Source organism: Roseateles sp. NT4 (assembly GCF_051857475.1).
Classification (GTDB): Bacteria; Pseudomonadota; Gammaproteobacteria; order Burkholderiales; family Burkholderiaceae_C; genus Pelomonas.
Genome location: NZ_JBPZGZ010000007.1, coordinates 55,907 through 110,086, shown reverse-complemented (window position 1 = coordinate 110,086; position 54,180 = coordinate 55,907). Strand labels below are relative to the sequence as shown.

The following is a 54,180-nucleotide window of genomic DNA, read 5'->3' as shown; positions in this document are numbered from 1 at the left end:
GCGGGCCTAGAAAAGCAGGGGGAAAGATTGGAGCGAGACGGCATCAACTGGCTGGGCATCGGCCTGCGGGCGGCAGCCTTGGTGGTCACCATTTCCCTGCTGACCTGGTGCAGCATGGCGCGACGCAGCACCCAGGACGTCGCGGGCCTCGGGCCCGAGTTGCGCGAGGCGATGATGATGGGCGGCATGGCGGACGCCAGCGGCATGATCGATCTCGACAAGACCGCCGCGCGCGTGGGCGCCGTCGGCATGAACCGCCTGCTCTATGACAACGCGGCGACGGGCAGCCTGCCGGCCCTGCGCTGGATGGTCAGGCATGGCGCCGAGCCCCGCAACATCGGAGCGCTGGACAAGGGCACGCTGCTGCAGCAGGCCGCCACCAAGCCCACGCTGGACCGCATGCGGCTCTTCATCGAAGAGTTCAAGCTCGACCCCACCCAGCAGACGCCCGACCGCGTCGGCGTCATGCATCTGGCCGCCCGCCACGGTGTTGATGCCCAGACCATGGTCTTCCTGACCAGCCGCGGCCTGAACATCAACGCTGCCGACGGCAGCGGCCGCCTGCCCATCCACTACGCCGCGCTGAAGTCCATCGGCCCGCTGGTGTCCGCCGGTGCCGACATCAATGCGCTGGACAGCCAGGGCCGCACGGCCCTGCACTGGGCCGTCGAAGAGGGCCGGCACGATGCGGTGGCGGAGCTGATCCGCCTGCATGCCTCCGTCTTCGCGCAGGACAACCAGGGCAACACGCCGCTGCATCTGGCTGCCATCGGCAACTCCGAGCCAATCGTCGACACCCTCTTGGCCGCCGGTGCGCCCAAGGCCGCACGCAACACGGATGGCCTGACGGCGCGCGAGTACCTGGAGAAGATGCGCAACAAGCGCCGCTACGGCTATGGCACCGACCGGGAGCAGAAGCTGTGAGCGCGCTGAGTCGCACGGCCTGGCTGGGTCTGGTCCTGGCGTCGCTGTTCAGCCCGGCCTGGGCCGACGGTGGTGGTGTCTACAAATGCCGCAAGCCGGACGGCACCGTCGCCTTCAGCGACAGGCCCTGCCCCGAGGCCGAGTCCACGCAGATCGCGCGCAGCGGCCCGAAGGCGCCCGAGGCCAGCCAGTTCATGAGCCTGCGTTGCCTGCGCCTGCGCGAGCTGCTGCGCCAGGCCGGTTCCGAGAACGAGACGGACGAGAGCGTCCGCCAGCAGCTCGAGTACCGCTACCAGCGCGAGTGCTATGCGGAAGAGCAGGAGGCCAACGACAAGGTCAGCCGCCTGATGGAGGACGCGCGCTCCCGTTCCCTGCAGGAGCGCAGCGCGCTGGCCGAGAACAAGGCGCGCCAGGAGCGTGAATTCGCCCAGTGCGTGGAGCTGCGCAACAACCTGCGCTCACGCCGCGCCCGCGAGGCCGAGATGACGGCTGGCGAACGCGCCGATCTGCAGCGGCTGTCCGCTGCCTTCGACCAGCGCTGCCGCGGGCTGTAGCCCCGCAGGGGCTTACATGCTGCGGCGGTACTGGCCGCCCACCTCGAACAGCGCGCCGGTGATCTGGCCCAGCGAGCACACGCGCACGGCGTCCATCAGCACGTCGAACACGTTCTTGTTCTCGATGACGGCCTGCTGAAGGCGCGCCAGCATGGCGGGCGACTCGGCAGCATGGCGGTCCTGGAATTCGGCCAGGCGCGCCAGCTGCGACTGCTTCTCGTCGTCCGTCGAGCGCGCCAGCTCGATGTGCTCCGGCACCGCCTCGCCCTTGGGGTTGCGGAAGGTGTTGACGCCGATGATGGGGTACTCGCCGGTGTGCTTCAGCATCTCGTAATGCATCGACTCTTCCTGGATGCGGCCACGCTGGTAGCCGGTCTCCATGGCGCCGAGCACGCCGCCGCGTTCGCTGATGCGCTCGAACTCGCGCAGCACGGCCTCTTCGACCAGCTCGGTCAGCTCGTCGATGATGAAGGCGCCCTGCGACGGGTTCTCGTTCTTGGCCAGGCCCCATTCGCGGTTGATGACGAGCTGGATGGCCATGGCACGGCGCACGCTCTCGTCGGTCGGCGTCGTGATGGCTTCGTCGTAGGCGTTGGTGTGCAGCGAGTTGCAGTTGTCGTAGACCGCGATCAGGGCCTGCAGCGTGGTGCGGATGTCGTTGAAGGCGATCTCCTGCGCATGCAGGCTGCGGCCGGACGTCTGCACGTGGTATTTCAGCTTCTGCGAGCGCTCGTTGGCGCCGTAGCGGTCTCGCATGGAGATGGCCCAGATGCGGCGCGCCACGCGGCCCAGCACGGTGTACTCCGGGTCCATGCCGTTGCTGAAGAAGAAGCTCAGGTTGGGCGCGAAGTCGTCGATGTGCATGCCGCGCGCCAGATAGGCCTCGACAAAGGTGAAGCCATTCGACAGCGTCAGCGCCAGCTGGCTGATGGGGTTCGCGCCCGCTTCAGCGATGTGATAACCCGAGATCGACACCGAGTAGAAGTTGCGCACGTTGTGGTGCACGAAGTACTCGGCGATGTCGCCCATCACCTTCAGCGAGAACTCGGTCGAGAAGATGCAGGTGTTCTGGCCCTGGTCTTCCTTCAGGATGTCGGCCTGCACGGTGCCGCGCACATTGGCCAGCACCCAGTCCTTGATCTTGGCGGCTTCGTCCTGCGTCGGCTCGCGGCCGTTGTCGGCCTTGAACTTGGCGAGGTTCTGGTCGATGGCCGTGTTCATGAACATGGCCAGGATGGACGGCGCCGGGCCGTTGATGGTCATGGACACGCTGGTGGTCGGGCTGCACAGGTCGAAGCCGTCGTAGAGCACCTTCATGTCGTCCAGCGTCGCGATGGACACGCCGCTGTTGCCGACCTTGCCGTAGATGTCGGGCCGCGGCGCGGGGTCGGCGCCGTACAGCGTGACCGAGTCGAAGGCCGTGGACAGGCGCTTGGCGGGCATGCCCTCGCTGACCAGCTTGAAGCGGCGGTTGGTGCGGAAGGCATCGCCTTCGCCGGCGAACATGCGGGTCGGGTCCTCGCCCTCACGCTTGAAGGCGAACACGCCGGCCGCGTAGGGGAAGCTGCCGGGCACGTTTTCCAGCATCAGCCACTTCAGCAGCTCGCCATGGCACTCGTAGCCCGGCAGCACGACCTTGCGGATCTTGGTGCCCGACAGGCTTTGCGTGACGAGAGCCGTGCGGATCTCCTTGTCGCGGATCTTCACGACGTACTCGTCGCCGGCATAGGCCTTGACCATGTCGGGCCATTGCTGCAGCAGCTGGCGGGCGTCGCCGTCGAGCCTGGCCTTGCGCTGTTCCGCCAGATCGGCCAAGGCCGTGCGGGCGCCGTTCTTGTCGGGATTGGCAGCCTCCAGCATGGCGCGGCTGGCTTCCAGCTGCTGGATCTCGCGGGCCAGGGTCGCCTGCTTGCGGGCGCGGGCCTTGTAGCTGCGCACGGTGTCGCTGATGTCGGCCAGGTAGCGCACGCGGGCGGCCGGCACGATAGGCGTCTGGTGGGTGCTGTGGCGCGTGTCCACGCGCGGCAGGCGGCCTTCGCTGAATTTCAGGCCCAGCTCGGCCAGACGCACCTTGAGCGCCTGGTAGAGGGCCGTCACGCCGTCGTCGTTGAATCGGCTGGCCATGGTGCCGAACACGGGCATGGTGTCCGGCATCACGTTGAAGGCTTCGCGGTTGCGCTGCACCTGCTTGCTGACGTCGCGCAGCGCATCCAGCGAGCCCTTGCGGTCGAACTTGTTGATGGCGACGAACTCGGCGAAGTCCAGCATGTCGATCTTCTCGAGCTGGCTGGCGGCGCCGAACTCGGGCGTCATGACGTACATGGGCACATTGACCAGGGGCACGATGGCTGCGTCGCCCTGGCCGATGCCCGAGGTCTCGACGATGACGAGGTCGAAGCCCGCCACCTTGGCCGCGGCGATGACGTCGGGCAGGGCGGGGGAGATCTCGCTGCCGAAGTCGCGCGTCGCCAGCGAGCGCATGAAGACGCGCGCACCCTGGCCCCAGGGGCTGATGGCGTTCATGCGGATGCGGTCGCCCAGCAGGGCGCCACCGCTTTTGCGGCGCGAGGGATCGATGGAGATCAGGGCCACGCGCAGCGCATCGCCCTGGTCCAGGCGCAGACGGCGGATGAGCTCGTCGGTCAGGCTGGACTTGCCGGCGCCACCGGTGCCGGTGATGCCGAGCACGGGCGTCTTGAGGCCCTTGGCTTGCTCGCGCAGAGCGTCGACGATGGAAGCTTCGGCCTTGCCGTTCTCCAGCGCCGTCAGCAGTTGGGCCAGGGAGCGCCAGGCGGATTCGGAATGGCCGGTGATGGCGGAGAGGTTCTGCGGCGCGTAGACGCTGAAGTCCTGGTCGGCCTTCATGACCATCTCACCGATCATCCCTTGCAGGCCCATGCGCTGGCCGTCCTCGGGGCTGAAGATGCGCACGCCATGCTCGGCCAGCTCGCGGATCTCGGCCGGCACGATGACGCCACCGCCACCGCCGAAGACCTGGATGTGCTCGCCGCCGCGCTCCTTCAGCAGCTGCACCATGTACTTGAAGTACTCGACGTGGCCGCCCTGATAGGAAGAGATGGCGATGCCCTGGGCATCCTCCTGCAGCGCCGCGGTGACGACTTCGTCCACCGAACGGTTGTGGCCGAGGTGGATGACCTCGGCGCCCATGCCCTGCAGGATGCGGCGCATGATGTTGATGGCGGCGTCATGCCCGTCAAACAGGCTGGCGGCAGTGACGAAACGGACCTTGTGGGTCGGGCGGTACTCGGCCAGCGCTTTGTAGTCGCTAGAGAGGTCGGTCATGGCTGTCTCCTTGCTCGGGCCGGATTCTAGGTCGCCAATTGACGTTAACGTCAATTGAGCTTTCGGGTAGGGTGCGCGGCCATGACGGATGCCGCACCTGAACTGGACAAATTCGACCGCCAGATCCTCGCCCGCCTGCAGGACGAGCCGCGCCAGCCGGCCGAGAAGATTGCCACCGCCATCGGCCTGTCGGCCACCGCCGTGCAGCGGCGCATCCGGCGCCTGCGCGACGCGGGCGTTATCCAAGGTGAGCGCCTGCTTCTGGATGCCGCAGCCCTGGGCTTTGGTCTGTCGGTCTGGGTCGAGGTGGAGCTGCGTGAGGCCAGCCGCAAGGCCGTCATCGACGGCTTCAAGCGCCGCATGGCCGCCGAGCCGCGGGTGCAGCAGTGCTTCTATGTGGCCGGCGACAGCGATTTCCTGCTGCTGATCCGCTGCCGCGATGTGGCCGAGTTCGAAGCGCTGACGCGCGAGCTGTTCTTCGACGACGCCAACATCCGCAAATTCCGCTCCGTCTTCGTGCTGGACGACTGCAAGCCCGGCGCCGGGCTGCCACTGGTGGACTGATTTCGCCGCGGCGCGGCTTTCTGGATGCTCGCAATGCCGCGCGGCGGCAAGGCCCTCGCTCGACGATTTCGTCTTTCAACCTGAGGAAGAAAGACGATGGCCTTCGAGAGCGGCAGCGAGCCCTGCGAGTTCGAGATCCTGGATGCGCGCTTTGACGACTGCATCCGCAAGAGCGCCCGGCTGGAGCGCCTGGCCAGCGGCTGTCGCTGGACGGAGGGGCCGGTCTATGTCCCCGCCCAGCGCCGCCTGCTGTGGAGCGACATCCCCAACGAGCGCATGCTGAGCTGGTGCGAGGTGTCCGGCCATGTCGCCGAGTTCCGCCGCCCGTCCAGCTACACCAATGGCCACACGCTGGACCGCCAGGGACGTCTCATCAGCTGCGAGCAGGGCGGCCGACGCGTCGTGCGCACCGAGCACGACGGTTCGCTGACTGTGCTGGCCTCGCACTTCGGGGGCCAGCGCCTGAACAGCCCCAACGACGTGGTCGTGAAATCCGATGGCACGGTCTGGTTCACCGACCCGCCCTACGGCATCTGCGACGACTACGAGGGCGTGCGTGCGCCGCAGGAGCAGGCCGGCTGTTGGGTCTACCGGCTGGACCCGGTCAGTGGCGAGCTGCGCGTCATGGCCGACAACCTGGTCCATCCCAACGGCCTGGCGTTCTCGCCCGATGAGCGCTGCCTCTACGTCGCCGACACCGGCGTGGAGCGCGGCACCATGCATCGCTTTGCCGTCGACGCCGACGGCTCGCTGAGCGGCGGCGAGGTCTTCATCCAATGCGACACCGGCTTCTATGACGGTTTCCGCTGCGACACCGAAGGCCGCATCTGGACCAGCGCCGGTCGCGCCATCCATTGCCATGCGCCGGACGGCGCGCTGATCGGCCGCATCCCCGTACCCGAGCGGGTGTCGAACGTCAGCTTCGGCGGCCCCAAGCGCAACCGGCTCTTCATCTGCGCGACGAGCTCGGTCTATTCCGTGCTGTTGGCGGTCAACGGCGTCAAGCCCTGCTGAAGGCCCCGATCGGCCTGGGCACTAAATGGGGGCATGATCCGCCCCCATCCCAATTCCCGCCCTCCGACCGTGACCACGCAAGCCTCCACCGCGCCACTGGGGACCGAACTGACCGCCCGCGGCATCGTCCTCGGCATCCTCATCACCCTGGTCTTCACGGCCGCCAACGTCTACTTCGGCCTCAAGGCCGGTCTGACCTTCGCGACCTCCATCCCGGCCGCCGTCATCTCCATGGCCCTGCTGCGCCGCGCCGCGGGCAACTCCATCGGCGAGACCAATATCGTGCAGACGATCGCCTCGTCGGCCGGCACCCTGTCCTCCATCATCTTCGTGCTGCCCGGCTTGGTCATGATCGGCTGGTGGACGGGCTTCCCTTACTGGATGTCGGTCACGCTGTGCGCCCTGGGCGGTGTGCTCGGCGTCATGTACTCCATCCCGCTGCGCCGGGCGCTGGTGACCAACTCGCCGCTGCCTTATCCGGAAGGCGTGGCCTGCGCCGAGGTGCTCAAGGTCGGCCATGCTGCCGACAGCGGCGAAGCCAACCGCCAAGGCCTGGCCGCCATCGTGGCGGGCACCGTCGTGTCGGCCGGCTTCAGCATCGTCGTCGCCACCCAGCTCTTTGCGGCCAACCTGGCCCAGTACTTCCGCCTGCCTGGCGGCGAGAAAGGCAATGGACCCGCAACGGGTTATGACCTGAACTTCAGCTTTGCGCTGCTGGCCGTCGGCCACCTCGTCGGCCTGTGGGTGGGCATCGCCATCCTCGTCGGCGCCTGCATCGCCTGGCTGGGCGGCGTGCCCTATCTGACTTCGGGTGTCGACGGCGCCGCCGAGGCGGTGGCCTTGTTCGCCTGGAGCAAGAAGGTGCGCTTCATCGGCGCCGGCTGCATCGCCGTCGCCGCCATCTGGACGCTGATCAAGCTGGCCAGGCCCGTCGTTTCGGGCCTGCACTCGGCCGCCATGTCGGCCCGCGTGCGCAAGGCAGGCAAGGCCGACTCCCTGCCGCGCAATGAGCAGGACATCCCCATCGGCACCGTCGGCCTCATCACCCTGGCCTGCATGCTGCCCATCGGCTTCATGCTGTCCAGCTTTGCCACTTCGGCCGGCCTGGGCGACCAACTCGGCCTGCTGGTCGTCGGCGGCGTCGTCTACGTCGTGCTGATGAGCTTCTTCGTCGCTGCCGTCTGCGGCTACATGGCCGGCCTGATCGGCTCGTCCAACAGCCCGCTGTCGGGCGTCGGCATCCTGGTCGTCATCGGCGTGTCGCTGCTGCTGGCCCTGGTCGTCAAGCCCATGCTGCCGGCTTCCACGGGCCAGGCGTTGGTGGCGTTTGCCCTCTTCGTCACGGCCGTCGTGTTCGCCGTGGCCACCATCTCCAACGACAACCTGCAGGACCTGAAGACCGGCCAGCTCGTCGACGCCACGCCCTGGCGCCAGCAGGTGGCGCTGATCATCGGCGTCGTCGCCGGCGCCATCGTCATCCCGCCGGTGCTGGACCTGCTGAACCAGGCCTATGGCTTTGCCGGTGCGCCCGGTGTCGACCCCAAGAAGGCGCTGGCCGCACCGCAGGCCGCGCTGATCTCGGCCCTGGCCAAGGGCGTCATCCAGGGCGACCTGAACTGGGAGCTCATCCGCATCGGCGCCTTCATCGGGGTGGGCTGCATCGTTGTTGACGAGGTCATGAAACGTGCCTCGGGTGGCAAGGCCCACCTGGCGCCGCTGGCTGTCGGCCTGGGCATCTATCTGCCGATGAACAGCACGCTGATGATCGTCATCGGTGCCGTCGCCGGCTGGTGGTTCGACAAGCGCGCTTCCTACAAGCGCCACCCCGAAGCCACCAAGCAGCTCGGCGTGCTGCTGGCCTCCGGCCTTATCGTCGGCGAGAGCCTGCTGGGCGTCATCCTGGCCGCCATCGTCGTCTTCTCCGGCAACGGCGCGCCGCTGGCTCTGGTGGGTGACAGCTTCGCCACGGCCGGCCAGGTGCTGGGGCTGCTGGCGTTTGCCGGTATCGGTATCGGCCTCTACCGCTGGCTGCTCAGCAAGTCCTGATCGCCTTCAGTCGTCCGAGCTGCCGTAGCCGAACAGGTGCAGCAGGCTGGTGAACAGATTGAAGATGGACACGAACAGGCTGACCGTGGCGAGCACGTAGTTGGTCTCGCCGCCATCGATGATCTGCTTGGTCTCGAACAGGATCAGGCCGGCCGACAGCAGGGCGACGACGGCGGACACCGTCAGCGCCAGGGCCGGGATCTGGAAGAAGATCGCGGCCAGGCCGGCCAGGACGGCGACCACCATGCCGGCGAACAGGAAGCCGCCCATCCACGACAGGTCGCGCTTGGTCGTCATCGCATAGGCCGACAGCGCCAGGAAGACGGCACCGGTGGCGCCCATGGCCAGTGCGACGATCTGCGCACCGGCCGGCAGCGCCAGGGTGCGCGTCAGCAGCGGGCCCAGGGTCCAGCCCATGAAGCCGGTCAGGGCGAAGACCAGGCCGACGGCGGCGCCGCGGTTCTTCAGCTTGTGGATGCCGAACAGCAGGCCGAAGTAGGCCACCAGCGTCAGGATGATGCCGGGAGCCGGCAGGCTGAAGGCGACGGCGGCACCCGCGACGGCGGCGCTGAACAGCAGCGTCATCGACAGCAGGGCATAGGTGTTGCGCAGCACCCGGTGGGCGGCGGCGCGGTCGACGCTGCCGCCATAAGGCATGGCGACGGCAATGGGGCGGGTTTGCATGGCAGACCTCCGTTGAAGAAACGCGCCCAGAGTAGGCATGCAAGGCATCAAATAAAAGCAGAGAATCGCGAAGCATTGCTTCTGGATAACTTGCTGATTTGCCATGAGCCTGAACTACAGCTACCGCCACCTGTACTACTTCTGGGCCGTCGCCAAGGAGGGCGGCCTGACCCGGGCGGCCGAGAAGCTGGGCCTGTCGGTGCAGACGGTGTCGACCCAGGTGCGCGAACTGGAGCAGAACCTCGGCGCGGCCCTGTTGAAGCCGGCCGGTCGCGGCCTGACGCTGACTGAAGCCGGACGCGCGGCGCTGGACGTGGCCGACCAGATCTTCTCGCTGGGCGAGACCCTGCCCGAGCGGGTGCGCGAGGCCGTCGACGTACCGACGGTGCGTCTGGCTGTCGGCATCTCGGACGGCCTGCCCAAGCTGGTCGCCCACCGCCTGCTGGCGCCCATCCTCGACACGCCGCAGCTGCGCCTGCTCTGCCACGAGGATGAGTTCGACGACCTGCTCGGCGACCTGGCCCTGCACCGGCTGGACGTCGTGCTGGCCGACCGACCCGCGCCGGCCAACCCGAACTTGCGTGTCTACAGTCACTCCCTGGGCAGCTCGCCCATCGCCTGGTATGCCCACCCGCGCTGGGCTGCAGCCGCGGCGCGCGACTTTCCCGCCTCGCTGGCCGACGTGCCGCTGCTGCTGCCGACCTCGCACGCGGCGCTGCGGCCCCGGCTGGACCAATGGCTGAACGAAGAGGGTTTGCGCGTGCGCGTCACCGGCGAGTTCGAGGACAGCGCCCTGCTCGCGACCTTCGGCAGCGAGGGCCTGGGCGTGTTCCCTGCGGCGACAGCGGTGGACGACGCGCTGACCGCACGCTACGGCGTCGTCAACGTCGGCCTGGCCGACGGCCTGGCGGAGCAGTTCTTCGCCGTGGGCACGGACAAGAAGATCAGCCACCCGCTGGTGAAGCGGCTGTTGCCTGCAGCAACCTGAGTCGGACTCAACTTGCTACAGTTGACGTTTACGTCAATCAAGAATGCTCGGCTGTTTTGAGGCCGGGCTGACAGGAGACCCGACCATGAATCTGCCCGGCCTCAACTTCCAACTCGGCGAAGACATCGACGCGCTGCGCGACGCGGTGCGCGCCTTTGCCGACGAGGAGATCGCGCCCCGCGCGGCCGAGATCGACCGCAGCGACCAGTTCCCCATGGACCTGTGGCGCAAGATGGGCGAGCTGGGTGTGCTGGGCATCACCGTGCCCGAGGCCTACGGCGGCGCCAACATGGGTTATCTGGCCCACATGGTGGCCATGGAAGAGATCAGCCGAGGCAGCGCCTCGGTGGGCCTGAGCTACGGCGCGCACTCCAACCTGTGCGTCAACCAGATCAAGCGCAACGGCAACGACGCCCAGCGCAAGAAGTACCTGCCCAAACTGATCAGCGGCGAGCATGTCGGCGCGCTGGCCATGAGCGAGCCGGGCGCGGGCTCCGACGTGCTGAGCATGAAGCTCAAGGCCGAGGACAAGGGTGGCGTCTACCTGCTCAACGGCAGCAAGATGTGGATCACCAACGGCCCCGATGCCGACACCCTGGTGGTGTATGCCAAGACCGAGCCCGAGCTGGGCGCGCGCGGCGTGACGGCCTTCCTCATCGAGAAGGGCATGAAGGGCTTCAGCATCGCGCAGAAGCTCGACAAGCTGGGCATGCGCGGCTCGCACACCGGCGAGCTGGTGTTCCAGAACGTCGAGGTGCCGGCCGAGAACGTGCTGGGTGCCGTGAACGGCGGCGCCAAGGTGCTGATGTCGGGCCTGGACTACGAGCGCGCCGTGCTGACCGGCGGGCCGCTGGGCATCATGCAGAGCGTGATGGACAACATCGTTCCCTACATCCACGATCGCAAGCAGTTCGGCCAGAGCATCGGCGAGTTCCAGCTCATCCAGGGCAAGGTGGCCGACATGTACACCGTGCTGCAGGCCGCGCGGTCGTTTGCCTACACCGTCGCCAAGAATCTCGACCTGCTGGGCGCCGAGCATGTGCGGCAGGTGCGCAAGGACTGCGCCTCCGTCATCCTGTGGACGGCCGAGAAGGCGACCTGGATGGCCGGTGAAGGCATCCAGATCTTCGGCGGCAACGGCTACATCAACGAGTACCCGCTGGGGCGTCTCTGGCGTGACGCGAAGCTCTACGAAATCGGCGCGGGCACCTCGGAGATTCGCCGCATGCTGATCGGCCGGGAGCTGTTTGCCGAGACCATGTAAATGACGCCCCTGCACGTCAACACGCCGCTGTTGCGAGCGGCGCCGGGGCTGTTTGACCACCCCGAGGTCTGGCTGAAGATGGATGCCCTGCAGCCCAGCGGCAGCTTCAAGCTGCGCGGCGTCGGGCGGCTGGTGCAGCAGTCGGCGGTCGACGGTGCTCGGGCGATCGTCTGTGCGTCGGGTGGCAATGCCGGTTTCGCCGCGACGCACGCGGCCGTGTCGGTCGGTCTGCCGGTAACCGTCGTGCTTCCGATGACGAGCAGCATCGCCGTCGCTGAGCGTCTGGCTGCGCGTGGCGCAGAGGTGCTGCGGCATGGCGCTGTGTGGGACGAGGCGCATGAGTTCGCCGTCCAGCTCGCCGCCGAGCGCGGCGCAGCCTATGTGCATCCCTTCGACCACCCGCTGCTGTGGGCCGGGCACGCGACGCTGATCGACGAAGTCGTTGAAGCCGGCGTCGAGTTCGACGCCGTCATCACGGCCGTCGGCGGCGGCGGGCTGTTCTGCGGCATCGTCGAGGGCCTGCGACGCCATGGCCTGGACCAGGTGCCGGTCATCGCCGTCGAGACCCATGGCGCCGCCAGCCTGCAGGCCAGCCTCAGCGCCGGCGAGCTGGTCTCGCTGTCCGCCATCACCTCCATCGCCACGTCGCTGGGTTCGCGCCGCGTTGCGGCCCGCGCCTTCGAGCTGGCGCGCTCGCATCCCACGCATGCCGTGCAGGTCAGCGATGACCAGGCCACGGCTGCCTGTGTTCGTTTCGCCGACGCTCATCGCGTTCTCGTCGAACCCGCCTGTGGCGCCGCGCTGGCGGCGGTCGACTTGCACGCCCGCGGTTTCAAGCGGGTTCTTGTTGAGGTCTGCGGCGGCATGGGTGTTTCGCTGGAACTGCTCCGTTCCTGGGCCGAGCCCGCGACAATGAAATCATGACGACCGATACCAACCACGAACTGCAGGACCTGCTGAACAACAACAAGCGCTGGGCCGCCGAGACCGAGGCGCGTGAGCCGGGCTTCTTCTCGCGCCTGCTCAAGCAGCAGGAGCCGCAATACCTGTGGATCGGTTGCGCGGACAGCCGCGTGCCGGCCAACGAGCTGGTCGACCTGCTGCCGGGCGAGCTCTTCGTGCACCGCAATGTCGCCAACGTGGTGGTGCACTCCGACCTGAACTGCCTGTCCGTCATGCAGTTCGCGGTCGACCACCTGAAGGTGCGCCACATCATCGTCGTCGGCCACAGCAATTGCGGCGGCGTGCGCGCGGCGCTGTACGACATGCGCGTCGGCCTGGTCGAGAACTGGATCCGCCACGTGCAGGACGTGCGCCACATGCACAGCGAGTGGCTGAACGGCGTGCCCGAACCGAAGCGCGTCGATGCACTTTGCGAGCTCAACGTGCTGGAGCAGGCCCGCAACGCCTGCCACACCACCGTCGTGCAGGACGCCTGGGAGCGTGGCCAGGAAGTCGTCGTGCACGGCTGGGTCTATGGCCTGCACAACGGCCTGCTGGAAGACCTGGCGCTGACGGCCGGCAGTCCGGGCGACGTCGACCCGGCCTACCGCCGAGCCCTGGCCAACGTCAAGGCACGCTACGCCACAGCGGGCTGACTAGAGTCGGGGCATGTTCCCGACGCAGCTGACCGACACCCGCGCCTTCGAGATCGCCCAGGCCCTGCTGGGCGGCTTCGATCGCCACTACCGCCTCTTCCGCGACACCACCCGGGAAGCCAAGGCCCGCTTCGAGCGCGGCGACTGGGCCGGCCAGCAGCGCGCCCAGGCCCTGCGCATCGAGTTCTACGACGCCCGCGTCGCCGAGGCCACGGCGCTGCTGGAGGCGCGATTCGCGGCGTCCGCGCTGCCCATGGACGTCTGGCAACAGGTCAAGCTGCACTACATCGGCCTGCTGGTCGATCACCACCAGCCCGAGCTGGCCGAGACCTTCTTCAACTCGGTGTGCACGCGCATCCTGCACCACGCCTACTTCCACAACGACTTCATCTTCATGCGGCCGGCCGTCTCGACGGAATACATCGAGAACGACGAGCCGGCCGCGCTGCCCACCTACCGGGCCTACTACCCGGCGCCCGACAAGCTGCACGAGACGCTCAAGCGCGTCATCACCAACTTCCAGCTGAACGGCGAGTTCGTCGACCTGGATCGCGACGTCGGCCGCGTGCTGGCCGCGGTGCTGCAGCGGCTGGGCGAGTTCCGTCGCCGCGCCAATTTCCAGGTCCAGGTGCTGTCCAGCCTGTTCTACCGCAACAAGGGCGCCTATGTGGTCGGCAAGATCATCAACGGCTTCACCGAGACGCCCTTCGCCTTGCCCATCTTGCGCAACGACGCCAGCGGCCGCTTCTTCATCGACGCGGCCCTGTTCGGCGAGGACGACCTGGCTGGCCTGTTCAGCTTTGCCCGCGCCTACTTCCTCGTCGACATGGAAGTGCCCAGCGCCTATGTCCAGTTCCTGCGCTCGTTGATGCCGCGCAAGCCCCGCTCCGAGATCTATTCGGCCCTGGGTCTGCAGAAGCAGGGCAAGAACCTCTTCTACCGCGACTTCCTCTACCACCTGCGCCATTCCAGCGATCGCTTCCGCATCGCACCCGGCATCAAGGGCATGGTCATGCTGGTGTTTGATCTGCCGAGCTGGCCCTTCGTCTTCAAGGTCATCAAGGACTTCTACCCGCCGGCCAAGGACACGACGCGCGAACTCATCCAGAGCAAATACCTGCTGGTGAAGAGCCACGACCGCGTCGGCCGCATGGCCGACACGCTGGAGTACACGCGGGTGGCCTTCCCGCGCCACCGCTTCGACGAGGAACTGATCGCCGAGCTGAGGCATTTCTGCGGCAGCCTGCTCGAGGAAAGCGGCGACGACCTCGTGCTCAAGCATGTCTACATCGAGCGCCGCATGGTGCCGCTCAACATCTATCTGCAGGACGCCACGCCCGAGCAGGTCGAGCGTGTCGTCATCGAGTACGGCAATGCCATCAAGGACCTGGTGGCCGCCAACATCTTCCCCGGCGACATGCTGTGGAAGAACTTCGGTGTGACCCGCCACGGCAAGGTCGTGTTCTACGACTACGACGAGATCGAATACCTGACCGACTGCAACTTCCGCCGCGTGCCCGAGCCGCGCAACGAGGAGGAGGAGATGTCAGGCGAGGTCTGGTACGCCGTCGCGCCGCGCGACGTCTTCCCCGAGACCTTTGTCCCCTTCCTGCTCGGCAACCCGCGGGTGCGCGAGGCTTTCATGCGGCATCACGCCGATCTGCTGGATGCGAGTTTCTGGCAAGGGAACAAGGAACGCATCCTGGCGGGGCATGTGCACGACGTGTTCCCCTACGACCCGTCGCGGCGGTTCGCTGCCGCAGCCTGATGCGGGGCCATGCCATGCCGACGTTGATCACCCGCCATTGGCTGATCGGACTTGCGGTGGCCGTGTTGCTGGCCTGGGCCGCCGTCGGGATCGCCACCGGGCATCTCTACTTCATGCCGGGCCGTGGCGTGGTCCACCTCAGCGGCGTGGCCGCTTTCCTGGCCTGCGGCGCCGTGGTTCTTGGCGCGGGCGCTCTGGTCGGCAAGCTCGTGAAGCGGGTCGATGCCTCGCGAGTTCCACGCCTGCTCGGCTGGGGATGCCTGGCGCTGGCAGTTCTCGCGATCGGGTTGAAGATGTTGGAGGCGCTGGGCCATGTTTCCACGCCTGAGTTGCATGGCTTGCTGTCCGAAGCGTCGCTGCGCGGGTTGCTTGGCCCGTCCCGGCTGTCGGCATGGGCGGCGGCTCGGCGGCCCGGCGTCAATGCCTGGTTGCTGGCCTCATGCGTGGCCTTGATCCCTGCCGCCGTGATCTTTCGCCTGCTGGGCGTGAACAGGGAGTTCGCGGATCGACATCCACGCCTCACGATGCTGTTCTTTCTGGTGTTTGGCCTGCCTTTCCTGGCGTGGCTCTCCATCGAGCTTCTGGCCTGGCTGCCAGCCCTGGGCGCTTCGGAAGCGGCGGGCCAGGCGTTTGCCGCCAAGGTCGCCTTCCATCTGTCCGCGCTCATCGTCCTCGGCGCGGTCTGGTGCGTCGTCGGCCTCATGATGGTCATCCTCCTGTTGAAGACGCTGGGTGGTGAGGTTCGCTGGTCACCCCATTGAAGCGGTGCAGTCCGACAGACGGCGGGTCTGCAGCCCTCCACCATAGCTCTGATCGTCCCTGTTCTGGAGAGCACCGCATGATCTTCGAAGCCATCCGCGAAAGCCACGACCTGCAACGCGACCTGTGCCGCAAGCTCACCGCCTCGCGTGGTGACATGGCCACGCGCCAGTTGCTCTTCCTGCAACTGAAGGTGGAGTTGATGGCCCACGCGGCGGCTGAGGAGCGCTTTCTGTACGTGCCGCTGCTGATGGAAGACGGCGGCCTGGATTCGTCACGGCACGCGCTGCACGAGCATCACCAGGTCGACGAGTTGCTCGAAGACCTGTCGGTGCGCAACAAGGCGCAGGACGGCTGGATCGCGACGGCCAAGACGCTCAGCTTCAAGGTGCGTCATCACCTCAAGGAAGAGGAATCCAAGTTCTTCCACGTCGCCGGCCGGTTGCTGTCGGACGCGAAGAAGCAGCAACTCGCCAGCAAGTACAAGCGCGAGATCGTGCGCATGCGCAAGCACTACGCGGCCGAGTTCCAGACCGTGGCCGTGTCGGCTGCGACCGGTCTGGTCAAGCCCGCCAAGTCAGCGGCAGACAAACCGGCGGCGCGAGGCAGCGCAACCGCCGGAGCCCAGCTGCGTGGCAAGAGCAAGCCCAAGCGCACGCGCTGAAAGACGTCAGCCCTGCGTCGGCCTGAACACCCGCACCCGGTGGCCGTCGGGGTCGGCCGTCACGGCCGTGAAACCGAAGTCCATGGACGTGGGTGACTGCAGCACCGGCCAGCCCGAGGCCTTCCAGGCGGCGACGGCGGCGTTCACTTCGGTGTCGGTTTCGACGGTGATGCCGATCTCCGAGCCACCGCCGCGATGCAGGCCGGTGGGCTGCACATCATGGGCAGCCCAGAGGCCGAGCATGGTCTTGTCGTTGAGCATGAACATCGCGAAGTTGGGGCTCTGCTCGACGGGCTCGCGGCCCAGCAGCGAACGGTAGAAGAGCACGCTCTCGGCGGGGCTGTGCACGTAGAGGATGAGGCAGTCGGGTTGCATGGTGGTCTCGTGTGGTGGGTGAGTGCCGCCATGTTCGAAGCCCGCTGTGACAGCACGTGTCAGCAGCCCGGATTCCAGCGTGGGGGTAGTTTTCACGTGCTGCCGCGTGATCCCTGGCGGGCAGCGCTTTGCGTCCTTGATGGGGAGCCGGCATGTCGCCGCGCTCCAACTCCCTGGAGACCATCATGGCCGCATTGCCCGTCACCATCGCCCTGAAGAACATCAAGTGCAAGATCGAGACCGACGAGGTCGGCTCGGACGAGCCCTATGTCCTCGTCACCGCCGTCGACCTTGGCAACCCGCTGCTGCCCAATGCCGAGGTCACGCTCTACGGACCGTGGAGCGATGTCGATGAGGGCGAGACCCATGGCACCCAGCCACTGCAGCCGGGCATCAACCCAAGCGACTTTCCCTTCGTCGTGTGGCGCCGCAATGCTTGGGGCCCCTCGGGCTCGGCCAAGGCCATCGCCAATCCGGCCAATGCCGTCATCCTCGTGTCCATGATGGAACACGACGACGGCAAGCCCGGCACGGCGCGCGAACTGACCAAGGGCGCCGTCGTCAGTTCGCTGGCGGCGTCCGCCGGCATGACGCGGGCTCAGCGCGTCAACAAGCTGAAGGCCGACATCAATGGCGCTCTCGGCATCCCGACCGGCTTCCCCAACTTCGACGACCGCGTCGGCACGACCCAGGAACTGGCCCTCAGCGCCAACCTGCTCGATGTGGCCGCCGGTCCCAAGACCAAGACGCTGACCATCACGGGCGACGGCGGCAGGTACGAGGTCACCTTCGTCGTCACGAAAGGTTAGCCCCTCGTCCATGTCCGCTCCGCTGAACGCGAGCGGCCCTGGCCGGTCCCCCGAGGGGATGGCGATGCTTGCGGCATCGAGCCGCAAGCACATCGCCAAGGCGGGCCGGCTAGGGAGCGGCCCGGCGCTCGGCCCGCAGGCCCTTGGGCACTACTTACCGACCGGCGTCTTGACGACTGGGCAGGCGGTGCTGCCCGGATCGGGGCACTTGGGCTTCTTGGGTGTGACCTGGCCGGCGGTATTGCCGCCGTTGCTGCTCAGGCCACCGCCATTGCCGCCGGCGTTCGGTGCCGAGGTGCCGACCTTGTTGGTCGCCGTGGCGGACGGACCCGAGGCTGCCTGGGTGGGCGTCGCCGGCGTGGTGGGGTTGGCGATGGCCGCAGCCGCGCAGACGGCGAGCAGGGCGGGAAGGAGTCGCAGTGACATGGGGGTCTCCATCAAAAGCTCAACAGGACAAGAGCATCCCGCGCATCGGGCGCGGGGGCGGGCGATGACTGCAATGCCAGCACGGTCTTGTGCGCAGCAGCAGCATCGCGACGCGATGACAGGGCCTGGGCATAGGCCTGCAGCGCTGCATCTCGCGCCGCTCGGTCGGCCTTGAACAAGGCCTGCAGGGCAGCCACACGGGCGCGGTCGGGATGTCCATCGGCCAGGCCCGCCTGCGCAACCTGCAGTGCTTCGGCAAGGGGCTGCAGGGCCATCTCGGGTTGGCACAGGGCCTTCAACGCCAGCGTCGGCCACAGGTCGGCGTCATGGGCCGGCAGCAGCTGGCGCTGGCGGGCCAAGGACTCGTCGATGCGGCGGCGTGCTTCGTCGACATGGCCTTGGCGGAGTGCCGCTTCACCACGCAAGGCCAGGGCGCGAGCTGCGGCCGCGGGAGCGCCGGTGGCTTCGAGGCGGGCCTGCAAGGCCTGCAGCCGGGCTTCGGCCGCCGCCGCTTCGCCACCTCGCAGCTGCAGGCGCGCCGCAGTCAGGGCCACCAGCGGCGCGGCATCGGGCTCTGCCAGGGCCTGGGCCTGTTCAGCCGCTGCCTCGGCCTCGCGGCGGGCCGCGCCGATGTCGCCATCGTGGAAGAGGGCGCCGGCCAGCCAGGCGCGCGTGTAGACGGTCGTCGCGTCGCCTGGCCCCAGCACTTCGCCCAGTTCGGCCACGCTGGCCTGCAGCATGGGCACCGCGCTGGCGTAGCGGCCGAGCTCCATCTCCAGCGTCGCGGCGGAGGCGCGCGCCTGGGCGGCCGTCAGGCGGTTCACGCCGGCGCTGGCCTGCACCAGTTGCGCCAGGCGGGCGCGGGCCTCGTCCCAGCGGCCCTGGGCGCGGGCGAGGTTGGCCAGGGCGTCCAGCGATTTGCGGTAGGCCTCGTGTTGCGCGCCGAAGCGGGCCAGGGCCAGCGGTTCGACGCGGCGCAGCATGGCTTCGGCACGCGCCAGCTCACCGGCCTCTGCCGCCATCTCGCCGAGGTTGGCCAGGGCGATGACGGCCTGGGCGTCATTCCCCTCGGCCAGGGGCTCGAACAGGCGTCGCGCGGCGTCGGCGTTGCCAAGCCGGCGTTGGGTGTTGGCGAACTGCAGGGCGACCTCGCGACCCTCGTCGCCCCGGCCCTGCAATCGCGCATGCGCCAGCGACAGAGCTTCGGCCGCCAGCGCCATGTCGCCCGACTGGTTCAGCAGCAGCCCCAGCGGCCGCGCCACCTCGGCCAGCAGTTCCGGATCGCCCGCCAGTCGGCGCTTCGCCTCGGCCCAGCTGCGGCGCAGCAGCTCAAGCATCGGCACCGTTGCGCTGCCCGAGGCGTCGGGGCTGAGACCGCTCAGCAATTCGGTCAGCACGCTTTGCACGCGGCGCGTGCGCGCGGCCTCGCGCGTGGCCTCGCGCCATTGCCAGGCGGTGGCGCCCATGCCGGCCAGCAGGCTGGCAAGCACCAGGCTCAGGGCCGCCAGCTGCAGCCGGTAGCGGCGTGCGAACCTGGCGCCGCGGTAGGCCAGCGAGTCGGGGCGCGCGAGGATGGGGCGGTGCTCCAGATGGCGGCGCACGTCGTCCGCCAGGGCGCTGGCGCCGGCATAGCGCTCATCGGGCCTCTCCTTCAGCGCGCGGCCGACGATGAGGGCGAGGTCGCCGCGCAGCGTGGGGCCGGGCTCGCGCTGGCCGGTCAGCAGCAGGCACAGCAGTCGGCCCAGCGCGAACACGTCGGTGGCGGTGCTGACGGGTTCGCCGCGCAACTGCTCGGGCGCCGCGTATTCCGGCGTCAGGCCGGCGGGCAGTTGTGCCGTGAGCTCGGCGCCGGTGTCATCGGCCAGCAGCTTGGCGACGCCGAAGTCCAGCAGCTTCACCTGGCCCTCGGCGTTGACGAGGATGTTGCCGGGCTTGAGGTCGCGGTGCACGACCAGGCGGGCATGGGCATGCGCCACCGCGTCGCAGACCTGCAGGAAGAGCTGCAGCCGTGAAGCGACATCGAGGCCCTGCGCTTCGCACCAGCGGTCGATGCGCTCGCCCTCCACCAGCTCCAGCACCAGGTAGCGCGTGCGCGTCGCGCCGAGCAGGGCCTCGCCGATGTCCAGCAGGCGGGCGATGTTCGGGTGGGTCAGCCGCGCCAGCAACTCGCCCTCGCGGCGAAAGCGCGCCTGGCTGCCTTCGCCACGCCAGGGGCTGTGCAGCAGCTTGATGGCAGCCTCGCCGTGATGGGCGCCGTCGCTGCGCCGTGCCCGCCACACCTCGCCCATGCCGCCGCTGCCCAGCGGGGTGACGAGAGTCCAGGCACCCAAGGCCTGGCCAGCCAGCTCGGGCGCGTGGGGCAGCTGGGCCGGCGCTTTCAGAAAGCCACCAGCCTCGGCTGCGCGATCCGCTTTGATCAAGGCCTCCAGCCGCTCGCGCTGCGCCGCCGGCAGCTCCGACAGCAAGGCCTCGCGCTGCGGCGGGCTCGCGTCCTGCCAGGCGTCGAAGGCGGCCAGCGCGCCGGCCCGGTCAGTCGTGTTCATGCCTGCAAGGCTTCAAAGAGGAAGGCGCGCGCCTTGCGCCAGTCGCGCTTGATGGTGGGCACCGACACGTCCAGCAGCTCGGCAATCTCCTCCAGTTCCAGGCCACCGAAGAACCGCATCTCGACAACCTGGTGGGCACGGCCGTCGGCGCGCTCCAGCAGCTGCATGACGTCGTTGAGCTGCAGCACGTCGGGTGGTGCCAGCTGCTCCAGCGCCGTGGTGGACAGCGTGACCTGGGCGCCGGCGCCGCGCTTGTCGGCATTGCGCTCGCGCAGGTGGTCGACGATGACGCTGCGCATGACCTTGCTGGCATGGGCGAAGAACTGGGCGCGGTGCAGGGCCGCCTCTTTCGGTGTCGGGCCGGCGCTCTTCAGCCAGACCTCGTGGATCAACGCCGCCGGCTCCAGCGTCATCGGCGCATGACCGGCGAGATGACTCCGCGCCAGGCGCTTGAGCTCGGGATAGAGGGCCGTGTAGAGCCGGTCGCGCGCGGCCGTGTTGCCGGCGGAGAGTTCATGCAGCAGCAGGGTGATGTCTGAGGCCATGATGCGCCGTCATGCTGGCACCGGCTCGGGGGCTTGTCCCTCCCCACGATGCCAGTGCCGCGTGCGGCGATGATGTGCCGATGAACCGAATCCCGCTGTTGATGCTGCTGCTGGCGCCGTGGACCCAGGCGCTGGCCCAGGACCGCTGGGTCCAGGCCACCAGCCTGATGCTGCGTGCCGAAGCCTCGCCCACCGCGCCTATCCTCGCCCGGCTGCAACAGGGCAGCCGTGTGCGCCTGGTGACGCCCAACGTCGGTGGCGGCGACTGGTGCATGGTGGAAGCTGGCACCCAGCTCGCCTTTGTGGCCTGCCGCTATCTGAGCGAGCAGCCCGTGGCCCTGCCGCGCGCCGGCGAAGGCGGCGTGCCGGCCGACCGGCGCTGGGTGGCCGGCAGCAATCTGCTGATGCGGGCCGAACCGCGGCCCGATGCCGCCGTGCTGAGCCGGCTGAGCCTGAACACGATGCTGCGCTTGACCGGCGATGAAGCCGGCAGCAACGGCTATTGCGCCGTGCAGCGCGTCGATGGCGACGTGCAATCCGGCTATACCGCCTGCCGCTATCTGCAGCGTTCACCGTTGGAGATGGACAAGCTCACCGAGCCCTGGAAGGACGGCCGCAACAACCCCGACTTCGATCCCGCGCGAGCCTTCTGGATCGCGCCCAGCTGGGAGCTGATGTCGCACTACGCGAGTCATGTCGAGCGGCAGCGCCAAGCGAAGGGCAATGCGGCCCCGACGGGACCCGACGAGCAACTGGAGCGCATGAAGGCGAGGCTGTCGGGACAGGTAGCCCATGTCCGCGAACCGGCCACCGTGTGGCCCGATTGGGAACAGCTGCGCGACCCCAAGTCGGGCGACCCGGCGGCCTCCCTCAATCTGTGGGGCGAGATCTTCAGCAACGAACACGCGAGCCGGCCGGCTGCCTTCATCCGGGCGCTGCCCGCCCTGCCGGCGGTGACGCCGTCCTGGTGGCGCAGCGAGGCCGAACTGGCGGGGCCAGGCGAGTCCATTCCCGCCCTTGCCACCCGCTTCGGTGGTGAGGTGGTCTGGTTGCACGAGTCGCTCTTGCCGGGAGCGCGACGCCCCCGCGAGATGGAAGCAGGCATTCGAGTCGAACGCCTGACGCAGCCGCTGCAGCGCATCAGCCTGATGTCCAACCAGAGCCTGCGCGAGGAGCGCCGGCAACCGGAGACCATGAGCACCAGCTGGGATCCGAACTCGGAAACCGGCTGCGCTGCGTGGCAGGGGGCATTCAGCTTCGGTGACGCCGACGCCGCCACCTACAAGCGCAACCAGTTCGAGCAGCCGGCGCGCTCAGGTCCGCTGACGCTGTTCCGCCTCTGGAGCACCAAGCCCCTGCCGGCCGGGCCGGCGCGCTGGACATCGCAGGCCTTCAAGCTCGACCGCGACAAGACCGGCTTCGTGTCCGCCGAGTGGCGCGTCGTGGACCTGGATGGCGACGGCGTGCCCGACCTGGCCTGGCTGCAGGCCACCGGCCGCGGCCCCGGCCACCTGGATGGCTCGCTCAAGCACGACGACCCCTGGTACCGCCTGTTGCTGGCCAACGTCGCCGGCCACTGGCGCCTGCTGGATGTGGACCTCTTCTCCTACGGCTGCGGCTGCTGAGCCAACCGCGACAATGCGGCATTCACTTCCGATCCCGACCATGTCCGAAGCACCTGCCTCCCGCCCCGAACTGCCCGACCACCTCAGCGTCGACCCGCGCAGCCCCCACCATGTCGCCGCCGTCTTCGAGCACGACATCGGCATCCGCTTCAACGGCAAGGACCGCCAGGACGTCGAGGAATACTGCATCAGCGAAGGCTGGATCAAGGTGCCCGCCGGCAAGACCCTGGACCGCAAGGGCCGGCCGCTGTGCATCAAGCTCAAGGGCCAGGTCGAAGCCTTCTACCGCTGAAGTTGTTTTTGCCCCTCGCCCGGTCTGCCTTGCTGAACGCAGGCAGCCCGATCGGTCCCCCGAGGCGACGGCGATGCTTGCGGCATTGAGCCGCAAGCACATCGCCCGCGGGCCGCCCTGGGAGCGGCCCGGCGCTCGGCCCGCAGTGCAAGGCGACGCCGCGAGGCGTTGAAAACTCGCCTAGCGCAACGACACGAGCACCAACGCCGCGGCCATCCAGAGCGCTATCCAGCCCGGATGGCGACCGCGGTTGCTCCACAGCACCAGCGAGCCGCCAGTCAACAGCGCCACAACCACGCCGCGCTCGATGATGCCGCCGGAAGCGGCTCTGGGTCCCGGCTGGGCCACCCACAGCAGCAATGCGGCCAGTGCCCAGCCCAGCACCGTCACCAGATGCCAGTTGGCCCACAGGATGCGCGTCTGGTAGCCGCGCAGCACGGGCTGTCCGCCGCTGGGCACCACGCCGCTGCGACGCAGCGTGCGAAAGATCAGCCACTCGCCGCCGACAGAATGGGCCAGTCCGGTCAGTGCGATGACGACCGCCGCGGCCACCAGCCAGGTGTTCATGCCGGCCTCCGCGCGGCAAGCCTCAACTTCAGCCCGCCATCGGGCCTCAGCGTGACCGCCATGCGCGGCCGGGGCACTTCGCTGTTCACCGGGCTCAACTCGAAACGCTGCAGCATCAGCGCGGCAATCAGCGTCATCTCCAGCACCGCGAAATGCTGGCCCAGGCAGACTCGCGGTCCCACGCCGAAGGGGATGTAGGCGCCACGCGGAATCTCGTGGGGCGCGTCCGCCATGAAGCGCTCCGGCTTGAAGGCCAGCGGCGCGTCCGGCCACCAGCGCGGGTCGCGGTGCAGCAGCCACGGCGTCACGCGTACGAGGGTGCGCGCCGGCAGGCGCACGCCGCCTAGCGTGATCGCGCGCGTCAGCCGCCGCGTCAGCAGGCCGGCCACGGGCGGGTACAGGCGCATGGCCTCCTTCAGCGTGGCCGACAGGAAGGGCAGGGCGGCCGCGTCGTCGGAGGTCGGCGCACGGCCGGCCAGCACGGCGTCGACTTCGGCGCGTGCCCGCACCTGCGCCTCGGGGTGGGCGGCCAGCAGCCAGCTCCACCACAGCAGGGCCGTGGCGCTGGTCTCGTGGCCGGCCTGGAAACTGACCATGCACTGGTCGTAGATCTCCTGCGGCGACAGGGCCTCGCCCGTCGCTTCGTCGCGCAGGGCCATCAGCATGCCCAGCAGATCGGCCTTGTCCTCATTGGATTCACGCCGCGCCTGGACGTGGCCACCCAGCAGCCCGTGCAGCAACCGGTTGGCGCGGCGCTTGGCGGCCTTGCCAGGCAAGGGCAGCCAGTCGGGCAGGGTCATGGGCCAGAACATCTCGGCCAGGGCCGTCTCGCTGAGCACCTGCACGGCCTCGGCCGCGGCGCCGGTGTCGACGCCGATGGGCCGGCTGAACAGCGTGCGCGAGATGACGTCCATGGTCAGGTGGCTGAACAGCGTGTCCATGGCCACCTCGCCCTCCCTGACTTGCGCCAGCCCCGCGGCGGCGGCCTCGGTCATCAGCGCCGCATAGCCGGCCACGCGCTTGGGCGTGAAGGCCTGCATGAGCATGCGGCGCTGGCGCTGCCAGGTCGCGCCCTCGGTGACGAGGACGGACTGGCCCATCAGCTGGGCGAACACCTCGGGGCCGCGCTCCCAGCGGGTCAGCGCATCGGCGTGGTCCACCATGACGGCGCGTACCAGCTCGGGGTCGAAGAGGTCGACGCCGCGCTCGGCGAGGATGCGCTGGGCCACCAGGTCGCCCAGCGGCCGCTGGGCGGAGATGACGGCGAGATAGTCGCGCCGCATGGCGGCCAGCACGGGCAGGCCCCACCAGCGGTCGGGGTGGCTCGGGAGATCGTTCCAGGTCAATGTTGTCATGGGCTGCATGCTGCGCCTCGGTGCCCTCCACGGTCTTGAACGAATGCGACACTGACCGCATGACTGAAGAGCGCACCCGCCTCTGGCTGCCGCCGCTGGCCCTGGCCGGCTGCGTGCGGGGCGTCATGATGCGCGACACCCGGGGGCGCCAGCTCGACGCCGTGCAGCGCGAGAACTACTTCCCCGCGACGCCGCTGGCGCAGCTGTTCTGGTGGGCCGAGGGCAGCAGCGAGTGGCTGGCGACGCCGGGCTTCTCGACACCGCCGCCCGATCGTCGCCACGCGCCCATGCTGTTCGGCGGGCCGTTCACGCTGCCGACGCACACGCGCAACCCGGGCGAGATGCGGGCCTTCAAGCTGCTGATGCTGCCCGATGCCTTCGCGGCGCTGACCGGTGTCTCGCTGGACCGCTACGTCAACCAAGTCGTCGATGCGCGCGAGGTGCTGCCCGCCGACTGGCTGGCCTGGGGTGAGGCGATGTCGGGCGCGGCCGACGACGACGCGCGCCTGCAGTTGCTGGAAGCCTTCCTGCTGCCGCGTTGGCAGACCCTGGGCACGCAACGCCCGGGCCATCGCTATGCCGACTGGACCGAGGCGCTGGCGGTGCGCGCCGCCACCAGCGCGGCCGGCCGCAGCCTGCGCCAGCTGGAGCGGCGCATCAAGGCCTGGGCTGGCCTGCCCATGCGCGAACTGCGCGCCGTGTCGCGGGCCGAGCAGGCCTTCTACGCGGTGGCCGCGGCCGAAGGGGTGGGCGCCGTGAACTGGGCCGACATCGCGGCCGGCAGCGACTACGCCGACCAGAGCCACCTCTGCCGCGAAACGCGCCGCCTGACCGGCTTCAGCCCCGAGGACCTGCGCCGCCGCATCCAGACGGAGGAGGCCTTCTGGGCCTACCGGCTGTGGCGCTGAGCCTGCGCCTGCTGTTGCCGCTGCTGGCCGGCCTGTTGTGCTGGGCTGCCGCTCCGGTCCGCGCGGAGGGCTGCCCGCAGCCGCTGCGCATCGGCTTCAGCGACGCGGCCTCGCCGCCCGGCCTGCTGGGCTCGGGCCCGACATTCCCGGAACCGCCCGGCTGGGAGGTCGCCGCCGTGCGCGAGGCCCTCAAGCGCCTGGGCTGCCAGGCCGAGCTGCTGCGCCTGCCCAACCGCCGCCTGTCGGCCTCGCTGGCCCAGGGCGGCGTCGACATCGGCCTGCTGTTCGGCACCACGCCCGAGCGCTTGCGCAGCTTCGCCTTCCCTCTCGACGCCCAGAGCCGGCCCGACCTGGCCTGGGCGCCGGTGTTCGGTCATCTGGCCCTGTTCGGCCGCAGCGGTGAAGCGGCCGATGCCGGCTGGGACGGCCAGCGCCTGCCGGTAGGCCTGCGCGTCGGTGTGCTGACCGGCTCGGTGCAGGAGGCCATCGCGCGCAGTCGTGGGTGGGCCACCGAGCCCATCGGCGTGCTCGATGGCGGGCTGGCGATGCTGCAGGCGCGCCGTTTCGACCTGCTGCTGACGACGCGCGAAGTGCTGACGCCTGAGCAACGGGCCGATCTCGTCGAGTGGTCGCCCGGCGTCGCCAAGCTGCCGTTCTTTGCGCCGGCCTCGCCGCCCTTCGCGCAGCGCCATCCGGAGTGGACGCGCAGCTTCTGGCGCCAGCTCTGCCAGGCCGTGCGGCGGCTGGAGCCCGACATCCGCCCCGCCGACTGCGGCACGGTGCCGGCCACGGCCTGGCGCTAGGGCTTCCCCGCTGCCGCGTGGCGGCGCGCTTCCTACACTCGGGCCATGCGCCGCCTGTTGTTCCTGGCTCTCGCCAGCGCCCTGGCCTCGCCCGGTGCCTGGGCGCTGGACTGCCCGCAGCCGCTGCGCATCGGCTTCAGCGATTCATCTTTCCCACCCATGATCAACGGCCCGGGGCCGGGCTTTTCCGACCCGCCCGGCTGGGCACTGCAGGCCATGCGCGTGGCCGCTCAACGCCTGGGTTGCGACATCGAGCCGCAGCGCATGCCGGGGCGGCGCATGTCGCTGCTGGTCGAGCAGGGCGAGCTGGAGTTCGTGCTCTTCTTCGGCGCCACCGCCGAGCGCCTCAAGGCCATGCGCTTTCCGCTCGATGCCGCCGGCCGGCCCGACGCCAGCGTGGCACCGTTGATGGGCCATCTCGTCTTCTACACCCTGCCCGGCTCGCCGCTGGCGCGTGGCGGCCCCGGCTGGGACGGCACGACACTGTCGCCGGGGCTGCGCGTCGGCGCCGTCGTCGGTACCGCCCAGGAGCAGCTCGCCCGCGAGCGCGGCTGGCGCATGGAGACCTCCAGCACCTTTGCCGGTGCGCTGCAGATGCTGCAGGCGCATCGCTTCGACGTGTTGTTGTCCACCCGCGAGACCTTGACGCCCGAGATGCGCGGCATCGATCTCGTCGAAGTCACGCCCATCGTGCACTACCAGCCCTATTTCGTGCCCGCCAGCCCGCGCCTCTGGGCCACCCATGCCGACTTCGTGCGCGCCTTCTGGCGCGAGGCCTGCCTGGCGGTGCGCCGCGTCGCGCCCGAGGCGCGGCCGGTCGACTGCGGCGTCGTGCCGGCGGCGCCCCGGCGCTAGGGCTTTGCCCCGGCAATTGACCCCGGCATTGGGCGGTGATTGACGTGCACGTCAATTGATGGCGTCAAAATGGCGCATCTGAACGAACCACGGAGTACCGCCATGTCCGACCCTATCGTCATCGTGTCCGCCGCCCGCACGCCCATCGGCGGCCTGCTGGGTGATTTCGCCGGCCTGGCCGGCTGGGAGCTGGGCGCCGTCGCCATCAAGGCCGCCGTCGAGCGCGCCGGCGTGCCGGGCGACTCGGTCGACGAAGTGCTGATGGGCAACTGCCTGATGGCCGGCCAGGGCCAGGCGCCCGCCCGCCAGGCCGTGCGCAAGGCCGGCCTGCCGGACTCGGCCGGCGCCGTCACCATGAGCAAGATGTGCGGCTCCGGCATGCGCACCATGATGTTCGCCCACGACATGCTGGCGGCCGGTTCGGCCGAGGTCATGGTGGCCGGCGGCATGGAGAGCATGACCAATGCGCCCCACCTGATGTTCGCCCGCAAGGGCATCAAGTACGGCGCCAGCGCCGTCTACGACCACATGGCCCTGGACGGCCTGGAAGACGCCTACGAGCGCGGCAAGGCCATGGGCGTGTTCGCTGAAAGCTGCGTGGCCAAGTACAGCTTCAGCCGCGAGGCCATGGACCAGTACGCCATCACCTCCACCCAGCGCGCCAAGGCCGCCAACGAGAGCGGCGCCTTCGACTGGGAAATGGCCCCCGTGACGCTGAGCGGCCCCAAGGGTGACACCGTGATCAAGTTCGACGAGCAGCCCTTCAAGGCCAAGCTCGACAAGATCCCGTCGCTGAAGCCCGCCTTCAAGAAGGACGGCGCCATCACCGCCGCCACCTCGTCCAGCATCTCCGACGGCGCTGCCGCCCTGGTGCTGATGCGCGAGAGCACGGCCAAGGCCCGCGGCCTCGCGCCCATCGCCCGCATCGTCAGCCATGCCGTGCATGCGCAAGCCCCGGAATGGTTCAGCACGGCTCCGGCCGGCGCCATCCAGAAGGCCCTGGCCAAGGCCGGCTGGCAGGCCGGCCAGGTCGACCTGTGGGAAGTCAATGAAGCCTTCGCCGCCGTGACCATGGCCGCCATGGCCGAGTTCAAGCTGCCCCACGACATCGTCAACGTGAACGGCGGCGCCGTCGCCCTGGGCCACCCCATCGGCGCCAGCGGTGCCCGCATCGTCGTGACCCTGCTGGGCGCGCTGAAGGCCCGTGGCCTCAAGCGTGGCCTGGCGGCGCTGTGCATCGGCGGCGGCGAGGCCACGGCGCTCGCGGTGGAGATGCTCTGAGCCAAGGTCTCTCGACGCCGCGCTGAAGACAGGGAGGCGGTCAACGTAGGATCCGGCCATGCTCGGCACCCACGACCTCCCCCTCTTTGCCGCCACCGTCTTCATCCTGAACGCGACGCCCGGCGTCGACATGGCCTACACGGTGGCCAGCACGCTGCGTGGCGGCTGGCGCCAGGGCGTGGCGGCGGCCATCGGCATCATGGGCGGCTGCGTGCTGCATTCGCTGGCGGCGGCCTTCGGTCTGGCGGCCCTGCTGGCGGCGTCGGCCGAGGCCTTCACCGTCGTCAAGCTGGTGGGGGCGGCCTATCTGCTCTATGTGGCCTGGGGCATGGCCAAGGCCGGGCTGAGGCCGGCGTCGGCGCCGGCCGAGGTCAGTGCACCGCCCTCGCTGTGGCGCACCGTGCGCCAGGGCTTCTTCACGAATGCGCTGAATCCCAAGGTGGCGCTGTTCTTCCTGGCGTTGTTGCCGCAGTTCATCGCCGCGGACGCGCCCAACAAGACGCTGGCCTTCCTGTTTCTCGGCGCCTGGTTCATCGCCCAGGGCCTGCTCTTCCTGCTGGCCCTCATCGTGCTGGTGGCGCCACTGCGCCGCAGCCAGCCGCGTCCCTGGGTGGGGCGCAGCCTCAATCTCGGCGGCGCCGGCCTCTTCACCGTGCTCGCCGCGAAACTCGCACTCACCAAACCATGAATGTCCTGATCATCGGCGCCTCGCGCGGCTTGGGCCTGGAATTTGTCCGCCAGTACCGCGCGGCCGGCGCCCGCATCACCGCCACGGCCCGTGATGAAGCGGCGCTGGACCGCCTGCACGCCCATGGCGCACGGGCGCTGAAGCTGGATGTGGCCGACACGGCCAGCGTGTCCGGCCTGGCCTGGCTGATTGATGGCGAGGCCTTCGACGTCGTCGTCATCAACGCCGGCGTCTACGGCCCCAGCACCGCGGGCCTGGAGACACCGACGCTGGACGACTTCAACCACGTCATGCACACCAATGTGCTGGCACCCATGCGGCTGCTGCCGCAGATCGCCGAGGCCCTGGCGCCCGGCGCCCGCGTGGCCATCATCTCGTCCAAGATGGGCTCCATCGGCCTGCGCGCCAGCACCGCGGGCTGGCTCTACCGGGCCTCCAAGGCGGCGGTGAACTCGGTCATGAAGGACGCGTCGCTGGCCCTGGCCGGCAAGGCCACCGTCGTCAGCTTCCACCCGGGTTGGGTGCGCACCGACATGGGAGGCGCCGGTGCCGATATCGATGCGTCGACCAGCATCGCCGGCATGCGCACCGTGCTGGCCAGCGTCAAGCCGGCCGATACCGGCAGCTTCTTCAACTACGACGGCCAGCGTCTCGCCTGGTGAGGCGGCCGTCCGCTGCCGTAACCAACCCTTACCTCCGAACCGGGCGTGAGCTGAGCTAACGTTCCGATCCTGGCACTCCGATTGCTTGCTTTGGCGCAGGCGGTCGAGTGGCCGCTTGACACGCCCCGTTCGAGGGCGCCCAGGAGGAAGAGATGGACATGCCCCTTGCCGACACCGAAGCGACCGCGCTGATCCGCGTGGGCGAGACCTGCGAGCGGCAGATCCGCTTCACCCGCGACGACATTGCCGCCTTCGCCCGCCTGACCGGCGACAGCAACCCGCTGCACCATGATGTGCAGGCGGCGCAGCGGGCCCGCCATGGCGAGATCATCGCCAGCGGCCAGCAGACGACGGCCATGATGATCGGCATGGCGGCCAGCCACTTCTCGCGCAGCGACGACGGCGAGGCGCGCGAGTTGCTGTGCCTGAACTTCAATTTCGCCTTCAAGGCGCCGGTGTTCGCCGAGCAGGACCTGCTGGTGCACTGGCGCGTCGCCAGCGTGGAGTGGAATGCCACGCTGGGCGGCTGGCTGGCCCATGTGGACGGGCGCGCCACGGTGCGCAACGCTCATCCCAGCGTCGTCGGCCGCGGCACCCTGCTCGTCAAGGCAGCCACGCCCTGACCTGATCGGCCAGGGTGGCCACGTCGATGGGCTTGCCGATATGGGCCGCGCAGCCGGCCGCCAGCGCCTGGGCGCGCTCCGCCGGCATGGCCTGGGCGCTCATCGCCAGCACCGGGATGTCGCGCAGTGCCGGGTCGGCCTTCAGGCGGCGCGTGGCCTCGTAGCCGTCGAGCACCGGCATGCGCAAGTCCATCAGCACGATGTCGGGGCGACGCGCGGCGGCGGCCTGCAGGCCCAGCTGGCCGTTGGCCGCCCATTCGACCTCGAAGCCGGCAGCCTCCAGCACATAGCGTGCGAGATAGGCGTTGGTCGCGTTGTCCTCCACCAGCAGCACCCGCGGCGGCGTCATGGCAGCGGGTCGAGTTCGATGACGAAGCGCGAACCGCCGCCATCGGCCGGCTCGTGACGGATGCGGCCCTGCATGCGGCCCAGCAGCTCTGCGCTCAGGTACAGGCCCAGTCCCGTGCCCTCCTGTGCATGGGCAACGCCGCCTTCGAGCTGCTTGAAGGGCTGGAAGAGCAGGGCGCGGTGTTCCTCGGGGACGCCGGGGCCGTGATCGCGGATGGCCAGCACCATGCGCTCGGCCTCCTGCCGGGCCTGGATCTCGATGTCGCCCTGATCGGAGAACTTGATCGCATTGCCGACCAGGTTGAGCAGCACCTGCTTCAGCTTGCGGCGGTCGCCCCGCCAGGGTAGCGATGGCGCCATGTCCAGCGTCAATGCCAGGCCGCGGGGCTCGGCCAGCGGACGCAGTTCGCCAACGACGTCGGCGGCGATCGCGGCGATGTCCAGCGGCTCGACGTGCAGCTCCATGCGGCCGGATTCGATGCGCGACAGTTCCAGCAGATCGTTGATGAGGGCCAGCAGATGGCGTCCCGAACTGGCGACGAAGCCGAGCTGGCGCTTCTGCTCGGCATTGACCGGTCCGCTGCGGCCACCGTGCATCAGGTCGGTGAAGCCGAGGATGGCGTTCAGCGGCGTGCGCAGCTCGTGGCTCATGCGCGCCAGGAATTCGGACTTCAGCCGGTCGGCCTCCTGCAGCCTGAGGTGCTCGGCCGCCGCATGCTCGGCGGCCTTGCGCTCCGAGATGTCGTGCAGGAAGCCGACGAACAGCGTCTCGCCGTCGAGCTCGAAGCGCGAGAAGCGCACTTCCACCGGCAGCTCGCGGCCGTCGGCGTGGCGGGCCAGGGTCTCGACGCCGCGCCAGTTCAGGCGCTTCTCGCCAGTTGCCATGTGGCGTGCCAGGCCGGCCACATGCGGCGCCCGCAGGGACTCGGGCTGCAGCACCGCCAGCGGCTGGCCCACCAGGCTGCCGGGCTCATGGCCCAGCAGCGCATGGATGGCCGGGTTGGCGAAGCGGATGCTGCTGCCGGCGTCGATGATGACGGCGCCGTCGATGCTGGTCTCCCACAGCGAGCGGAACAGCGCCTCGCTGCGCTGCACGGCCTGGTGGACCGACAGGTCCTCGCGGGCCCGTCGCATCACCAGGCCGGCGGCGGTCACGCCAAACAGCAGGGCGCTGACGACCAGCAGCCCGATCAGCGCCGCCGCCGTGATGCGCGACGCCAGGCCGAGGCTGGCCGAAAAGCGGTGCTCCAGCGGCGTCAGCTGCGCGTCCAGCGCCAGCACGCTGGGCTGCAGGGCGGCGCGGGCTGCGGGTGGCAGTGCCCGGGCCTGGCGCGCCAGGGCCGTCAATTCAGCGATCAGCTCGTCGGCCTCGCGCCAGATGCCGACGGACTCGCTCATATAGGGCAGGCCGCGGCAGCAGCGGTAGAGGCGGATCATGCCGGGCGCATCGTCGGCATGGTTGCGAGAATCGATGAAGCCCTGGCGAGCCTCGTCGTCATGGCCGGCGCCGCTGTCCATGGCCTCGCGGGCCCGCCTGGCGTTCAGCGGGACGGCGATCTCGCGCTCGAAGGCCTGGTAGTGCGCCTCATCGCCCGACTGCAGATAGAGGACGAGCGCCAGTGCCGCACTCTTTTGCGCACGCGACCACTGGCTCTCGCCGGCGACGTAGGCGCGCGCGGCCGACAGTGCCGTGATGGCGAACAGCCCCAGCACGGCCAGCAGGGCCGCCATGCCGATCAGCAGCCCCGCCACGCGGCGCGCACCGCGCGGCAGCACGGCGGGCGGAGTGGAAACGGAAGCGTGGGTCACCGCATGCCAGTATGCCCAGCCACCGCTGCCGCGGGAACCTCAGGACGTAGGACGTTCCGTGACGTTCTGTGCAGGCAGCGGGGCGGACCTGGTCAAGGCAGATGGTGAGTTACTTCGCTTCGGGGCGCGGCGCCACCTCGAAGCTGCCCACCAGCACCTGCTGGCCGCTGCCCGACAGGCGCAGCACGACGCGTTCGTCCTTCTGCCCCGGTGTGCCGAAGCCCGTGGACAGCCACAGCATCAGCGTCGTGTAGGGCGACACCAGCTGCTGTCGGTGGCCGAAGAACTGGGCGCGCACCTCGTAGCGGCCGGGCTTGGCGCGGCGCAGCGAGAACTCCTCGGGGCCGTAGCCGCCGGTGAAGTCGCGCGACATCGCGCCGCCCTGGCGGGTCAGGCGGTTGCCGTAGTAGGCCTTCTCACCGTCGGGGTCGGTCACCCACAGGTCGATGTCGGTGTTGTCGGCATCCCAGGTCAGCACGGTGCGCAGGTCCAGCGGCAGATTGCGGCGCAGGCGCGCATCGACGCGCGACAGGTCCAGCTTTGGCGTGCGTGCGGCGATGGCATTGAGTTCGGTCAGCGCGATCAGGTCGATGTCGGCGAAGCGCGAATCCCACGGGTTGCTGGCCACGTCCCACAGCAGGTCCACGGCACGCTGGGGTTGGGTGGCGGCGAGGGCCAGACCGAGGTCGCGCGAGGACTGGGGCTCGTCGGGCGCCAGTTCGCGCACGCGCTCCAGCAGCGGCACGGCCAGTGCCATCTCTTCGGCCTGCAACAGGCGGTAGGCCAGGATGCGCAGGATGTGGCGGTTCTCCAGCTCCATCTCGGCCAGGTTGGACAGCACGCGCAGCGCCAGTTCGCGCTGGCCCTTGGCGAAGAAGATCTCGGCCGCGTCGATGAAGAAGGCCGTGCTGGACAGGTAGCCCGGACGCTCATCCAGGTAGATGGCATAGCGTTCGGCGTCGCCGGCTTCACGCAGGCGGCGCACATAGGCGGCGTTGGGCTCCCAGGCGCGCAGGGCAATGCTGGCTGCAGGCGCCGTGGCCTGCCCGCCGGTGACGTCTTCGCGCACCACACGTGCATCGGCCAGCTGAGCGGACTGCAGCGCGGGGGCAGTCATGCGCGCCGGGGCTGGCGCGACGGGTGCCGGCGCCGGGGCCGGCCTCATCTCGGCGACCGCAGGCGGGGGGGCGTTCAGGGTCACGGCTTGAGCGGACTCGGAGGCCATCTTGGGCGCCTGCGCCGGGCGCCTGGGCGGCGGCGGAGGTGGCACCGGCGTTGCCGGCGCGGGGATGATCTGGACCGCCACCGTGGGCACGGGCTCGGCCGGGCGTTGCGGGAACTCCCTGGACCACCAGGCCTGGCGTTCGGCAAAGCGTCTCACCAGGCTTTCGACATGGCTTTCGCGGTCGACCTGGCGCGTGCTGTCGCGCTGGCCGATGCTGCGCTGGTAGGCCGTACGCATGGCAGCGGTGGGCGGCACGATCTCGTAGCGCACATAGTCGGCCAGCTCGTCGAGCACGATCAGGGAAGTCTCGGCGCTGAGCAGGCGGAACTGCTCGCCGAGGCGGCGGATCTGGGCGCGATTGCGTTGCTGCTCGGCCGACAGCTCAGCCACGCGCAACTCGGCCCAGCGCCGTGCCGCCAGCGGCAGCGTCGCTTCGTCGGAGGGTGGGCTCTCGGTCGGTGCCTTCAGCTCGATGCGGCGCTGGCTGCGCCGGCCTTCGCCATCGGCGAGGGTGACGAGGAGGCGGCCGGTCACCACCGTCAGGCGGGCAGCGATGGCGATGCGGCCGTTCTCGGGATGCAGGGACTCGACGACCACGTCCTCGATGCCCTCGACGCCGGCACCTCTGACATCCACCACCTGCAGGCCCGGTCGCGTCAGGGCGGTCAGAGCCGCGGCCGTGTCCATGCGGTTCAGGTCCAGCAGGCATGCGCCGCTGGTCTCGGCGAGGCGGCGCAGCCGCGGCAGATCGGCGCGGCTGGCCGCGTTCACCGTGAACACCGGGCCGGCCGGAGGCTTTGCGCCGAGGGCGGGCCAGGTGGCCAGGCCATCGCTGAACAGCAGGCTCATCGTGCCGGCGCCGGGCGCCGCGGCGGACAGGCCCTTGAGCCATGCGCCGGGACTGCTGGCGCCGTCGTAGGGCAGTTGCATCAGGGTGCGTCGCAGGGCCTGCCAGTCGCCGGCACGCACGTCGAAGACGCGCACCGGTTCGGCGGCGTCACGCGCCACCGTCAGGTGCACGCGCACATCGCGGGCGGCGGAGAAGAGGGCGTCCAGCAGCGCGAGTTCGCGGGCATGGTCGCGCTCAGCGCCGGAGCCGGAGGCATCCCAGACCAGGTTGAGCTCGCGCGGCAGTCGGGCCGGGCCACGCGGGCCCTCGGGCGCGGCGAGCTCGGCATAGGCGTAGACCTGGCCGAGATGCTCCTGCACGACGACGCTGTCGCCGCCGCTGCCCACCCAGCTCAGGGTCAAGGCCTCGCGCGGCAGCCAGCCGCGGCGCTGCAGCTGCATCGAGGTCTGGTCGCCGCGAGCGAAGGTCTCCACGCCGGCCAGGGCCCCGCCGGGCTGGGGCTTGTTGCCCCCGCGCAGGTCGAAGCGGCCGTCGAACTGGGCGATGGGCTGGCCGAAGTTCAGGGGCAGCCGGTACTGCAGCCGGCCCTGGCTGTCGGGATGCAGGGTCTCGGCCAGTTGCAGCATGACGCGCCGCTCGCCGTTGGGCGGCACGGGGTAGATGCGCAGCTTGAAGTTGTTGCCGGCGGTGCGCTCCAGCAAGGCCGGGTCGACACGGCGGCGCGAGATGTCGTCGAAGACCTGGCGGCCCTTGTCCTTGGGCACCGGCACGGCGCCCACCATCTCGCCGCGGATGTCCAGCGCAAAGCCGACGACGCTCTGGCCCGCATCCAGCGGGAATTCCAGCGTGGCCTCGAGCTGGCGTGGGTTGGGGTTGTGCACGACCACCTCAATGCGCGTCTGCGCCTGGGCGCCGGCCAGCGTGGCCTGCACGTTCACACGCTGCAGCGTCAGCGGCTGGGCGGCGTCGGGCACGACGAAGCGCGGCATGAGCGGCGCAATCGGCGGTGGTGGCTTGACGGGCGGAGGCGGCGGGCTGAGCGCGAAGGCGGCCGAGGCCGCCAGCGTCAGCAGGGCGAGCAGCAAGCGAAGCGTTGTGGCAGTGGGCATGAAAGGACTCCGTGACCGGTGACTCCTGCTTCTACGGTGGCCGGCGGAAAACGGGGTGAACGGCCGTGCAAACGGCCAAGTCGACAATAGCGACATCCCCAAACGTTGTCGGAAAGCGCCACCCATGCTCCTCCCCGAAGACCACCTCGCCGTACAAGACGCCATCCGCGCCTTCGTGCAGGCCGAGATCGCCCCCCATGCCGCGGCCTGGGACAAGAACCACCACTTCCCGGCCGAGCAGCTGAAGGGCCTGGCCGCCCTGGGCTGCTATGGCGTGGCCGTGCCCACCGAATGGGACGGCGCGGGCCTGGACTATCTGGCCCTGGCCGTCATCCTGGAAGAGATCGCCGCGGGCGACGGCGGCACCAGCACCGTGGTGAGCGTCAACAACTGCCCGGTCTGCTCCATCCTGATGGCCTTCGCCAACGACGAGCAGAAGCAGCGCTTCCTGAAGCCGCTGGCGCGCGGCGACATGCTGGGCGCCTTCTGCCTGACCGAGCCGCATGTGGGCTCCGAGGCCGGCGGCCTGCGCACGACCGCCGTTCGGGACGGCGACGACTATGTGCTCAACGGCGTCAAGCAGTTCATCACCAGCGGCAAGCACGGCGACGTCGCCATCGTCATGGCCGTGACCGACAAGGCCGCCGGCAAGAAGGGCATCAGCGCCTTTGTCGTGCCGACCAACGCGCCGGGCTACACGGTCGCGCGCATCGAAGAGAAGATGGGCCAGCACAGCAGCGACACGGCCCAGATCCTGTTCGAGAACTGCCGCGTGCCGGCTGCCAACCGCCTCGGCGAGGAAGGCCAGGGCCTGAAGATCGCGCTGTCGGGCCTGGAGGGCGGGCGCATCGGCATCGCCTCGCAAAGCGTCGGCATGGCGCGTGCGGCGTTTGAGGCAGCCCTGCGCTACAGCAAGGACCGCGTCACCTTCGGCCAGCCCATCTTCAACCACCAGGCCATCCAGTTCAAGCTGGCCGAGATGGCCACGCAGATCGAGGCCGCGCGCCAGCTGATCTGGCATGCCGCCAGCCTCAAGGACGCCGGCCGGCCCTGCCTGAAGGAGGCGGCCATGGCCAAGCTCTTCGCCAGCGAGATGGCCGAGAAGGTCTGCTCGGAGGCCATCCAGATCCACGGCGGCTATGGCTACCTCAGCGACTTCCCCGTCGAGCGCATCTACCGCGATGTGCGCGTCACGCAGATCTACGAGGGCACGAGCGAGGTGCAGAAGATCCTGATCGGGCGCGCGCTGGCCGGCTGATTGCCGAAAACCTGCGGCCCTTGCACGAAACCGCCATTCGCTGAGCCCGGGGTGCGCCGCGGCGCCCTGCGCTGCCTAGCATCGCGCCGCCATGTCGCTAACGACGTGGCCCGCCGGTGCCCTCCGTTGCCATCGGCGGCCCCCCGTCCGCCGTTGCAAGGAGCCGTGCCATGCCGCACCCCAATGCCCGTTCTTTTCCGCTGAATCGCCTGGCCCTGGTCGCTGTGTTGGCCGCAGCGCCCGCCCTGGCCCAGGCCGATGCGCTGCTGCTGCGCCTGCGCCAAGCCGGTACCAGCCAGATCGAACTGCTGCATGCCGAGCGTGGTGCCTTCGCGGCCCAGCCGGTGCAGGCGGACGCTGATGCGCAGGCCGGCGACCTGGTGCTGGTCGGCCGCGACGCCCAGGGCCGCGAGCTGTTCCGCCGTGCCGTGAAGAGCCCGGCGACGCTGCATGCCGAGACCTTCGACCCGCGCACCGGGCGCATCGTCGATGCACGCACGGTGGCGCGCGAAGGCGGCGTGGTGGAGCTGCGCGTGCCCGACGCCGCGGCGCTGGCCAGCGTGGATGTGCTGGAGCGCCAGGCCGCCCATGCCCAGGCCCTGCGCGAGGGCCGCGCCTCGGCTTCCGCCGAGGCGCAGACGCCGCTGCTGCGCCTCAGCCTCGCCGACATCGATGCGGCGGCCACGACCCGCATTCGTGCCGCCGCCGCGCCCAGCGGCTCGGCCTGGCTGTGGCAGAGCGGCGCCACCGGCGAGCGCATGGACATCGTGCTGATCGGCGACGGCTACACCGCGGCCCAGCTGGGCCAGTGGCAGGCCGACGCCGCCAAGGTGGCCAACGGCCTGCTGGCCGACCCGCTGTTCGCCGCTCACAAGCAGCAGTTCAATGTGCGCCGCGTCGACGTGGTCAGCGCCCAGTCCGGCGTCAGCGAGGGCGGCGTCACGCGCAACACCGCCCTCGGTGCGGTGGTGGGCTGCTACGGCATCGCGCGGCTGGTGTGCGCCAACGAGACGACGGTGATGTCCACCGTCGGCCAGGTGGTGCCGGCCGACGGCCGCGACATCGTCATCGTCGTGGCCAACACCCAGACCTATGGCGGCGCCAGCTTCGGCGTCATGGGCACCATGACCATGCACCCGCAGGCCATCGAGATCGCGCTGCACGAGATCGGCCACAGCGCCTTCCAGCTCGCCGACGAGTACGACTACGGCACTTGCGCCACCAGCAGCGAGCCCAGCCAGGCCAACATCACCGTCGCGACCTCGCGCAACAACGTGAAGTGGCGCGACCTGATCGCCGCGGGCACCGCCGTGCCCACGCAGCCGGGCAGCTATGCCAACGGCACGGTCGGGCTGTTCCAGGGCGCCAACTACTGCACCAGCGGCGTCTACCGGCCGACCGAGAACTCGCGCATGCGCCAGCTCGGCCAGCCCTGGCATGCCGTCAACGAGCGCCGCGCCACCGCGGTGTTCAACAGCTATGCGCCCGGCGGCACCGACCCGGGCACCGGTACCCAGGTCAGCGGCTCGCTGAGCGGCACCGGCGCCATCAGCTACCAGCCCGGCGGCAACTATGTGAGCAGCGCCCAGGGCGGGACCTTCAAGATGGCGCTGGCCGGCCCGGCCGGCGCCAACTTCGACCTGCTGCTGTACCGCTGGGTCAACAACGCCTGGACGCAAGTCGCGCGCAGCAACCAGGCCGGCAGCAATGACAGCCTGAGCTACACCGGCCCCGCCGGCTACTACATCGCGGGTGTCTACAGCGTCTCGGGATCCGGTGCGTTCACGCTGACCTATACCTTCCCCAAGTAGTCCTGCTGAGCCGCCCGCCAAGCCCCGGGCGGCTGCCCGAGGTGCTGGGCGAACACGCGCGACAGATGGCTGGCGCTGCGAAAGCCGGTGGCTGCCGCGATGGCAGCCACCGGTTCGCGGCACTCGCGCAGCAGGATCTGGGCGCGTGCCAGCCGCTGCTGGGTGACGAAGCGGTGCGGGGAGACGCCGACGCTGCGCTGGAACTCGCGCGCGAAGTGCGACTCGCTCATGCAGCACAGGGACGCCAGCTCGGCGTTGGCGATGGGACCGTGCAGGTTCTCGTCGATGAAGGCCTTGAGCCGCACCAGCCGCGCATGGCCCAGCGCGCCGTGGCCCGCCGGGGCATCGACCGGGCGGCTGTGCTGCTCCAGCAGATAGGCCAGCAGGGTCTGCACCACGCCATCGCAGAAGCGCGCCGCCAGCGGGCCGGCCAGTCGTTCCGCCTCGGCCAGCTTCCAGGCCAGTTCGGTGACGAAGCGGTCCGTGGCGAAGCCGGTGCCGGCCAGCGCGAGCGGCACGCCGCCATGCTCGGTCGACAGCGCCTCGACGGTGGCTTCGGGGATGAAGATGTTGACGATGTCGCAGCCGGACAGGCGCCGCCAGTCCTGGCGCGCGCCGGGCGGGCAGATGCGAAAGCGGTTGGCGGCGATCAGCCCGCCCCAGACCGCCCGGCCTGCCACCCAGATCTGCGATTCCATCGGTTCCAGCATCACGGCGATGCGGTAGCGGCCGGGGTGGGGTTGCACGCTCTTGAGCGCCATGTCCGGCCCGCGGGCCGACCAGCGCACCACGCCCGCGTCCGAGCCCGGCAGCGGACCCAGGCACAGCTGCGGCCGCCCGGGGATGCCGCTGGCGCGACACCAGTGCTGCAGATCGTCGTCGGGCGGCAGGGCCTGGGGCAGGGGTGGCATGGTCGACACGCTATCGCCCCGGGCGTGGCGCCGGCAATCCAGGGCCGTCCCCCGATTCATGTGCGGGTTTGCCTGGACTGTCGCCGGTTGAGAGCGTTACCGAAGATGGGGCTACCCCCACTGGAGCCCTGTCGATGTTTGCCAACCTGTCCATCGCCCAGCGCCTGGCCCTTTATCTGGGCCTGTCCATTGCGCTTCAACTCCACGTCATCCTGGGCGTCATCTACGGCATGCCCGCGGGCTGGCTGATCGGCGGCAGCCTGGTACTGGGTGGCGCCATCGCCTTCGTCTACCTGGACGGCGCCAAGAGCGTCGGCGACTTCCTGCGCGACCTGATGGGCGGCGCCTCGCGCATGAGCGAGGGCGACCTGCGCGAGGACATCGTGCTGCGCGGCAACTCCAGCGCCCGCGCCGGCATGTCCATGCTGATGCGTCTGCAGGACACGCTGCGCAACATGATGAGCACGCTGCGCGACGGGGCCGAGCAGGTCAACACGGCGGCCACCGAGATCGCCGCCGGCAACCTGGACCTGTCCCAGCGCACCGAGCAGGGCAGTGCCGACCTGCAGCAGGCCGCCAGCTCCATGCGCCAGATGACCGATGCCGCTCGCCACAGCAGCGAGGCCATGGGCGAGGCCAGCGGCCTGGCGCAGACGACGGCCAGCCAGGCGCGCCAGAGCGGCGAGGTGGTGCTGAACGCCGTCACGGCCATGAACGGCGTCAGCCAGAGCAGCCGCAAGATCGCCGACATCATCGGCGTCATCGACGGCATCGCCTTCCAGACCAACATCCTGGCGCTGAATGCCGCCGTGGAGGCTGCGCGCGCCGGCGAGCAGGGCCGCGGCTTCGCCGTCGTGGCCGCCGAGGTGCGTTCGCTGGCCCAGCGCTCGGCCGGCGCGGCCAAGGAGATCAAGACCCTGATCGGCGCCAGCGTCGAGCAGGTGGATGCCGGCTCCCGCCTCGTCAACGATGCCGGCACGCAGATGCAGGACGTCGTCGCCAGCGTGGAGCGCGTGGCTTCGCTGATCAAGGACGCGACCGAACTGGCACGCACCCAGAGCGCCGGCCTGCGCGAGATCGCCGACTCCGTGGACCGGCTGGACCAGTCCATGCAGCAGAACGCCGCCTTGGTGGAGCAGGGCGCCGCGGCCGCGGAGAGCCTGAAGTCCCAGGCCGGCCGCCTCAACGAGCTGGTGGGACGCTTCCGCACGCGCTGACCGCCGCGCTTCGCTCGCCATTCACGCCGCCTGCCGTCGATCGGCGCGGTGCGCTCGCCGTTCGTCGCAACCGCCTCGTTGCCCCGAGGCGAGCGGCCTAGCATGCGCTCCAACTCGATCCAGGAGATGGGGCATGACGAAGGAAGTGCTGGTGGCAACAGGCCTGCGCAAGGCCTATGGCGACAGGACGGCGGTGCACGAGGTCAGCCTGGCGCTGCGGCCCGGCGAGGTGCTGGGCCTGCTGGGGCCGAATGGCGCCGGCAAGTCGACGACGGTGGGCATGATCTGCGGCCTGACGGCGCCCGATGCCGGCACGGTGACCCTGTCCGGTGGTGCCAGCCTGGCCTCCGATAAGGCCGGCTACAAGCGTCGCATCGGCCTGGTGCCCCAGGACATCGCGCTGTACGAGGAGCTGCCGGCGCGCATGAACCTCGAGCTGTTCGGCAATCTCTACGGCATGCCTCCCGACCTGCTGAAGCGCCGCACCGACGAAGTGCTGGCCATGGTGGGCCTGTCCGACCGCGCCAAGGACAAGCCCTCGACCTTCTCCGGCGGCATGAAGCGCCGCCTCAACATCGCCTGCGCCCTGATCCATGACCCCGAGGTCATCCTGCTCGACGAGCCCACTGCCGGCGTCGACCCGCAGAGCCGCAATGCCATCTTCGACAACCTCGAAATGCTGAAGGCCGCCGGCAAGGCGCTGATCTACACCACCCACTACATGGAGGAGGCCGAGCGCCTGGCCGACCGCATCGTCGTCATCGACCATGGCCGCGTCGTCGCGAGCGGCACCCAGGCCCAGCTGTTCGCGCTGCTGCCGGCCTCGCAGGTGCTGCAGGTCGAGATCGACGGTGAACCGGATGACGCCGCGCTTCAGGGCCTGGCCGGGGTCACGCGCGTGGGCCAGAAGCTGGAGATCAGCGTCGGCGACCTGGCGCGAGACACCGGCCCCATGCTGGCTGCGCTTGTCGCGCGAGGCGTCAAGGTGCGCGGCCTGGCCTCCGCCCGCGCGACGCTCGAAGACGTCTTCCTGTCTCTCACCGGCCGTCAACTGCGGGACTGAACCATGCAAGCCTTGCTCGCCCTTGTCCGTGCGGAGATCAAGCTGCACTTCTCCAACCGTCGCGCCGTGCTGATGAGCATCGTCGCGCCCATCCTCATTGCCGCCTTCTTCGGCAGCCTGTTCGGCTCCAGCAGCAAGATGGCCGGCATTCCCGTCGGCATCGTCGACCAGGATCACAGCCCCCTGTCGCAGCATGTCGTGGCGGCCCTGCAGGCGGAGACCTCGCTGAAGACCACGGTCGGTGATGAAGCCGAGCTGCTGACCCAGGTGCGCGCCGGCAAGCTGCGCGCTGTTGCCATCCTGCCTGCGGGCCTGGGCGAGCAGGCCGGCCGCGCGCTGCTCGGTGCTGGCAGCAAGCCCGAGGTCGCCCTGCATTTCGACCCCTCGCAGTCCAGCGCCGTGCCCATCGTGCGCGGCCTGCTGGCGCAGACCATGATGCAGGAGATCGGCCGCGGCTTCAGCCCCGGTGGCGCGGCCACCGGGTTGTCACTGCCCTACACCACGCGCGACATCGAGGCCGTGCAGTCCAGTGCCAACGCCGCCCCCGTGGCCTACAACAGCTATGCCCATTCCTTTGCCGGCATGGGCGTGCAATTCATCCTGATGGCCGGCGTCGACATGGCCCTGGGCCTGCTGATGATGCGCCGCCTGGGCCTGTGGAAGCGCCTGCGCGCGGCACCGCTGTCACGCGCTCAGCTGCTGGGCAGCCGCATCGTCGCCAGCGCCTTGATCTCGCTGATCGTCTTCGCCGTGCTCTATGTCGTCGCCATCGCCGGCTTCGGTGTGCGCGTGCTCGGCAGCCCGGCCGGCTTCGTGCTGGTGCTGGTCTGCTTCGCACTGCTGACGGCCAACTTCGGCCTGCTCATTGCCGCCCTGGGACGCACGCCCGAGGCTACCCGTGGCCTGGCCATCCTGGCGACCCTGCTGATGGTCATGCTGGGCGGCGCCTGGGTGCCGGCCTTCATCTTCCCGGAGTGGCTGCAGACCGCGTCCCTGGCCGTACCGACGCGCTGGGCCGTGGATGCGCTGGATGCGATGACGTGGCGGGGTCAACCCTTCTCGGAGGCCCTGCTGCCGAGCGCGGTGATGCTGGGCTTCAGCATCGCCTTTGGCTTGCTGGCGATCTGGCGGTTTCGCTGGGAGGAGTGAGGCTCAGCCTTCGACGGGTTGAACGCGGCTGGCACGCCAGCAGGCGATCAGCTCGCGGGCCAGGCCCGGCAGTTCGCCGCGGCCGACGCGCTTGGCAAAGCCGAAGCGTTCGCCCGCGTAGATGCGGTCATACGCCAGGCGGGACACGTGGGCCGGCCAGCCCTGGGCAGCCATCAACGCCGAAAAGCGCTCCAGCAGCTGCAGTTCGGCCTGCACCGGCCAGTCTTCGGGCGTCCAGCGCTCCGCAATGACCAGGCGCGTCGACCCATCGGCCAGGTCGATGCGGCGCGGGCCGAAGCTGGGCAGGGGGAGGGGACGGCGATGGCGGCGTGACATGGCCGTGAAGATAGGCCGGTCACCCGCCAACCCGCTGCCTAAAAACACCGCTTCTGCGGCGCGGGCGGCGCCGAAATTCGTAACGGCCCGCCAGGATGTGACCTGGCTCACATTCCACGGCCCTCAGCGGATGGCCGACACCCAGCGATCCAGGCGCGGTGCCATGCGCCAGCCCTCTTCGCCCAGCCAGTCGGCCGAGACCAGCACATGGTGGGCGCGGCCGATGAGCTTCTCGCGCGGCACGGTGCCGATGAAGCGCGAGTCCTCGCTGTTGTCGCGGTTGTCGCCGAGCAGGAAGTACTGGCCCGCCGGCACGGTGATCTCGGCGAAGTCGCGCCGCGCGCGCAGCGTCGGCAGCAGCTGCACGGTGTGATCGCGGCCGCCCAGGTGCTCGGTGGCGCGCACGGCGTTGACGACCCAGCCCGGCGTCACCGTCTCGCCCTGGGTGCGGCGCTCGGTATAGGCCAGCGGCTGGCCGTTCAGGATGAGCACGTCGTCGCGCATGGCGATGCGGTCGCCCGGCAGGCCGACGATGCGCTTGATGAGGCGGGTGCCGCCCGCCGGCGAGCTCAGCGTGACGACGTCGCCGCGCTGCGGTTCGGCCAGCGGCAGCAGCACGACGTCGGTCAGCGGCAGCTTGAGGTCATAGGCCAGCCGGTTGACGACAACGACATCGCCTTCCAGCAGCGTCGGCCGCATCGAGCCCGATGGGATGGGATTCCAGTCGGCCACCGCGGTGCGGAACAGCGCGAAGCTGAGCAGGAAGAGGATGAAGCCGCGGTTGTCGCGGAGGGTGCGTCGGAGGTTCATGGCCGCCATGCTGCGGCGAGCCGTCGCGCCGCGGTGGCGGGGGCGGGCGAATGGTGGGCCGGGCCGGGCGAATGGCGGCGGCGCTGCGCGAACGGCAGGTACAAAGCGGGATGCCCATCGCATTCACAACGCTGACCGAAGCCGACCTGCCCCTGCTGCACGAGTGGCTCACCCGTCCCCACATCGCTGAATGGTGGGGGCCGGCCGATTCGGTCGACGAATTGCGCGAGGACTTCCTGTCCGGCGGCACGACGCGGGCCTTCATCGCGCGCAGCGACGGCGAGGCCATCGGTTTCGTGCAGTGCTATGTCGTGCTGGGTTCGGGCGAGGGCTGGTGGGAGGACGAGACCGACCCCGGCGCGCGCGGCATCGACCAGTTCTTGGCCCATGAAGCCCAGCTGAACCAGGGCCTGGGCCGGGCGATGGTGCAGGCTTTTGTCGACCAGCTGTTTGACGATCCGGCCGTCACGGTCGTACAGACAGACCCCTCACCCAATAACCCGCGCGCCATCCGCTGCTACGCGGCGGCCGGCTTTCAGGCGGTCGGCGAGGTGGTGACGCCTGACGGCGCCGCGCTGTTGATGCGCTGCTGGCGCCGCACCGAACGACGCTGAGGGGTGCGCGCCGCGATCATGCGGCGATGCACGCCCCAGCGGGTAGTTCAGGCCGGGGGATCCTTGGAGCGCGTCCGCGACACGGCCATCATGATGCCGACGCCGGCGACGATGAGGCAGGCGATGGCCACATAGGTGGCGGCCAGGCCGGCGGTGATCAGTGCCCAGGCGAGGCCGCCCAGCAGCACGGCCAGGCCGACGATATAGAGCAGGAATGACATGGAACCTCCTGTCGGCGACGGAGCGGGCGCTCCATCTCGTCGAGCCATTCTGGTGAGGCGGGCTGCTGTCCATGGTCGGACGCTGTTGGAGCCGGCCGTAGGTGGCTTCCTACCCGCGCTGAAGGCTCGCACCGGCGCGCATGCCGAGGGCGGCGCCCTATGGTGGGCGGACCGGATTTCAGGAGTCCGCCATGCAGTTGTCGTCCTCTCGTTCCACGCCCGCCCAGGCAGTCGGTCTGCTGGGCTGGCTGGGCCTCGTCTTCGTCGCAGCGGCCCTGGGCGCCGTGGCTTCCATGGAGGCGCCCACCTTTTACGCGCAGTTGGTCAAGCCGGGCTGGGCACCGCCGGCCGCCGTCTTCGGGCCGGTGTGGTCGGTGCTCTATCTGCTGATGGCGGTGGCGGCCTGGCTGGTCTGGCGTGACCCGGCCGCGTGGGGGCGTGGTGCCGCCTTGGCGCTGTTCGTCGCCCAGCTGGCTGCCAATGCGCTGTGGTCCTGGTTGTTCTTCGGCTGGCACGACGGGGCCCTGGCCTTTGTCGACGTGCTGCTGCTGCTGGGCCTGGTGGTCGTCACGGCGGTTGCCTTTTGGCGCATTCGCCCGGCGGCCGGCTGGCTGCTGGCGCCCTATGCGGCCTGGGTGAGTTTTGCGAGTGCGCTGACCTGGGCCGTCTGGCGGGCCAATCCCGGCCTGCTTTAAGCCGCCAGCACGACGCGGTTGCGGCCGGTTTCCTTGGCGCGGTAGAGGGCGTCGTCGGCGCGGCGGATGACGGCCTGCAGATCCTGGTCGGCCGGACCGAACTCCGACACGCCGATGCTGACCGTCACGCGCACGCCCGCGTTGGACGCGGCCACCCGCGTGGCGACGCGCTGGGCCAGCGGCTCGGCATCGTGCAACTGCGTGCGCGGCAACAGCACGCAGAACTCCTCGCCACCCCAGCGGCCGACGAGGTCGTCGCTGCGCAGGGCCGCGCGCAGGCTGGCCGACACGGCCTGCAGCACCTGATCGCCCCGGGCGTGGCCATGCTGGTCGTTGATGGCCTTGAAGTGGTCAACGTCCACCATCATCAGCGCATAGCCGGACTTGCCTTGCAATGCGTTCGCGTGCTCGTCTTCCAGCCGCTGCAGCAGGCCGCGGCGGTTCAGCGCGCCGGTCAGTTCATCGGTCTTGGCCTGCTGCCCCAGCCGGTGCAGCACGCGGCCCAGCACCAGGCGGATGTGGACCAGGTTGAGGAGGCCGCCGACAAAAAGCACCAGGATGGCCAGCGGGATGTTGGCGTGGCCCGGCGCGTCGATGGAAATCTTGGTCGTCGACCCCACCAGCAGGGCCTGCACGCCGCGCACCAGCAGGGCCGCGCCCAGCAGGCTGTAGCCGGCCGCCGCCACCGGCGCGAAGATGGGCGTGGCCGCGCGACCCAGGCGCCACATCAGGCTGACGCTGGCCAGCATCATGGCGGCGCAGCCCAGGCAGACGACGGCCACGCGCAGGCCATGGCCGTTGTCCATCAGGAAACTGGCCGCGATGACGCCGGCCGCGGTGGCCAGACCCAGGGCATAGGGCCGCAGCGGCAGCCGCCGGCCCCAGTGCAGGGCCAGGCCGCGGTGCTCGCACATGGACGCCGCCAGGATCAGCAGGTCGGCCAGGTTGCGCGGTGCGCTGCCGCTTTCCAGCGGCGGCACGAACAGCATCAGCCCCAGGGCCAGCAGCAGCCAGAACAGCGTGAAATGCCCTTCGGCCGCGCGCCAGCGACGCGCCATGCGGGCCGTCATGGCCCAGACCAGCGCGTGCACGAAGAACTGCACCGAGACGAGCGCGATCAGCAGCGGTTGCGCGGTCAAGCGAGGCTCCGGCAGGGCGGGTGGAAAGCGCGGAGTGTGGATCATTCCGCTGACGCCTTCCCTACCGCACCCGCCGCGGGCCGTCCCTAGTTCTCGCCGCGTAGGCTGGAAGGCAGCTCGGCGAAATCCTCGCTGCGTGCCAGCGTCGCCAGGGCCGCCAGCAGGTCGGGCGGCGGCGCGACCAGCCTTCTTGACGCCAGGTCCAGCCAGCCGCCGGTGCTGTCGATGCGCGCGCACAGCTTGCCGGTCGCGCCGAGGATGTCGTTGCGCATCAGGAAGCGCGAGCCGTCCGCCGCCAGGCCGGCCAGCTGCAGCGTCACCGTGATGGTCTGCAGCAGCCCGACCTCGCGGAAATAGGCGATCTCGTCCTTGGCGATGACCGGCCCCAGCCGCCTTTCGGCAAACGCCTTCATCTCGAAGCTGCTGTCGGCGAAGAACATCATGCGCACATCCGCCGCCCGGTCCAGGAAGGCGGTGTTGCGCATATGGGCGTTGCTGTCCATGTCGCCCCAGCCGGCGATGAAGGCTTTGCTGTACATCGCTCAGGCGTTCTTCAAACCCAGGACTTCAATGGGTTCGATGTTCAGCGGGAACACGAACAGCTCCTGGCCCTTGCTCATCAGCGCCTGGGCAATGGGGCCGTTGAGATGGCGCTGGCGGCCGTCCTCGTCGTGGAAGGCATCGAAGACGCCAAACGTCGTCGGCGACAGCTTGAGCGCGAACCAGATCGGCGTGGTCGCCTCGTCGTTGGCGAGGGCCAGGGCGGTGTGCAGGAAATCCTGGGCTTCGGCGGCCTTGCCGGGCAGGGCTTCGAGACGGACGAACAGGGCAAGCTTGATCATGAGGAAACTCCGTGGTGGGGGTTGACGTCGTGGAATCGACGTTGCGCACTCTAGGCAGGCTGCTCCTCTGCAGCTATCGTCGCGAACGACAACTTTGATGTCGTTTGCGCCAACCATGAAAATCGACGTCCTGGCCCTCGGCGGCGTCTTCGATACCGGCCTCGCCGCCGTGCTCGACACCCTGTCCACCGCCAATGAACTCGCCGCCGCCCAGGGTTGGCCGGCGCCGCCCTTTGACGTGCGCCTCGTCGGCCTGCGCCGGCGCGTGCAGACGGCGCTTGGCCTGCAGGTGCCCGTGCAGTCGGCCGACGACCGTGCGGCCGACTGGCTGGTGCTGCCCGCCATCGGCGCCAAGATGCCACCGGGCCTGGTGGCGGCCCTGGCTACCCGCGAGGTGCAGGAGGCGGCGGTCCATCTGCGCGAGCGGCACGCCGCCGGTAGCCGCATCGCGGCGGCCTGCATCGGCGGCTTCGTGCTGGCCGAGTCGGGCCTGCTGGACGGCCATGAGGCCACCGTCTCCTGGTGGCTGGGCCCGCTGTTCCGTGAGCGCTATCCGGCCGTGCGGCTGGACGAGTCGCGCATGCTGGTCGCCTCGGGCGACTTCATCACCACGGGTGCTGCCATCGCCCACATGGACCTGGGCCTGTGGCTGGTGCGCCAGGCCAGCCCCGAGCTGGCGGCCGTCACGGCCCGCTACCTCATCGTCGACCCGCGGCCCTCCCAGGCGCCCTATGTCATCCCCGACCACCTGGCCCACAGCGACCCGCTGGTGAGCCGCTTCGAGCGCTGGGCGCGTGAGCATCTGGCCGAGGGTTTCTCGCTGGATGCCGCCGCCGATGCGCTGGCCACCAGCCCGCGCACCCTGCAGCGGCGGCTGGAAGCCGTGCTGGGCAAGTCGCCGCTGGCCTATGTGCAGGACCTGCGCGTGCAGCGCGCCGTCCACCTGCTGCAGACCAGCCGCAGCGATGTCGAGGCGATTGCGGCCCAGGTGGGGTATGCGGATGCGGTGACGCTGCGGGCGCTGTTGAGGAAGAAGCTGGGGCGGGGGGTGAGGGAGCTGCGCACCAGGGCCTAGCGACAATCCATGCCATGACCATCCAATTCCCCAGCGTCTACATCAAGGACACCGGCACCGCCAAAGGCCGTGGGGCCTATGCGGCGCGCGCCCATGCCAAGGGGGAGACCGTCGAGGCCTGTCCGGTGGTGCTCTTCACCGGCTCCTACGCATCGATACCGGGCGAGGTGCGCAAGCTGCTCTTCAACTGGGGCGTGCTGGCCGACACCGACTCGGCCCACTGCCTGGCCCTGGGCTACGGCAGCCTCTACAACCATGAGAACCCGGCCAATATGCGCTACGAGGCCGACGCCGATGCCCGGCTGCTGCGCTTCGTCGCCATCCGCGACATCGCCGCCGACGAGGAACTGACAGTCAACTACAACGCCGTCGGCGGCGGGCACGAGTCCGACCAGAACACCTGGTTCACGGGCATGGGCGTCGAGGTCTACAGCGGTTGACCCATCCAGGAACGCCATGCTTCGCTTCATCATTTACGGCCTGCTTCTCATGCTGTGCGCCGCGACGGCCCTGTTCGTTTCATTTCCTGGGCATGCTCGCGAGTACTGGCGCTACCTCACCCAAAGTCGGCCGGCGCTCGTCCTGAACTACGCCGATATCTCCCAGGACTGGACGGAGCAACAACTCAAGGAGCGCTTTGCGAGCCTCGAGCTTCAGTGCTACGACAACCGTCCTGGCGAATCCCTGGACGATCGCAGCTGCTATGCCGACATCGGCTCACACGATGGCATGCCCGCGATGAACGTTGCCTTCCATCTGAAGGCCGGCAAACTCAATCATCTGGGGGTTCAAGTGCCTTGGTGGGCGCACGGTCGGCATTGGCGCAAGCTCGAAGCGACCTACGGCAAGCCGCTTGCTGCCCAGCAGCAGCCCGTCCAGGGCGTGCGGTTGTCAGGTTGGCAACTCTCTGACGGCGCGCTGTTCTTCAATCGGGACCGCCCCCTGAATCCGCTCATGTGGAGCATGGTCTTTTGGTCCAGCGAGAGAGCGTGCGGCCCGCGCACCTGCTTCACGCCGGCCCGTGAGCCCTGACTTCACTCACCGGCCCGTCTTGGCCTCCGGCGCATCCTGCGCCACCCATCTCAGCAGCGCATCCAGCACCCCACGTCCGGCCTGGGCCTGGGCATGGTTGACGATGGCCACCAGCACCCAGCGCTTGCCCGAGGGTGCATCGACGATGCCGGCCAGAGCCACGACGTCCCTCAGGGAGCCCGTCTTCAGATGCGCCCTCCCCACCGCCGCGCCAAAGCGACCGGGCTGGCGTGACAGCGTGCCGTCCAGGCCCGCCACCGGCAGCGAGGCCAGCAGCTCCGGCATCCAGGGCTGGACCCAGCCCCAATGCAGCAGCGTGGCCAGCTGGGCGGGGCTGATGCGGGTCTCCCGCGCCAGGCCCGAGCCGTTGACGACGTGGGCCGCAGGCTCGGTGCCGACATGGGCATCCAGCCAGGCTTGCAGCCAGACGGCGGCGGTGTCGGGCGAGGGCGTCGGCACGCCGGCCGCGCGGGCGCTGCTGAGCAGCACCTGCTGGGCCATCAGGTTGCTGCTGGCCTTGTTCATGTCGCGCAGGGCTTCGCCCAGCGTCGGGCCGGGCCAAAGCAGCGTCGGCGTAGTCGTGGGCGCGGGTGCGTCGACGGTCGCCTCGCTGCGCCAGGCAATGCCGGCTTCGCGCAGCATCAGCGCGAGCAAGCGGGCCGGGTAGGTGGCCGGGTCGGGGTCGGCCAGGGCCCAGGTCTGCTCGCCGCAGGCCGCCGGGTAGCTGCCTGTAAAGCGGGGGCGCTGGCCGGCAGCCCATTGCAGCTTCAAGGCGCCGCGCCAGTCGCCGCAGGCGCCGGGCGTGGTGGGCACGACCGCTGGCCGGTCCAACGGCGGATCGGCCGTGATGCGCGCCTGCAGGCCTTCGACGCGGACGGTGTAGGCCACCGCCTTGGTGTTCAGCAGCAAGGCCTCGGGCAGGGCATTGCCGACGCGCCAGGGCTCGTTGTCAAAGTCGCCGGGCTCGGCGCTGCCGGGGGTGAAGGCGCTGCGGTCCAGGCGCAGCGGGCCGCGCAGTTCCGTGATGCCCAGTCGCTTGAGCCCCATCCAGAGCCGCTCGACGCCCAGCCGCGGGTCGCCGCTGCCCTGGATGGCCAGGCCGCCGTCGTCGGTCAGCCAGACCGGCGTCTGCCATTGCCAGGTCGGGCCCAGGGTGTCGAGGGCCGCCATGCTGGTGACCAGCTTGGTCAGCGAGGCTGGGTTCAGCGGCAGGTCGGCCTGCCAGGCCAGCCGGGGCTTGGTCTCGTCCAGGGCCTGGACGACGACACCCAGGGCAGTGGGCGGCAACTGGGCCTGGCGCAGCGCGACCTGGACCGAAAGCGGCAGTGGCTCCGCCGCCTGCACCCCCAGGATGCATCCCGCCAACACCCATCCCAAGGCCTGATTGCGCATGACCCGAAAGTTACACTGGGTTGATGCCCTCTCTCCTGGCTCTCGACAGCTCCACCGACACGATGGCCCTGGCCCTCGTGGCGCAGGGGCAGACCCGGGTTTTCGAGGCCCAGGGCGGGGCTCAGGCCTCGGCGCGCATGCTGCCCGAGGTCAAGGCCCTGCTGGCCGGCGCCGGCGTGGCGATGGCCGACCTGGACGCCATCGCCTTCGGGCAGGGGCCGGGCGCCTTCACCGGCCTGCGCACCGCCTGCGCCGTCGCCCAGGGCCTGGCCTTGGGCCTGGACAAGCCGGTGCTGGCCGTTGACAGCCTGATGCTGGTGGCCGAGGACGCCCGCGCCCAGGGTGCCGGCGACGACATCTGGGTGGCCATGGATGCGCGCATCGGCGAGATCTATGCGGCCCGCTATCGCTGGGCCGACGCTGGCTGGCAGGTCGTCGAGGCGCCGGCCTTGTACAAGCCCGAGGCGCTGGCTGCGCACTGGGGCGCGCCGGTGGCCGTTGCCGGCACGGCGCTGGGTGAATATTCCCAAGCCCTGGGCATGCTGCCGCAGACCTGGCCCCAGGCCCGCTCGCGCGCTGCAGCCCTGGGCGCGCTGGCCCTGGCGGCCTGGCAGCGCGGCGAGACGCGCGATGCGGCCGAGGCCCTGCCCGTCTATGTGCGCGACAAGGTCGCGCTGACCACGGCCGAGCGGGAACACAAGACGTGAACGCCATCGTCCAGCCCAGGACGCCTCATTTCGAGGCCGCCGCCATGCGGGTGCCCGACCTGACCGAGATCATCGCGGTCGAACGCCAGGCCTATCCGGTGCCGTGGACGCATGGCAATTTCGTCGACTCGCTGGCGGCCGGCTACCCGGCCGAGGTGCTGCGCGGGCCGCGCGCCGAACTGCTGGGTTACTGGGTCGCGATGCCGGGCGTCGATGAGATGCACCTGCTCAACATCACTGTCGTGCCGGCCTGGCAGGGCCAGGGCCTGGCCGTGGCCATGCTGGACCGCCTGGTGGCCGAATGCGGCCGCCGCGGCCTGACCCAGCTGTGGCTGGAGGTGCGCGTCAGCAACGAGCGCGCCCGCGAGGTCTACCGCCGCTACGGCTTTGCCGAGGTTGGCAAGCGCCGCGCCTACTACCCCGTGCAGGAAGGGCCCCGCGAGGACGCCATCCTGATGAGCTTGTCGGTGCCGGCATGACGCGCAGCGAGCGACGGGCCGTCCCTAGCCGATGCGCGATCTCCTCGGGAGATCGGCCGGCGTACTCGCCGGACGAGAGGCAGGCATGACCTGGGATGAGCGCCAGCGGGCCATGCTCGCCGAGATGGGCTATCGGTTGCCGGCCATCAGCCATGCCGCTGAAGCCGTCATCGAGGCTGAGCTGGAACCCGAGCCCATTGCCGTCGCAGCGCCGCCGCCGGTCGTCATGCGCGTGGCCCCGCCCACGACACCGACGGCTCCCGCGCCGACCGCCCAGCCGTCCAGCCTGGCCGGCCTGGACTTGCGGGCCCTGCGCGAGGCGGTGCTGGCCGGCCAGGCCTGCGGCGGCTGCGAGCACCGCGTCCATCTTTGCGGCCGTGGCGCCGAGCAGCGAGCCGACTGGCTGGTTGTCACGGACCCGCCGGAGGAGGCCGACGAGACGGCCGCCCTGCTGCTCAGCGGCAACGCCGGCCGTCTGCTGGACCGCATGCTGAAGGCTGCCGGCATGAGTTTGGAGGGCGAGGACGCCAATGCCTTTATCGCTTCGGTCGTGCCCGGCCGGGCGCCGCGCGGCCGGGCCCCTCAGCCGCGCGAACTCGATGCGGGTGAGGCCGTGCTGGCCCGCCAGGCCGAGCTGCTGAGGCCACGCCTGGTGCTGGCCATGGGCCTGCAGGCCGCACGTCGGCTGACGGGCTCGCCCGAGCCGCTGGGCAAGCTGCGTGGCCGCGTGCACCGCTGGCGCGGCCTGCCCGTGGTGGTCACCTACCACCCCGCCTATCTGCTGCGCACGCCGGCGGACAAGGCCGGCGCCTGGGACGACCTGCGCCTGGCCATGCGCACGATGGAGAAGTCATGAGTTCTCCGAGGGAGCTGGACCTCGAGCGCCAGGCCCTTGATGCGGCCCGCTTTCGCATGCTGGCCGACCATGTGCCGGCCTGGATCGCGCTGTATGCCGCCGACGACCACCGCTGCCTGTTTGCCAACCGAGGCTATGCCGAGGCCTTCAAGCTGACGCAGGACTCCATCGTCGGCATGCACTTCAGCGAGATCGTCGGCCCCGAGGCCTATGCCCAGGTGCGCGTGTCGGTCGACCAGCTGGTGCGCGACCTCAAGCCCGTCATCTACGAGCGCGAACTGCCCCAGCCCGACGGCCAGATCTCCTACCTCGAGATCCACCTGATCCCGCAGTTCGACAGCCAGGGTACGCTGCTGGGCAGCTGGGTGCTGGTCTACGACATCACCCGCCACCGCGTGGCCGAGCACCGGCTGCGCGAGTCCGAGGCGCGCCTGGCCAAATTCATGCAGGCCACCGTGGAGGGCATCCTCTTCCACCGCGACGGCATCATGACCGACGTGAACCAGCCGCTGTGCGCGATGACGGGCTGGCCGGCGGAGGCATTGATCGGCCAGCATGTGCTGACCTATGTCGACCCCGATGAGCTGGCCAAGGTGCGCGAGGTCATGCTGCGCAGCGAGGAGCTGCGCTATGAGACCGTCATCATCCACCGCAACGGTTCGCGCATCCCCGTCGAGCTCATCATGCGCACCATGGAGCGTGACGGCGAGAAGCTGCGCATGGCCGTCGTGCGCGACATCAGCGA

General features: G+C 69.6%; 55 protein-coding genes (1 of these 55 running past the window's edge). 36 read left to right on the top strand and 19 right to left on the bottom strand.

The window, feature by feature from the left end; all coding sequences use genetic code 11:
* Positions 1–27: 27 nt before the first annotated feature.
* Both ACS5PN_RS29200 and ACS5PN_RS29195 read left to right on the top strand, forming a co-directional pair.
* Entirely contained in the window at positions 28–924 is an 897-nt protein-coding gene (locus ACS5PN_RS29200) for an ankyrin repeat domain-containing protein (RefSeq protein ID WP_439467531.1), read from the top strand.
* On the top strand, positions 921–1,478 hold the full coding sequence (locus ACS5PN_RS29195) for a DUF4124 domain-containing protein (RefSeq protein ID WP_439467530.1): 558 nt from the start codon (positions 921–923) through the stop codon (positions 1,476–1,478). The genes ACS5PN_RS29200 and ACS5PN_RS29195 overlap by 4 nt, the downstream gene beginning before the upstream one ends.
* A 12-nt stretch (positions 1,479–1,490) precedes the next feature.
* On the opposite strand, the gene icmF is transcribed toward ACS5PN_RS29195, so the two are convergent.
* Positions 1,491–4,781: a fused isobutyryl-CoA mutase/GTPase IcmF gene (icmF, locus tag ACS5PN_RS29190; RefSeq protein WP_439467529.1), complete on the bottom strand. Its 3,291-nt coding sequence runs from the start codon at positions 4,779–4,781 to the stop codon at positions 1,491–1,493.
* An 81-nt stretch (positions 4,782–4,862) separates the two neighbouring features.
* Here icmF and ACS5PN_RS29185 point away from each other — a divergent pair, with 81 nt between their 5' ends.
* From ACS5PN_RS29185 to ACS5PN_RS29175, 3 genes are all read left to right on the top strand, one after another.
* Positions 4,863–5,345 (top strand): Lrp/AsnC family transcriptional regulator, encoded by a 483-nt coding sequence (locus tag ACS5PN_RS29185; protein ID WP_439467528.1) that lies wholly within the window; start codon positions 4,863–4,865, stop codon positions 5,343–5,345.
* Positions 5,346–5,441: 96 nt separating this feature from the next.
* On the top strand, positions 5,442–6,359 hold the full coding sequence (locus ACS5PN_RS29180; RefSeq protein WP_439467527.1) for an SMP-30/gluconolactonase/LRE family protein: 918 nt from the start codon (positions 5,442–5,444) through the stop codon (positions 6,357–6,359).
* Between the two features lie 33 nt (positions 6,360–6,392).
* Complete coding sequence (locus ACS5PN_RS29175; RefSeq protein ID WP_439467526.1) at positions 6,393–8,405, top strand: OPT family oligopeptide transporter; 2,013 nt, start codon at positions 6,393–6,395, stop codon at positions 8,403–8,405.
* A 6-nt stretch (positions 8,406–8,411) separates the two neighbouring features.
* Here the strand turns inward: ACS5PN_RS29175 and ACS5PN_RS29170 are convergent, their stop codons facing one another.
* Positions 8,412–9,089: a Bax inhibitor-1/YccA family protein gene (locus tag ACS5PN_RS29170; RefSeq protein ID WP_439467525.1), complete on the bottom strand. Its 678-nt coding sequence runs from the start codon at positions 9,087–9,089 to the stop codon at positions 8,412–8,414.
* A gap of 103 nt (positions 9,090–9,192) precedes the next feature.
* On the opposite strand from ACS5PN_RS29170, the gene ACS5PN_RS29165 reads away from it, so the two are divergent.
* The 7 genes from ACS5PN_RS29165 (at position 9,193) to ACS5PN_RS29135 (ending at position 16,130) form a co-directional block, all read left to right on the top strand.
* Complete coding sequence (locus ACS5PN_RS29165) at positions 9,193–10,077, top strand: LysR family transcriptional regulator (RefSeq protein ID WP_439467524.1); 885 nt, start codon at positions 9,193–9,195, stop codon at positions 10,075–10,077.
* 85 nt (positions 10,078–10,162) lie between these two features.
* Complete coding sequence (locus ACS5PN_RS29160; RefSeq protein WP_439467523.1) at positions 10,163–11,341, top strand: isovaleryl-CoA dehydrogenase; 1,179 nt, start codon at positions 10,163–10,165, stop codon at positions 11,339–11,341.
* Positions 11,342–12,265 carry a pyridoxal-phosphate dependent enzyme gene (locus ACS5PN_RS29155; protein ID WP_439467522.1) on the top strand — a complete coding sequence of 308 codons (924 nt, stop codon included), beginning with the start codon at positions 11,342–11,344 and terminating at the stop codon, positions 12,263–12,265.
* Positions 12,262–12,939, top strand: coding sequence for a carbonate dehydratase (gene can, locus ACS5PN_RS29150; protein WP_439467521.1), 678 nt, complete (start codon positions 12,262–12,264; stop codon positions 12,937–12,939). The genes ACS5PN_RS29155 and can overlap by 4 nt, the downstream gene beginning before the upstream one ends.
* 13 nt (positions 12,940–12,952) lie before the next feature.
* Entirely contained in the window at positions 12,953–14,707 is a 1,755-nt protein-coding gene (gene aceK / locus ACS5PN_RS29145) for a bifunctional isocitrate dehydrogenase kinase/phosphatase (RefSeq protein WP_439467520.1), read from the top strand.
* Between the two features lie 14 nt (positions 14,708–14,721).
* Positions 14,722–15,468: a hypothetical protein gene (locus ACS5PN_RS29140; protein WP_439467519.1), complete on the top strand. Its 747-nt coding sequence runs from the start codon at positions 14,722–14,724 to the stop codon at positions 15,466–15,468.
* 77 nt (positions 15,469–15,545) lie between these two features.
* Entirely contained in the window at positions 15,546–16,130 is a 585-nt protein-coding gene (locus ACS5PN_RS29135; RefSeq protein ID WP_439467518.1) for a hemerythrin domain-containing protein, read from the top strand.
* A gap of 6 nt (positions 16,131–16,136) precedes the next feature.
* On the opposite strand, the gene ACS5PN_RS29130 is transcribed toward ACS5PN_RS29135, so the two are convergent.
* Entirely contained in the window at positions 16,137–16,505 is a 369-nt protein-coding gene (locus ACS5PN_RS29130; protein WP_439467517.1) for a VOC family protein, read from the bottom strand.
* A gap of 185 nt (positions 16,506–16,690) precedes the next feature.
* Between ACS5PN_RS29130 and ACS5PN_RS29125 the strand changes: the two genes are divergently transcribed.
* The gene (locus ACS5PN_RS29125) at positions 16,691–17,314 is read left to right on the top strand and encodes a hypothetical protein (protein WP_439467516.1); all 624 of its coding nucleotides are present in this window, start codon (positions 16,691–16,693) and stop codon (positions 17,312–17,314) included.
* Positions 17,315–17,464: 150 nt separating this feature from the next.
* Here the strand turns inward: ACS5PN_RS29125 and ACS5PN_RS29120 are convergent, their stop codons facing one another.
* The 3 genes from ACS5PN_RS29120 to ACS5PN_RS29110 are packed head-to-tail and all read right to left on the bottom strand — an operon-like array spanning position 17,465 to position 20,828.
* Complete coding sequence (locus ACS5PN_RS29120) at positions 17,465–17,740, bottom strand: hypothetical protein (protein WP_439467515.1); 276 nt, start codon at positions 17,738–17,740, stop codon at positions 17,465–17,467.
* Between the two features lie 11 nt (positions 17,741–17,751).
* Positions 17,752–20,283 (bottom strand): protein kinase domain-containing protein, encoded by a 2,532-nt coding sequence (locus ACS5PN_RS29115; RefSeq protein WP_439467514.1) that lies wholly within the window; start codon positions 20,281–20,283, stop codon positions 17,752–17,754.
* Positions 20,280–20,828 (bottom strand): ECF-type sigma factor, encoded by a 549-nt coding sequence (locus ACS5PN_RS29110; protein WP_439467513.1) that lies wholly within the window; start codon positions 20,826–20,828, stop codon positions 20,280–20,282. The genes ACS5PN_RS29115 and ACS5PN_RS29110 overlap by 4 nt, the downstream gene beginning before the upstream one ends.
* An 80-nt stretch (positions 20,829–20,908) precedes the next feature.
* Between ACS5PN_RS29110 and ACS5PN_RS29105 the strand changes: the two genes are divergently transcribed.
* The gene (locus ACS5PN_RS29105) at positions 20,909–22,453 is read left to right on the top strand and encodes an SH3 domain-containing protein (protein WP_439467512.1); all 1,545 of its coding nucleotides are present in this window, start codon (positions 20,909–20,911) and stop codon (positions 22,451–22,453) included.
* A 40-nt stretch (positions 22,454–22,493) separates the two neighbouring features.
* Complete coding sequence (locus ACS5PN_RS29100) at positions 22,494–22,745, top strand: DUF3297 family protein (RefSeq protein ID WP_439467511.1); 252 nt, start codon at positions 22,494–22,496, stop codon at positions 22,743–22,745.
* A gap of 180 nt (positions 22,746–22,925) precedes the next feature.
* Here the strand turns inward: ACS5PN_RS29100 and ACS5PN_RS29095 are convergent, their stop codons facing one another.
* Together ACS5PN_RS29095 and ACS5PN_RS29090 are read right to left on the bottom strand one after the other, a co-directional pair.
* Complete coding sequence (locus ACS5PN_RS29095; protein ID WP_439467510.1) at positions 22,926–23,312, bottom strand: hypothetical protein; 387 nt, start codon at positions 23,310–23,312, stop codon at positions 22,926–22,928.
* The gene (locus ACS5PN_RS29090) at positions 23,309–24,667 is read right to left on the bottom strand and encodes a cytochrome P450 (protein WP_439467509.1); all 1,359 of its coding nucleotides are present in this window, start codon (positions 24,665–24,667) and stop codon (positions 23,309–23,311) included. Before ACS5PN_RS29090 ends, ACS5PN_RS29095 begins: the two co-directional genes overlap by 4 nt.
* 59 nt (positions 24,668–24,726) lie before the next feature.
* On the opposite strand from ACS5PN_RS29090, the gene ACS5PN_RS29085 reads away from it, so the two are divergent.
* From ACS5PN_RS29085 to ACS5PN_RS29055, 7 genes are all read left to right on the top strand, one after another.
* The gene (locus ACS5PN_RS29085; RefSeq protein WP_439467508.1) at positions 24,727–25,575 is read left to right on the top strand and encodes a helix-turn-helix domain-containing protein; all 849 of its coding nucleotides are present in this window, start codon (positions 24,727–24,729) and stop codon (positions 25,573–25,575) included.
* Entirely contained in the window at positions 25,566–26,378 is an 813-nt protein-coding gene (locus tag ACS5PN_RS29080; RefSeq protein ID WP_439467507.1) for a substrate-binding periplasmic protein, read from the top strand. Before ACS5PN_RS29085 ends, ACS5PN_RS29080 begins: the two co-directional genes overlap by 10 nt.
* A 45-nt stretch (positions 26,379–26,423) precedes the next feature.
* Positions 26,424–27,233: a substrate-binding periplasmic protein gene (locus ACS5PN_RS29075; RefSeq protein WP_439467506.1), complete on the top strand. Its 810-nt coding sequence runs from the start codon at positions 26,424–26,426 to the stop codon at positions 27,231–27,233.
* 102 nt (positions 27,234–27,335) lie between these two features.
* Positions 27,336–28,514 carry an acetyl-CoA C-acyltransferase gene (locus ACS5PN_RS29070; RefSeq protein ID WP_439467505.1) on the top strand — a complete coding sequence of 393 codons (1,179 nt, stop codon included), beginning with the start codon at positions 27,336–27,338 and terminating at the stop codon, positions 28,512–28,514.
* Positions 28,515–28,572: 58 nt separating this feature from the next.
* Positions 28,573–29,202 (top strand): LysE family translocator, encoded by a 630-nt coding sequence (locus ACS5PN_RS29065; RefSeq protein WP_439467504.1) that lies wholly within the window; start codon positions 28,573–28,575, stop codon positions 29,200–29,202.
* Positions 29,199–29,864, top strand: coding sequence for an SDR family oxidoreductase (locus tag ACS5PN_RS29060; RefSeq protein WP_439467503.1), 666 nt, complete (start codon positions 29,199–29,201; stop codon positions 29,862–29,864). The genes ACS5PN_RS29065 and ACS5PN_RS29060 overlap by 4 nt, the downstream gene beginning before the upstream one ends.
* Positions 29,865–30,016: 152 nt before the next feature.
* Positions 30,017–30,487 carry a MaoC family dehydratase gene (locus tag ACS5PN_RS29055; RefSeq protein ID WP_439467502.1) on the top strand — a complete coding sequence of 157 codons (471 nt, stop codon included), beginning with the start codon at positions 30,017–30,019 and terminating at the stop codon, positions 30,485–30,487.
* On the opposite strand, the gene ACS5PN_RS29050 is transcribed toward ACS5PN_RS29055, so the two are convergent.
* From ACS5PN_RS29050 to ACS5PN_RS29040, 3 genes are all read right to left on the bottom strand, one after another.
* Entirely contained in the window at positions 30,468–30,836 is a 369-nt protein-coding gene (locus tag ACS5PN_RS29050; protein WP_439467501.1) for a response regulator, read from the bottom strand. The two genes, ACS5PN_RS29055 and ACS5PN_RS29050, sit on opposite strands and share 20 nt — an antisense overlap.
* Positions 30,833–32,644 (bottom strand): PAS domain-containing sensor histidine kinase, encoded by a 1,812-nt coding sequence (locus tag ACS5PN_RS29045; RefSeq protein WP_439467500.1) that lies wholly within the window; start codon positions 32,642–32,644, stop codon positions 30,833–30,835. The genes ACS5PN_RS29050 and ACS5PN_RS29045 overlap by 4 nt, the downstream gene beginning before the upstream one ends.
* Before the next feature lie 109 nt (positions 32,645–32,753).
* Complete coding sequence (locus ACS5PN_RS29040) at positions 32,754–35,828, bottom strand: VIT domain-containing protein (protein ID WP_439467499.1); 3,075 nt, start codon at positions 35,826–35,828, stop codon at positions 32,754–32,756.
* A gap of 124 nt (positions 35,829–35,952) precedes the next feature.
* Here ACS5PN_RS29040 and ACS5PN_RS29035 point away from each other — a divergent pair, with 124 nt between their 5' ends.
* Together ACS5PN_RS29035 and ACS5PN_RS29030 are read left to right on the top strand one after the other, a co-directional pair.
* Positions 35,953–37,086 carry an acyl-CoA dehydrogenase family protein gene (locus ACS5PN_RS29035; RefSeq protein ID WP_439467498.1) on the top strand — a complete coding sequence of 378 codons (1,134 nt, stop codon included), beginning with the start codon at positions 35,953–35,955 and terminating at the stop codon, positions 37,084–37,086.
* Positions 37,087–37,256: 170 nt separating this feature from the next.
* A complete protein-coding gene (locus ACS5PN_RS29030; RefSeq protein ID WP_439467497.1) occupies positions 37,257–38,897 on the top strand; it encodes a M64 family metallopeptidase in 1,641 nt (546 codons plus the stop codon).
* Here ACS5PN_RS29030 and ACS5PN_RS29025 read toward each other — a convergent pair.
* The gene (locus ACS5PN_RS29025) at positions 38,879–39,808 is read right to left on the bottom strand and encodes a helix-turn-helix domain-containing protein (RefSeq protein ID WP_439467496.1); all 930 of its coding nucleotides are present in this window, start codon (positions 39,806–39,808) and stop codon (positions 38,879–38,881) included. The two genes, ACS5PN_RS29030 and ACS5PN_RS29025, sit on opposite strands and share 19 nt — an antisense overlap.
* A 134-nt stretch (positions 39,809–39,942) precedes the next feature.
* Between ACS5PN_RS29025 and ACS5PN_RS29020 the strand changes: the two genes are divergently transcribed.
* From ACS5PN_RS29020 to ACS5PN_RS29010, 3 genes are all read left to right on the top strand, one after another.
* Entirely contained in the window at positions 39,943–41,025 is a 1,083-nt protein-coding gene (locus ACS5PN_RS29020) for a methyl-accepting chemotaxis protein (RefSeq protein WP_439467495.1), read from the top strand.
* A 133-nt stretch (positions 41,026–41,158) separates the two neighbouring features.
* Positions 41,159–42,088, top strand: a complete 930-nt coding sequence (locus tag ACS5PN_RS29015; RefSeq protein WP_439467494.1) for an ATP-binding cassette domain-containing protein — start codon at positions 41,159–41,161, stop codon at positions 42,086–42,088.
* A 3-nt stretch (positions 42,089–42,091) separates the two neighbouring features.
* Positions 42,092–43,237, top strand: coding sequence for an ABC transporter permease (locus tag ACS5PN_RS29010; protein WP_439467493.1), 1,146 nt, complete (start codon positions 42,092–42,094; stop codon positions 43,235–43,237).
* A gap of 3 nt (positions 43,238–43,240) precedes the next feature.
* On the opposite strand, the gene ACS5PN_RS29005 is transcribed toward ACS5PN_RS29010, so the two are convergent.
* Together ACS5PN_RS29005 and lepB are read right to left on the bottom strand one after the other, a co-directional pair.
* Positions 43,241–43,573 carry a hypothetical protein gene (locus ACS5PN_RS29005; protein WP_439467492.1) on the bottom strand — a complete coding sequence of 111 codons (333 nt, stop codon included), beginning with the start codon at positions 43,571–43,573 and terminating at the stop codon, positions 43,241–43,243.
* A gap of 123 nt (positions 43,574–43,696) precedes the next feature.
* Entirely contained in the window at positions 43,697–44,383 is a 687-nt protein-coding gene (lepB, locus tag ACS5PN_RS29000) for a signal peptidase I (RefSeq protein ID WP_439467491.1), read from the bottom strand.
* 110 nt (positions 44,384–44,493) lie between these two features.
* On the opposite strand from lepB, the gene ACS5PN_RS28995 reads away from it, so the two are divergent.
* Positions 44,494–44,997 carry a GNAT family N-acetyltransferase gene (locus tag ACS5PN_RS28995; protein ID WP_439467490.1) on the top strand — a complete coding sequence of 168 codons (504 nt, stop codon included), beginning with the start codon at positions 44,494–44,496 and terminating at the stop codon, positions 44,995–44,997.
* Between the two features lie 47 nt (positions 44,998–45,044).
* Here ACS5PN_RS28995 and ACS5PN_RS28990 read toward each other — a convergent pair whose 3' ends face one another.
* Positions 45,045–45,218 carry a hypothetical protein gene (locus ACS5PN_RS28990; RefSeq protein ID WP_439467489.1) on the bottom strand — a complete coding sequence of 58 codons (174 nt, stop codon included), beginning with the start codon at positions 45,216–45,218 and terminating at the stop codon, positions 45,045–45,047.
* 191 nt (positions 45,219–45,409) lie between these two features.
* Here ACS5PN_RS28990 and ACS5PN_RS28985 point away from each other — a divergent pair, with 191 nt between their 5' ends.
* Complete coding sequence (locus tag ACS5PN_RS28985) at positions 45,410–45,913, top strand: TspO/MBR family protein (protein WP_439467488.1); 504 nt, start codon at positions 45,410–45,412, stop codon at positions 45,911–45,913.
* Here ACS5PN_RS28985 and ACS5PN_RS28980 read toward each other — a convergent pair.
* The 3 genes from ACS5PN_RS28980 to ACS5PN_RS28970 form a co-directional block, all read right to left on the bottom strand.
* Positions 45,910–47,052, bottom strand: coding sequence for a diguanylate cyclase (locus ACS5PN_RS28980; protein WP_439467487.1), 1,143 nt, complete (start codon positions 47,050–47,052; stop codon positions 45,910–45,912). The two genes, ACS5PN_RS28985 and ACS5PN_RS28980, sit on opposite strands and share 4 nt — an antisense overlap.
* 86 nt (positions 47,053–47,138) lie before the next feature.
* Positions 47,139–47,591 carry a thioesterase family protein gene (locus ACS5PN_RS28975; RefSeq protein ID WP_439467486.1) on the bottom strand — a complete coding sequence of 151 codons (453 nt, stop codon included), beginning with the start codon at positions 47,589–47,591 and terminating at the stop codon, positions 47,139–47,141.
* Between the two features lie 3 nt (positions 47,592–47,594).
* Entirely contained in the window at positions 47,595–47,894 is a 300-nt protein-coding gene (locus ACS5PN_RS28970) for a putative quinol monooxygenase (RefSeq protein ID WP_439467485.1), read from the bottom strand.
* A 115-nt stretch (positions 47,895–48,009) separates the two neighbouring features.
* Here ACS5PN_RS28970 and ACS5PN_RS28965 point away from each other — a divergent pair, with 115 nt between their 5' ends.
* Genes ACS5PN_RS28965 through ACS5PN_RS28955 form a run of 3 tightly spaced genes read left to right on the top strand, consistent with a single transcriptional unit; the run spans position 48,010 to position 50,001 of the window.
* On the top strand, positions 48,010–48,969 hold the full coding sequence (locus ACS5PN_RS28965) for a GlxA family transcriptional regulator (RefSeq protein WP_439467484.1): 960 nt from the start codon (positions 48,010–48,012) through the stop codon (positions 48,967–48,969).
* Positions 48,970–48,983: 14 nt separating this feature from the next.
* Positions 48,984–49,409 carry an SET domain-containing protein-lysine N-methyltransferase gene (locus ACS5PN_RS28960; protein ID WP_439467483.1) on the top strand — a complete coding sequence of 142 codons (426 nt, stop codon included), beginning with the start codon at positions 48,984–48,986 and terminating at the stop codon, positions 49,407–49,409.
* Between the two features lie 16 nt (positions 49,410–49,425).
* A complete protein-coding gene (locus ACS5PN_RS28955; RefSeq protein WP_439467482.1) occupies positions 49,426–50,001 on the top strand; it encodes a hypothetical protein in 576 nt (191 codons plus the stop codon).
* A 6-nt stretch (positions 50,002–50,007) separates the two neighbouring features.
* Here the strand turns inward: ACS5PN_RS28955 and dacB are convergent, their stop codons facing one another.
* The gene (gene dacB / locus ACS5PN_RS28950; protein ID WP_439467481.1) at positions 50,008–51,393 is read right to left on the bottom strand and encodes a D-alanyl-D-alanine carboxypeptidase/D-alanyl-D-alanine endopeptidase; all 1,386 of its coding nucleotides are present in this window, start codon (positions 51,391–51,393) and stop codon (positions 50,008–50,010) included.
* A gap of 23 nt (positions 51,394–51,416) precedes the next feature.
* Here dacB and tsaB point away from each other — a divergent pair, with 23 nt between their 5' ends.
* The 4 genes from tsaB to ACS5PN_RS28930 all read left to right on the top strand — a co-directional run.
* The gene (gene tsaB, locus ACS5PN_RS28945; RefSeq protein WP_439467480.1) at positions 51,417–52,100 is read left to right on the top strand and encodes a tRNA (adenosine(37)-N6)-threonylcarbamoyltransferase complex dimerization subunit type 1 TsaB; all 684 of its coding nucleotides are present in this window, start codon (positions 51,417–51,419) and stop codon (positions 52,098–52,100) included.
* Positions 52,097–52,579: a ribosomal protein S18-alanine N-acetyltransferase gene (gene rimI, locus ACS5PN_RS28940; RefSeq protein WP_439467479.1), complete on the top strand. Its 483-nt coding sequence runs from the start codon at positions 52,097–52,099 to the stop codon at positions 52,577–52,579. The genes tsaB and rimI overlap by 4 nt, the downstream gene beginning before the upstream one ends.
* Positions 52,580–52,664: 85 nt before the next feature.
* Positions 52,665–53,435, top strand: coding sequence for a uracil-DNA glycosylase (locus ACS5PN_RS28935; protein ID WP_439467478.1), 771 nt, complete (start codon positions 52,665–52,667; stop codon positions 53,433–53,435).
* Positions 53,432–54,180 carry the 5' portion of a putative bifunctional diguanylate cyclase/phosphodiesterase gene (locus ACS5PN_RS28930; protein ID WP_439467477.1) on the top strand. It continues 1,327 nt past the right edge of the window, so the window shows 749 of its 2,076 coding nt (coding positions 1–749); its start codon is at positions 53,432–53,434; the stop codon falls past the right edge of the window. The genes ACS5PN_RS28935 and ACS5PN_RS28930 overlap by 4 nt, the downstream gene beginning before the upstream one ends.

Bases quoted from the DNA above. Each gene is read 5' to 3' on its own strand.
- ACS5PN_RS29165 (WP_439467524.1), top strand. From the start codon at position 9,193: ATGAGCCTGAACTACAGCTACCGCCACCTGTACTACTTCTGGGCCGTC.
- ACS5PN_RS29035 (WP_439467498.1), top strand. From the start codon at position 35,953: ATGCTCCTCCCCGAAGACCACCTCGCCGTACAAGACGCCATCCGCGCC.
- ACS5PN_RS28935 (WP_439467478.1), top strand. From the start codon at position 52,665: ATGACCTGGGATGAGCGCCAGCGGGCCATGCTCGCCGAGATGGGCTAT.
- ACS5PN_RS29170 (WP_439467525.1), bottom strand. From the start codon at position 9,089: ATGCAAACCCGCCCCATTGCCGTCGCCATGCCTTATGGCGGCAGCGTC.
- can (WP_439467521.1), top strand. From the start codon at position 12,262: ATGACGACCGATACCAACCACGAACTGCAGGACCTGCTGAACAACAAC.
- ACS5PN_RS29090 (WP_439467509.1), bottom strand. From the start codon at position 24,667: ATGACAACATTGACCTGGAACGATCTCCCGAGCCACCCCGACCGCTGG.
- aceK (WP_439467520.1), top strand. From the start codon at position 12,953: ATGTTCCCGACGCAGCTGACCGACACCCGCGCCTTCGAGATCGCCCAG.
- ACS5PN_RS28965 (WP_439467484.1), top strand. From the start codon at position 48,010: ATGAAAATCGACGTCCTGGCCCTCGGCGGCGTCTTCGATACCGGCCTC.
- ACS5PN_RS28975 (WP_439467486.1), bottom strand. From the start codon at position 47,591: ATGTACAGCAAAGCCTTCATCGCCGGCTGGGGCGACATGGACAGCAAC.
- ACS5PN_RS29185 (WP_439467528.1), top strand. From the start codon at position 4,863: ATGACGGATGCCGCACCTGAACTGGACAAATTCGACCGCCAGATCCTC.
- ACS5PN_RS29015 (WP_439467494.1), top strand. From the start codon at position 41,159: ATGACGAAGGAAGTGCTGGTGGCAACAGGCCTGCGCAAGGCCTATGGC.
- ACS5PN_RS29060 (WP_439467503.1), top strand. From the start codon at position 29,199: ATGAATGTCCTGATCATCGGCGCCTCGCGCGGCTTGGGCCTGGAATTT.
- ACS5PN_RS28970 (WP_439467485.1), bottom strand. From the start codon at position 47,894: ATGATCAAGCTTGCCCTGTTCGTCCGTCTCGAAGCCCTGCCCGGCAAG.
- ACS5PN_RS28985 (WP_439467488.1), top strand. From the start codon at position 45,410: ATGCAGTTGTCGTCCTCTCGTTCCACGCCCGCCCAGGCAGTCGGTCTG.
- ACS5PN_RS29180 (WP_439467527.1), top strand. From the start codon at position 5,442: ATGGCCTTCGAGAGCGGCAGCGAGCCCTGCGAGTTCGAGATCCTGGAT.
- ACS5PN_RS28990 (WP_439467489.1), bottom strand. From the start codon at position 45,218: ATGTCATTCCTGCTCTATATCGTCGGCCTGGCCGTGCTGCTGGGCGGC.
- ACS5PN_RS29135 (WP_439467518.1), top strand. From the start codon at position 15,546: ATGATCTTCGAAGCCATCCGCGAAAGCCACGACCTGCAACGCGACCTG.
- icmF (WP_439467529.1), bottom strand. From the start codon at position 4,781: ATGACCGACCTCTCTAGCGACTACAAAGCGCTGGCCGAGTACCGCCCG.
- dacB (WP_439467481.1), bottom strand. From the start codon at position 51,393: ATGCGCAATCAGGCCTTGGGATGGGTGTTGGCGGGATGCATCCTGGGG.
- ACS5PN_RS28955 (WP_439467482.1), top strand. From the start codon at position 49,426: ATGCTTCGCTTCATCATTTACGGCCTGCTTCTCATGCTGTGCGCCGCG.
- ACS5PN_RS29120 (WP_439467515.1), bottom strand. From the start codon at position 17,740: ATGTCACTGCGACTCCTTCCCGCCCTGCTCGCCGTCTGCGCGGCTGCG.
- ACS5PN_RS29005 (WP_439467492.1), bottom strand. From the start codon at position 43,573: ATGTCACGCCGCCATCGCCGTCCCCTCCCCCTGCCCAGCTTCGGCCCG.
- ACS5PN_RS29030 (WP_439467497.1), top strand. From the start codon at position 37,257: ATGCCGCACCCCAATGCCCGTTCTTTTCCGCTGAATCGCCTGGCCCTG.
- ACS5PN_RS29110 (WP_439467513.1), bottom strand. From the start codon at position 20,828: ATGGCCTCAGACATCACCCTGCTGCTGCATGAACTCTCCGCCGGCAAC.
- ACS5PN_RS29025 (WP_439467496.1), bottom strand. From the start codon at position 39,808: ATGCCACCCCTGCCCCAGGCCCTGCCGCCCGACGACGATCTGCAGCAC.
- ACS5PN_RS29095 (WP_439467510.1), bottom strand. From the start codon at position 23,312: ATGAACACCTGGCTGGTGGCCGCGGCGGTCGTCATCGCACTGACCGGA.
- ACS5PN_RS29100 (WP_439467511.1), top strand. From the start codon at position 22,494: ATGTCCGAAGCACCTGCCTCCCGCCCCGAACTGCCCGACCACCTCAGC.
- ACS5PN_RS29040 (WP_439467499.1), bottom strand. From the start codon at position 35,828: ATGCCCACTGCCACAACGCTTCGCTTGCTGCTCGCCCTGCTGACGCTG.
- ACS5PN_RS29075 (WP_439467506.1), top strand. From the start codon at position 26,424: ATGCGCCGCCTGTTGTTCCTGGCTCTCGCCAGCGCCCTGGCCTCGCCC.
- ACS5PN_RS29010 (WP_439467493.1), top strand. From the start codon at position 42,092: ATGCAAGCCTTGCTCGCCCTTGTCCGTGCGGAGATCAAGCTGCACTTC.
- ACS5PN_RS29130 (WP_439467517.1), bottom strand. From the start codon at position 16,505: ATGCAACCCGACTGCCTCATCCTCTACGTGCACAGCCCCGCCGAGAGC.
- ACS5PN_RS29065 (WP_439467504.1), top strand. From the start codon at position 28,573: ATGCTCGGCACCCACGACCTCCCCCTCTTTGCCGCCACCGTCTTCATC.
- ACS5PN_RS29020 (WP_439467495.1), top strand. From the start codon at position 39,943: ATGTTTGCCAACCTGTCCATCGCCCAGCGCCTGGCCCTTTATCTGGGC.
- ACS5PN_RS29085 (WP_439467508.1), top strand. From the start codon at position 24,727: ATGACTGAAGAGCGCACCCGCCTCTGGCTGCCGCCGCTGGCCCTGGCC.
- ACS5PN_RS28960 (WP_439467483.1), top strand. From the start codon at position 48,984: ATGACCATCCAATTCCCCAGCGTCTACATCAAGGACACCGGCACCGCC.
- ACS5PN_RS29140 (WP_439467519.1), top strand. From the start codon at position 14,722: ATGCCGACGTTGATCACCCGCCATTGGCTGATCGGACTTGCGGTGGCC.
- ACS5PN_RS29125 (WP_439467516.1), top strand. From the start codon at position 16,691: ATGGCCGCATTGCCCGTCACCATCGCCCTGAAGAACATCAAGTGCAAG.
- ACS5PN_RS29155 (WP_439467522.1), top strand. From the start codon at position 11,342: ATGACGCCCCTGCACGTCAACACGCCGCTGTTGCGAGCGGCGCCGGGG.
- ACS5PN_RS29070 (WP_439467505.1), top strand. From the start codon at position 27,336: ATGTCCGACCCTATCGTCATCGTGTCCGCCGCCCGCACGCCCATCGGC.
- ACS5PN_RS29175 (WP_439467526.1), top strand. From the start codon at position 6,393: ATGATCCGCCCCCATCCCAATTCCCGCCCTCCGACCGTGACCACGCAA.
- tsaB (WP_439467480.1), top strand. From the start codon at position 51,417: ATGCCCTCTCTCCTGGCTCTCGACAGCTCCACCGACACGATGGCCCTG.
- ACS5PN_RS28995 (WP_439467490.1), top strand. From the start codon at position 44,494: ATGCCCATCGCATTCACAACGCTGACCGAAGCCGACCTGCCCCTGCTG.
- ACS5PN_RS29105 (WP_439467512.1), top strand. From the start codon at position 20,909: ATGAACCGAATCCCGCTGTTGATGCTGCTGCTGGCGCCGTGGACCCAG.
- lepB (WP_439467491.1), bottom strand. From the start codon at position 44,383: ATGAACCTCCGACGCACCCTCCGCGACAACCGCGGCTTCATCCTCTTC.
- ACS5PN_RS29050 (WP_439467501.1), bottom strand. From the start codon at position 30,836: ATGACGCCGCCGCGGGTGCTGCTGGTGGAGGACAACGCGACCAACGCC.
- ACS5PN_RS29055 (WP_439467502.1), top strand. From the start codon at position 30,017: ATGGACATGCCCCTTGCCGACACCGAAGCGACCGCGCTGATCCGCGTG.
- ACS5PN_RS29160 (WP_439467523.1), top strand. From the start codon at position 10,163: ATGAATCTGCCCGGCCTCAACTTCCAACTCGGCGAAGACATCGACGCG.
- ACS5PN_RS29115 (WP_439467514.1), bottom strand. From the start codon at position 20,283: ATGAACACGACTGACCGGGCCGGCGCGCTGGCCGCCTTCGACGCCTGG.